Here is a 57671-nt window from a genome sequence, read left to right on the forward strand (position 1 = left end):
CTCCGCTCGCCTCGGCCAAATCGGCCGGCCGGTCGAAAGTCTGCGCTCATTCCGAAAAAACGCACGACGAGACGACAAAGACGACGGCACACGGCCGTCGACCGGTCGAATCGAGGTGGTCCTGCGGGATGGCTGTCCGGGGACCGACCGGAGTCGGCGCTCACGTCGGACAACCCGAAGAACTTTACGCACGTCCGCCGGGCGTGTCAACACCCGGCGGTCGGGGCGGTCGGGTGGGGGGTCAGTCGAGGTCCTCCAGGCGGCCTCCGGCGTCGGGCTGGCTGGTCTCGACGCGGCGGAGGAGGCGGATGAGGATGTCGCCGAGGGTGGCGCGCTCGGGCGGGGAGAGGTCCTGGAGGAGGTCGTCCTCGAAGGCGGCGGCCATGCGCATGGTCTGGAGCCACTTGTCGCGGCCGGCCTCGGTGAGCTCGACGATGACGCGGACGCGGTTGGCCTCGTCGCGTTCCCGGGTGACCAGGCCCTCGGCGACGAGGCGGTCGATGCGGTGGGTCATCGCGGCGGGGGTGAGGCCGAGGCGCTTGGCGAGGTCGCCGGGGCCGAGGCGGTACGGGCGGCCGATGACGACGAGGGCCTTGAGGACCTCCCACTCGGCGTTGCTGATGCCGAGGTCGACGAGCTGGCGGCCGTACGCGACGTTCATCCGGCGGTTGAGCCGGCCCAGTGCCGTCACGACCTTCTCGACCTGGGGGTCGACCTCGGGGAATTCGCGCTGGTAGGCGGCGATCTGGGCGTCCAGGTCCAGTTCCTGCGGCGCACCGGCGGAGCCAGGGGCTGCGGTCATGATCCGAGTATGGCACGAAAGGGCTTTGCCCTAAAGCTCTTCGGCATGTACTCTTTAGCTTCGAACTTTACTCGTCAAGTCTTCGAAGCGAAGGCGTCGGCCGGACCGCCGGGAGGGAGAGCCGTGAACACCACGATGGGCGCAGCGCTGCGCCGTATACAGCTGGGTAACGCCCTGAGTGCGTTCGGCAACGGCTTCACCGTGCCCTACACGTTTGTGTACGTGTCGCAGGTGCGGGGGCTCGGGGCCGGGGTCGCGGGTGTGGTGCTGGCGACGTTCGCCGTCGCCGCGCTTTTCGTGCTGCCCTTCACCGGGCGGGCGATCGACCGGCGCGGGCCGGTGCCGGTGGCCGTGGCCGGCACGGTGCTGGCGGCGTCCGGGTCGCTGGGGCTCGGGCTGTCCGGGAGCGAGCCGGTGGTCGTGCTGGCGGCCGGGGCGCTGGGGGCGGGCATCTCGGTGGTGCAGCCGGCGCTGGCGACGATGATCGTGTGGTGCTCGACCACGGCGACGCGCTCGCGGGCGTTCGCGACGCAGTTCTTCCTGGCGAACCTGGGGCTCGGCGTCGGGGGGCTGGTGGGCGGGCTGATCGTGGACACCGCGCACCCGTCGTCCTTCATCCGGCTCTTCGCGATCGAGGCGGCGATGTTCCTGGTGCTCGGGGCGGTGGTCGCGACGGTGCGGTTGCCGCGGGCGTCGCTGGCCGGTGAGACGGTGCCGGGGGCGTCGGCGGCCGGCTCCGCCGGCGGTGGGGGCTGGGGGCTGCTGGCGCGGAACCGGGCGATGGTGCTGTTGTGCGTGCTCGGGTTCGTGCTGTTCTTCGCGTGCTACGGGCAGTTCGAGTCGGGGCTTTCCGCTTTCGCGGTGAGCGTGACGCGGATATCGCCGGCGATGCTGGGGATCGCGCTCGCGGCGAACACGGCGGCGATCGTGCTGGCGCAGTTCGTGGTGCTGCGGCTCGTGGAGCGGCGGCGGCGCAGCCGGGTGATCGCGGTGGTCGGGCTGGTGTGGGCGGTGGCGTGGCTGGTCGCCGGGGCGTCGGGGGTGGCGCATACGCATCACGCGGTCGCGGTGGTGGCGATCATCTCGACGTATGGGCTGTTCGGGCTCGGGGAGGCGATGCTGGCGCCGACGGTGTCGCCGCTGGTCGCCGATCTTGCGCCGGAGGGGATGGTGGGGCGGTACAACGCGGCGTTCGCGCTGGTGAAGCAGTTGGCGCTGGCGCTGGGCCCGGCGGTGGGGGGCCTCATCGCGGCGGCCCACGCGTGGGGCTCCTACGTCGCCCTGCTCGTGGCCTGCTCCCTTGCCGTCTCGGCCCTCGCCTTGCGCCTGGGCCGCGCACTTTCTGCTTCGCAGGACGCGCCGGCAAGGTCCCGCATCGTGACCTCCCACCCCACCCCGGACCCGACCCCGGTCCCGTCCCCCTGACGCAACGCCCGCGGCACCCCGCCCGCACGTCGCGGCTACGCCGCGGGGTGCTTTTTCAGGGGTGCGGGGCTGTGTTTGTTGTGCGGCTGCCGCCGCGTGAGCGCGCCCGGCGGGGGCCTGCGTCTGCGTCGGGCGTTGCTTTTCAGGGGCGCGGGGAACTGCGCGACCAACCAAGAACCGGCCTGCACATCGCCACCGACCCAAAGGGGCAGTTCGGACCGATCCGGACCACCGGCCGGTGGCCGGTTGCGCGCGCAGTTCCCCGCGCCCCTGGGTGGTGGCCGTCCCGCGCCAAGTGGGGCTCACCCCAGCGGAGCCGCGGCTCGCGCCGCCGGGCGCTTTTTCAGGGGCGCGGGGAACTGCGCGACAAACCAGGAACCGGCGTGCACGTCGCCACCGACCCAAAGGGGCAGTTCGGACCGATCCGGACCACCGGCCGGTGGCCGGTTGCGCGCGCAGTTCCCCGCGCCCCTGGTGGTCGGCGTCCCGCGCCAAGTGGGGCTCACCCCAGCGGAGCTGCGGCTTGCGCCGCCGGGCGCTTTTTCAGGGGCGCGGGGAACTGCGCGACCAGCCAGTGACCGGCCTGCACGTCGCCACCGACCCAAAGGGGCAGTTCGGTCCGATCCGGACCACCGGCCGGTGGTGGGCTGAGCGCGCAGTTCCCCGCGCCCCTGGATGTCACCGTCAAGGCGCAGACGCACCCCCCGGCGCGGATCGCGCCCGCGCGGCGGCAGCCGGACGGCGGGCGCAGCTCCGCGCACGTGGGTTGTCACCCCGCGGCGTAGCCGCGAGTGCTGGGTGGGCTCGGCTCGGGCTCCTAGCTCGGGAGGGCGAATTCGCACCAGACGGATTTGCCGCCGTCCGGGGTGTGGCGGGAGCCCCAGGACGTGGCGATCGTGGCGATGATCGAGATGCCGCGGCCGGCCTCGTCGGCGGGGTCGGCGCGGCGGCGGCGCGGGAGGTGCTCGTCGGCGTCGGTGACCTCGATCACGAGCCGGCGGTCCGTGCGCCGAAGGCGCAACCGCATGGGTGGGGTGCCGTGCTTGAGGGAGTTGGCGACGAGCTCGCTCGCGGCGAGGACGCCGAGGTCGCGCAGTTCGACGGGGAAGCGCCAGGACGCCAGGACGCCGGTGGCGAACGCGCGGGCGCGGGGGGCCGCCTCGATGCCGCCGAGGAGGTCGAGGGAGGCGTTGCGGAAGACCTCGCCGTCGGGGTGGCCGGTGTGGTCGGGGTATTGCATGACGAGGACGGCGACGTCGTCGTCGTGCTGGCCGGTGACGCCGAGGGCGCGCATGAGGCGGTCGCACACGACCTGCGGGGACCCGGTGGCGCCGGCGAGGGCGCGCATGAGGGTGGTGACGCCGTCCTCGATGTCCTCGCCGCGGCGTTCGATGAGGCCGTCGGTGTAGAGGACGGCGGTGCAGCCGGGGCCGAAGGGGACGGACGCGGAGACGTGGGGCCAGCCGCCGGTGCCGAGCGGTGGGCCGGTGGGTTCCTCCGTGCGGGTGACGGTGCCGTCGGGGTCGCGGATGAGCAGGGGCAGGTGGCCGGCGCTGGCATAGGCGAGGCGGCCCTCGCCGGGGTCGTGGACGGCGTAGACGCAGGTGGCGATCTGGGTCGCGTCGATCTCCGCGGCGAGTCCGTCGAGGAGCTGGATGATCTCGTGCGGGGGCAGGTCGAGCCGGGCGTAGGCGCGTACCGCCGTGCGCAGCTGGCCCATGACGGCGGCGGCGCGCACCCCGCGGCCCATGACGTCGCCGATGACGAGGGCGGTGCGGCCGGCGCCGAGGGTGATGACGTCGTACCAGTCGCCGCCGACCGCGGCGTCGGTGCCGCCGGGCTGGTAGGTGGCGGCCAGCCGCAGGTCGTCGGGCTGTTCGAGCTGCTCGGGCAGCAGGCTGCGCTGGAGGGTGACGGCGGTCTCGTGGATGCGGCGTTCGCTTTCCCTGAGCCGTTCGGCTGACTGGACCTGGTCGGTGACGTCGGCGGCGAAGACCAGGACGCCGCGGCGTTCGGGGTCGGGGTCGTCGGCCCGGACGGGCGTACAGGTGAAGGTGAAGTAGCCCTGACGGGTGACGGCGGCGGTGTCGGCCCGGGTGACCTTGCGGGCTTTGACGGTGCGCGGCCGGCCGCTGCGGTGGACCTGGTCCATGAGCGGAAGCAAACCGAGGTCGGCGAGTTCGGGCAGGGCGTCGCGGGCGGGGGTGCCGGTGGTGCGGGGGCCGAAGACGTCGGCGTAGGCGTCGTTGACGAAGTCGACGCGGTGGGCGGGGCCGTGGGTGACGGCGATGAGCGCGGGCAGCCGGCTGAGGACCGCGGCGACGGCGGAGTGGGTGTCGCCGAGGGCGGAGAGTGCCTGGTCCTGGAGGGTGGCGGCCGTGCCGAGGCCGGGCGGTTCTGCGGGGTCGGCGCCGGGGGCGCTCGCGGTGTCCTCGCCGGTGCTCGCGCCGGTCGGGGCTTTCGCGCCGGCGGCCGGTGCGGCGGTGCCGGTGGCTGTGCCGGTGGCGGCGTCGTCGGTCTTGCCGCGGGCCGCCGGGACGGCTCCGCGTCGCTGTGTTCCGGGGAGCCGGGCGCTCCAACGCGTGAGGTTCAAACGTCCGATTCCTCGTATTTGTCACTCTTTGCAGGTGCTGCCGCACGGGTGGTCACCCGTCCAGTGTGGCCGACCGGGGGCCGAGGGGGGAATCGCGGCGGCGGCCCCGGCGGGGCGCGGCGCGGGCGTTCAGCGGCGCGGCGGGTCGGTGTCGCCGTCGGCGCCCGCGGCCTGTTCGAATTCGGCGCGCGGATGCTCCAGGGAGCCGAGCGAGACGATCTCCCGCTTGAAGAGGCCGGACAGGATCCACTCGGCGAGCACCTTGGACTTGCGGTTGACGGTGGGCATCCGGCTGAGGTGGTAGACGCGGTGGACGAGCCACGCCGGGTAGCCGGTGAGCCGGCGGCCGTAGAGCAGTGCGACGCCTTCGTGCAGGCCGAGGGAGGCGACGGAGCCGGCGTATGTGTGGCGGTATTCGGTGAGCGGTTCGCCGCGCAGCTGGTGGGCGATGTTGCCGGCGAGCACCTTGGCCTGGCGTACGGCGTGCTGGGCGTTGGGGGCGCACAGGGTGCCGGGCGTGTCGGCGGTGAGGTCGGGGACGGCCGCGGCGTCGCCGGCGGTCCAGGCGTCGGGGACGCCGGTGATGCGCAGGGTGGCGTCGGCGGCGAGCCGGCCGCGGGCGCCCAGCGGCAGTCCGGTGGCAGCCAGCAGCGGCGCGGGCTTGACGCCGGCGGTCCACACGACGGTGCGGGTGGGCAGCCGGGAGCCGTCGGACAGGGCCGCGACGCGGTGCTCGCAGGACTCCAGGCGGGTGTCGAGCCGGATGTCGATGTTGCGGCCCCGCAACTCCCGTACGGCGTACCGCCCGAGCTGTTCGCCGACCTCGGGGAGGATCCGCCCGGTCGCCTCGACGAGCACCCATTTCATGTCCTCGGGGCGGACGTTGTGGTAGTAGCGCAGGGCGTATCTGGCCATGTTCTCCAGCTCGCCGAGCGCTTCGACGCCCGCGTAGCCGCCGCCGACGAAGACGAAGGTGAGGGCGGCCTCGCGGACGTCGGCGTCGCGGGTGGAGGAGGCGATGTCGAGCTGTTCGAGGACGTGGTTGCGCAGGCCGATGGCCTCCTCGACGGTCTTGAAGCCGATGCCGTGCTCGGCCAGGCCGGGCACGGGCAGGATGCGGGAGACCGAGCCGGGGGCGAGGACGAGCTGGTCGTAGCGGATCTCGGTGGCGCCGCCGCCCTCCTCCTCGGTGGCCGGGGTGACGACCTCGGCGACGCGCTTGTCGTGGTCGATCGCGCGCACCTCGCCGACCACGATCCGGCAGCGGTCCAGGACCCGGCGCAGGGGGACGACGACATGGCGCGGGGAGATCGACCCGGCGGCGGCCTCGGGCAGGAACGGCTGGTAGGTCATGTACGGCTGGGGCTCGACGACCACGACCTCGGCCTCGCCGCGGTCGAGCCGCAGCTTTCGCTGCAGCTGCAATGCCGTGTACATGCCGACGTATCCACCGCCGACCACGAGAATGCGCGGTGTGCTTGCCTTGGCCAGGGCCGCCGACTCCGTCGTCATTGCTCCATGACGCAATGGGTGGACGCCGTTTGTCCACAGGGCGGACGGCCCGATTCGGCGGAATCCGCGTCGGCGCAGGCCGCGGGCCGGCGGGCGCATCGGGTGATCAGCGGGCAAACGCCGCAGAGGCGGGAAGCCGCCACCCGGCCCTGCGGCGCGATCTCCCGCCCCAGGGATCACACCCCCTTCATTCTTGACGCGCCCTCAACTATGTTCGTATCTCGTAGTAGTGCGCGGAGACGCGCATGCGTGATCTTTAAGGGTGGGGAGTCTCCGGGGGGAGACATTCAATTCGCCGGGGGATACACATATGCACATTCGGGACACGACATGGACGCCTGCCGCAGCTCCGGAGGGGGGCACGGGCCGGGCGGCACCCCTGCGGGTGGACGCCCAGCGCAATCTGGAGCATGTGCTCCGCGCCGCCCGTGAGGTCTTCGGGGAGCTGGGCTACGGCGCGCCCATGGAGGACGTCGCCCGCCGCGCGCGCGTCGGCGTGGGGACGGTCTACCGCCGCTTTCCCAGCAAGGACGTACTGGTCAGAAGGATCGCCGAGGAGGAGACGGCACGGCTGACCGAGCAGGCGCGCACCGCGCTCGGCCAAGAGAACGAGGCGTGGTCGGCGCTGGCCCGCTTCCTGCGCACCTCCGTCGCCTCCGGCGCCGGCCGGCTGCTGCCCCCGCAGGTGCTGCGGGTCCAGCGCACATCGGACGGCCAGGACGCCGAGCCGCAGGGCGGTGACGCGGCGCGGGTGCCGCAGCAGCGCGCCAGGTTCGGCGAGGACGCGGGGGTCGGGGCGGGGGCGGGCGCCCGTCCGGGCCCGCGCGACCACGCCGGGCGCGACGAGGTGGCGCCGGCCGCCCCGGCCGTGCCCGCCGGGCGGCCGGGCGCGGCCGAGGAGCAGGACGGGATACGCACCCTGCTCGACGTCGTGGGCCAGCTCGTGGAGCGGGCCCGGACGGCCGGTGAGCTGCGGGCGGACGTGTCGGTGGCGGATGTGCTGCTGGTCATCGCGACCGCCGCGCCCTCGCTGCCGGACGCCGCCCAGCAGGCGGCGGCGTCGGCGCGGCTGCTGGACATCCTGCTGGAGGGCCTGCGCTCCCGGCCCTCGGAGCGGCCGGCCGCGCACGAGTAGCGCGCACGCCGTAGCTGCCGCCCGGTCGCGGGCCGGTCCTCCCGGGGCCGGCCCGCGGCTTTTTCCGGCGCGCGGCCTTTCGGGCGCACGGCTTTCCCCCGCGCGTCCCCGCACGCGGCGTTCACCCGGACGGCGGAACGCGGCGGAACCGTGGACGATCCGGCCACGGACGGGTGGTTCCTTCCCGATGCCGGGCCCCTGAGGGGTCGCGCTGTGCCAGTCTTGGGCGCGTGGATGAGGCGAACGGGGAGGCCGCCGGCGGGTCCGCCGCCGCGGAGGGCGGTACGGAGCTGCCGCCGCGCCGGGTGCCGGAGCAGCGCGACCCGGTCGGGCGCGCCGAGCCGGCGTACGGCGCTGTGCCGCGCCCCGGGGCCGGGCCCGACGACGCGCTCGACGACGCGGTGGAGGACGGTGCCGTCGAGGACGGTGCCGGGAATGGTTTCGACGACGCCGGGGCGGAGGTGCCCGCCGGGCACCCCGAGCACGGGGAGCAGGAGCCCGGGCACTCCGACGCCGAGCTGGTCGACCAGGTCAGGGCCGGGCGCGACAGCGCGTACGAGGAGCTGTACCGCCGGCACGCCGAGGCCGTACGCCGCTACGCCCGCACGTGCTGCCGGGACGCGCACACCGCGGAGGACCTGACCGGCGAGGTGTTCGCCCGTACGTTGCAGGCGATCCGCGGCGGGAGCGGGCCGCAGTCCGCGGTGCGGGCGTATCTGCTCACCACGGTGCGGCGGGTCGCCGCCGCGTGGGGCAACACCGCGCGCCGCGAGCACCTCGTCGAGGACTTCGCCGTCTTCGCCGTCACGGCGGCCGGCGCCGGCACGGTGGCCGCGGCGAGCGCGCCGGCCGCGGACGTACGCGCCATGCGCGAGGCCGAGCAGTCGCTCGCCGTCAAGGCCTTCCGTACGCTGCCCGAGCGCTGGCAGACCGTGCTGTGGCACACCGCCGTCGAGGAGGAGTCGCCGAGTACGATCGCGCCGCTGCTCGGGCTGACCGCCAACGCCACGGCCGTGCTCGCGCACCGCGCGCGGGAGGGGCTGCGGCAGGCGTACTTGCAGGCGCACGTCAGCTCCGCGCTCACCGAGGCGGGTGAATGCGCGCGGTACGCCGACCGGCTCGGGGCGCACGCCCGCGGGGGCCTGCGGATGCGGGCGGACCGGGAGCTGAACCGGCACCTGAAGGAGTGCGAGCGCTGCACGGCCGCGTCACGGGAGCTGGCCGACCTCAACTCGACGCTCAAGGGGCTGCTGCCGGTCGCGTACATCGGCTGGTTCGCCGCGCTGTACGCCACGAAGGCGGGGGCTGTGGTCGTCGCCGGGGGCGCGGCTGCGGCAGCTGCCACGGGTGGGGCTGCGGCTGCCGCGGCCGGCTCCGCCGGGGCTTCGGCAGGTGCGGGTGCCGCCGGCGCGGGTGCCGCTGGAGCCGGCGCCGGTGCTGCCGGTGCCGGTGCGGGTTCGGGCGGCGCTGCCGCCGGTGGGGCTGCCGCGGGCGAAGGGCTCGGGGCGCCGGTGAAGGTGGGGATCGCGGTGGCCGTGGTCGTCGCCGCCGCCGCGACCGCGTTCGCCCTCACCGCCGGGGGTGGCGGGACGCCGAAGCCGCAGGCCAAGCCGCCGGTCGCCGCGCCGGTCGTGACACCGCCGGTGGCCGCGCCGCCGCCACCTGCGCAGCCGAGCCCGACGCCGGCCCCGAAGCGGGTGGCGCCGCCGGCCCCGCACACCACCGCGCCGACTCCCCCGCCGCCGTCCCCGCGCCCCACGCCGCGGCCCACGCCGGTCCTCGCGCCGCCGCCCAGCACTCCGGCGCCGCCGCCGGTGACGCCGACGCCCACGCCGTCCGCGACCCCCAGCCCTACGCCGAGCCCGACGCCGCCGCCGACCGCGTACCAGGTCGACTCGCTGCCCATCAGCGGGGTGGGCGACGCGAAGGGGCCCAGCATCCGATTGGGCGGCCTGGCGGCCGGCTCGTGGTGGTGGGACCGGTGGGGCCTGCGGATCGCCGGGACGGCGTATGCGCACGGGATCAGCGTGCATGCGCCGTCGTCCGTCACGATCGACCTCAACGGGCCGTGCGTCGCGTACGACGCGAAGGTGGGGGTCGATGATCTGACGCGGCTGCTGGGCTCGCCGGTGCGGTTCGCCGTCTACGCGGACGGTACGCGCGTGTGGACCTCGCCGGTCGTGCGCGGGGGCGACCCCGCGGTCCCCGTCCACGTCGACCTGACCGGCGCGTCCACCCTCCGCCTGACCGTCACCCGGGAACGCCGCGGATTCCCCGTGGGCCTGGCGGACTGGGCCTCCGCGCAAATCACCTGCCGGTGACGCCTGGGCCTGCCCCTTACCGCCGGTTGCGCGACCACCCGCCGGTGGTGGGCTTGTCGCCCCGGGCTGCCCCTTACGGTCCGTTGCGCGAACTTCCGCCGTGGCCGGCTGGTCGCGCAGTTCCCCGCGCCCCTGGTTTGTTGCCCTCCGCGCGCAAAAATCCCCGTGCGGGGCTGCCTACGCGCCAGGGGGTGCCCACCCAGGGGCAGCCCGGAGGGATGGGGTCAGGGCTTGGGCGTAGGGACGGCGCAGGTGTCGTCGGTGCAGGTGGCGGTCTCTGAGGGGGCCGGGGTGGGGGAGGTCTCGCGGGAGATCTGCTCAAGCGCTTGGAGGAAGACGGAGGTCTCCTGGCCGCCCTGGACGGCCCACTTGCCCTCGAAGACGAAGGTGGGGACCGCCGTGATGCCCAGGAGGCGGGCCTCGTCGATGTCGGCGCGGACCTCGTCCGCCAAAGCGTCGCCGGCGAGGAAAGCGGCGGCGGCCTCCGCGTCGAGGCCCGCCGACGCCGCCGCGGCGGCGAGTTGCGCGGGGTCGCCGATGTCGGCGCCCTCGGCGAAGTGCGCCGTCATGAGGCGGCCCTTGAGGCGGACCTGCGCCTCGGGGCCGTACGTGTCGAGGGCGAAGCGGAGGAGCCGGTGTGCGAGGAAGGAGTTGTTCTCCAGCACCGTGTCGAAGTCGAACGTGATGCCCTCGTCCGCGCCGAGCGCGGTGACGCGGGCGTCCATCGCGCGGGCCTGCGGCCCGTACTTCGCGGCGAGCACGTCATGGTGCGGGCGCGGCTCCTGCGGCGCGGTCGGGTCGAGCTGGAAGGGCTTGTAGACCACCTCGACGGAGGACGCCTTCGGGAAGGCGGCGAGCGCCCGCTCGAAGCGGGTCTTGCCGACGTAGCACCAAGGGCACGCGATATCGCTGTAGATCTCGACCTTCACCGGACGCTCCCGTAATCCTCGACGTGTTCCCCGACGTGTTCCTTGAAGCCTCAACCGAAGCCCTCACCGGAATAAAGCCGGCGCCGGCCGCCTCTATTCCCCGCCCGCCAGCGCGGCGACCAGCTCCGCCGCCTCCTGCGCCGTGAGCGCCGCCCCCCGCTCGTGCGCCGCGGCCAGCTCCCGCTCGGGCAGGGCCTCGGCGGCGCGGGCCGCCACCGCGGCGGCGACCTCGCGTTCGGGGAGGCTGCGTGGCAGCACACCGCGTACGGCGTCGGCCGCGGCCAGCAGCACCGCCGCGGACCGGGAATCACCGGCGGCGCACAGCGCTTCCGCCGCGGTGTCGAGCTGCGCGGCGACGACCTGCTCGGTGCCGCCCGCCGCCTGGGCGAGCCGCAGCGCCTCGGCGGCCCGGGCCAGCGCGGCGCCCGGGTCGCCCTCGGCGAGGGTGATGCGGGCCGACAGCGCCACCAGCAGGGAGATGAAGACCGGCGGCGGAGTGCCGTCGGTGGCGTGCCCGGTGGCCAGCTCGCACAGCCGGCGGGCCTGCGCGACGTCGCCGCGGCGCAGCAGCAGCATGGCCTGGAGGTAGCGCACATAGGTGCGGGCGTCCCAGACGGAGTAGCGCTCGCAGGACTCGTCGGCCTCCCGCACCAGCCGCTCGGCGGACGCGTCGTCGCCGGCGCGGTAGGCGACCTCACCCATCCGGGCGAGCAGGAACGCCGCCTCGGCCGCCGCGCCCAGCTCCGCGCCGAGCCGGTGCGCGGCCTCCAGGTGGGCGCGGGCGGCGCGGTAGTCGCCGCGGGCCATGGCGATCTCACCGGCGGCGCTGCGGACCTGCGCGCTGACCCAGCGGTCGGAGAGGCGCTCGGTGAGCTCGGCGAGCTCGGCCCGGGTGTCGTCGGCGACGGGCAGCCCGCCGGGGGTGTCCACGGCCACGTGGGTGCGGAACATCAGCGCGACGGCCAGCTCCCAGTCGCTGCCGTACTTGCGGCAGTTGGCGACGACCGTCTCGGTGTACTGCCGGATCTCGATCGTGCCGCCGAGGATGTAGGAGGTGAAGGGCCACAGCATGCCGGGGAAGCGGGCGGACTGCGGGCCGCTGCCGTTGTAGGCGCGCTCCAGGTAGCGCGCGGTGGCCACCGACTCGGGCGCGGAGAGCTGGTCGGCGGTGGCGTGGTCGCTCTTGACGAAGAAGAGCAGCATGCGCGCGTCGGTGCGCGGCCAGTACAGCGGGTGCGCCGGGTCCTCGGGCGGCGGGTCGCCGGCCATCGCGACGACCCGCTCCAGCCAGGCGTCCGCCTCGCTGCGGTAGTTGCGCAGCCACCAGAACCAGCCCATGGCGAGCGCGATCTCCAGCGCGTCGGCCTCCTCGCCGGCCTCGACGGTACGGTGCAGCGCGGCCCGTACGTTGTCCAGCTCGGCCTCCAGGACCTCCAGCCAGCGCAGTTGGTCGGCGCCGCGCAGCTCGGAGTCGGCGGTACGGGCCAGGTCGCGGTAGTGGACGGTGTGCGCGCGGGCGGCCCGGGCAAGTTCTGCGGGGTGGCCGGCAGCGCGCTCGGCGGCGTATTCGTGGATGGTCTCCAGCAGCCGGTAGCGCACATGCGGGCCGCCGGCCGTGTCGCCGCCCGAGGCGCGCAGGTCGGCGACGACCAGGGACTTGTCGACGAGCTGCGCGACGGTCTCCAGCGCGTCGGGCCCGCACACCGCCTCCGCGGCGGCCAGGGTGCAGCCGCCGGCGAAGACGCTGAGCGCGCACAGCGTCGTACGTTCCCGGTCGGTGAGCAGGTCCCAGCTCCAGTCGACGACCGCGCGGAGGGTCTGCTGGCGGGGCAGGACGGTGCGGCTGCCGCTGGTCAGCAGGCGGAAGCGGTCGTCGAGGCGGTCGGCGATCTGCCGCGGGGTGAGGGCCCGCAGCCGGGCGGCGGCCAGCTCGATCGCGAGCGGCAGCCCGTCCAGGCGGCGGCAGATCTCCCGTACGGCCGCGGCGTCCGGCTCGTCGTCGCGGTACGGGGCGGCGCCGGGGCGGACGGCGGCGGCGCGTTCGGCGAACAGCCGGTAGGCGGTGGCCGGCGGCAGCGGCTCGACGGGGCGGACGACCTCGCCGGGCACGCCCAGCGGTTCGCGGCTGGTGGCCAGCACGGTCACGCCGGGGCAGGCGGCCAGCAGCTCCGCGGTGAGGCGGGCGGCGGCGGTGATGACGTGCTCGCAGTTGTCGAGCACCAGCAGCAGGCGGCGCCGGGCGCAGTGCTCCAGCAGCCGGGCGGTGGGGTCCTCGGCGTACGTCTCGGGCCGCAGCGGGCCGGCGGCGAGGCCGACGTGCGAGTCGCGGCGGCCCAGCGCGCTGAGCACGGCCTGCGGTATGGCGGCGGGGTCGTCGACGGGGGCGAGTTCGGCGAGCCAGACGCCGTCCGGGTAGTCGCCGGCCGCGGTCTCGGCGGCTTCCTGGGCGAGCCGGGTCTTGCCGGAGCCGCCGGGCCCGGTGAGGGTCACCAGGCGGGCCCGGGCGATCTCGCGGCGCAGGTCGCGCAGGTCCGCCTCGCGGCCGACGAAGCTGGTCAGCCGGGCCCGCAGGTTGCCGGCCGCGGGCTGCGGGAGCGCGGGCGGGGGTGGGGGTGGTGGCGGGGGCGGCGGCGTGTCGCGCGGGGTGAGCAGGTCGGCGTGCAGGGCGCGCAGCTCCGGGCCGGGGTCGGCGCCGAGGGTCTCGGCGAGGGCGGTGCGGGCGTCCTCGTAGGCCATGAGGGCGTCGGCGGTGCGGCCGGCGGCGCGCAGGGCGGTGATGAGCTGGACGTGCACGGTCTCGTCGAGGGGGTGCGCGAGCACGGCCTCGCGCAGCTCGGGCAGTACGTCGGCGGCGTGCCCGAGGGCGAGTTCGGCGTCGACGCGGAGCCGCTGGGCGGTGCGGTGCAGGGCCTCGGGGCGGGCGGCCTGGACGGCGCGCTCGGGCAGGTCGGCGAGGGCGGGGCCGCGCCACAGGGCCAGGCCCCGGGTGAGCGTGTCGGCGGCGGTGCGGGGGTCGCCGGCGGCGAGGGCGGCTTCGCCGGCGCGGACGAGCCGCTCGAAGGTGTGCAGGTCGACCGCGTCGGGCCCGGCCGCCAGCCGGTAGCCGCCGGGCTCGGAGGTGACGGCGTCCCGGCCGACCGCCCGGCGCAGCCGGGCCACCAGCGCCTGGAGGGCGCCGGTGGCGTCGGCGGGGGGATCGCCGGCCCACACCTGGTCGATGAGGGTGCCCGCGCCGACCGGCCGCCCGGCCTCGGCGGCAAGAGCCGCGGCCAGCGCCCGTACGCGTACGCCGCCGAGCGGCACGACCGTCCCGTCGTCCCGTCTGACCTCGGTCACGCCGAGCACCGAATACCGCACCTGGGCATTCTCCCCCGGACGGCTACCGGGCGCGGGCCGCCCCGAACCACCGGGTCAGGGCGGCGTCCAGGCCGTCCCGGTCCGCGCCGGCCCAGACGACATGCCCGTCCGGGCGCAGCAGGACCGCGGGGACGTCCAGCTCCTCGCTGGTGTCGGCGACGTGGTCGACGCGGTCCGCCCAGCCGTCCACGGCCAGGGTGCCGCCGGTCTGGTCGAGCAGCAGGCCGCGGCCGGCGCGCGTCAGCTCGTACAGGCGGCCGTGCTTGAGGGGGATGTCGCGCAGCCGGCGGCCGAGCAGGGGGTGGCCGTCGCCGAGGTCGTAGCGGACGGCGACGGCGATGATCTTCTCCGTCAGATGGCGGTTGACGACGTCGAAGTCCATCAGCTCCGAGATCAGCCGGCGCACCGCCTGGGCGCCCGGTTCGAGGGCGGCGAGCTGCATCTGGGCGCGGGTGTTGTCCAGGACGTCGGCGGCGACCGGGCGGCGCTCGCCGCCGTACGTGTCGAGCAGGCCGTCCGGGGCCCAGCCGGCGATCTCGGCGGCGAGCTTCCAGCCGAGGTTGAACGCGTCCTGGACGCCGAGGTTGAGGCCCTGGCCGCCCATCGGCGGATGGATGTGTGCGGCGTCGCCGGCGAGCAGGACCCGGCCCTCGCGGTAGCGGTCGGCCAGCCGGGTGCCGTCGCCGAACCGGGAGAGCCAGCGCGGCGCGTGCACGCCGAAGTCGGTGCCGGCGACGGCGATGAGCTGCTGCTTGAACTCGTCGAGGCTGGGCGGGGTGGCGCGGTCCTCCGCGACGTCCGCGGCGGGCACGACGACGCGGTAGGCGCCGTCGTCGCCGATCGGCCCGAGGCCGAACCGCACCTGCGTCTTGCGGATCTCCGCGACCACGGAGGCGATCTCGTCGGCGGGCGCGGTGACCTCCATCTCGCCGAGCAGGGTGTCGACCCGGCTGGGCTCGCCGGGGAAGCCGATGCGCAGCAGCTTGCGGACGGTGCTGCGACCGCCGTCGCAGCCGACGAGGTAGCGGGCGCGCAGCGTTGTGCCGTCGGCGAGCTGGGCGGTGACGCCGTCGGCGTCCTGGGTGAGGCCGGTGAGCGTGAGCCCGCGGCGGATGTCCGCGCCGAGCTCGGCGGCGCGCTCGGCCAGGAGCCGGTCGATGAGGGGCTGGGGCAGGCCCAGCACGTACGGGTGGGCGGTGTCCAGGTGCGGCGGGGCGGGCTTCCTGATCGCGGCGAAGAATCCGCCGACCGGGTATTTCTTGCCGACCTCCAGGAAGCGCTCCAGCAGGCCGCGCTGGTCCATCACCTCGATACTGCGGGCGTGCAGGCCGAGCGCCCGGACCACTTTCGTCGGCTCGGCGTCCCTTTCGACGAGGGTCACTTCTACGCCGTGCAGGCGCAGTTCCGCGGCGAGCATGAGCCCGGTCGGGCCGGCGCCGATGATGATGACGTCACTCACGAGTCCCCCACATGTTTTTTCTGCGCAGGCCGGGTTGCCCTGGTGCGAGGCGCTGCGCGCCGGCTGAACCAGGGCACAACGCTACGAACCGGCTGATTACTTACCTTCCGGCTGAGGCCGCCGATTCTGCCCCCCAAGGGGGGCCTTGCGGCAAGGCCCCCACCCCGCTATACCTTGAAGAGGGCAAGGAGCGGACTCCTTGCCCTTTCGCTTTCCCGGGCCCGAGCGCATGCATGGAGCTATGGCGGTGCCGCTCCGGGCTGCTGCTTGCGGTGGTTTGCGCGACCATCCGCCGGTGAGTGGCTTGTCGCGCAGTTCCCCGCGCCCCTGGTATGCCGACCCGCGCCGCAGCCGTAAGCCCATCGGGGGGGACCCCCACGCCTTGCCGGGTGCGACGGCAGGGGCTCGTCTCCGCGCGTGAGGCCAACCAATCAGGGGCGCGGGGAACTGCGCGAGCAACCGGCCACCGGCGGATGGTCGCGCGGGCACCGCATGGGGCAGCCCGGGGCGGGCCGACCGCCCGGGCGCAGGGGCCTCGGGGAAACCTAGCGGGGCGGGTCTTCGTGGGGGCCGAGGAGTTCGTCCGCGAGGGTGGGGAGGTCGTCGAGGGGGGTTTCCTCGGCCCAGTGGGGGCGGGGGCGGCGGGGGGCGGGGGATGCCGTGGGGAGTTCGCGGGTGCGTTCGGGGTCGGTGGGCTCGGGGCGGAAGAGCCACGGGGGGACGCGGTCGGCCGGGTCGGCGTCGCGCGCGGTGCCGGGGACGGGCGGCGGGGCGTCGGGGCGCTCCGCGGGTTCCGCCGGCTCGGCCGGCACCGCAGGGAGCACCGCGGTCTCGTCGGACGCCGAGGCCGGCCCCTCACCGGGCTCGTCCTCATGCGGCGGCTGCACCGCAGGCAGCACCTTCGTCTCGTCGGCGTCAGGTTCCTCGTCCGGCGGCGCCACCGGCGGCAGCACCGTCGTCGTCTCGGCGTCGTCCGCCGGGACGACCGGCGTGACGATCGTCGTCGCCTCGTCGTCGGACGCGGGCGCCTCGACCTCCGCGGCGGCGGACGCCGCGGCCCTCGCGGCCTCGGCCCGCAGCAGCGCCTCCTCCGCCCGGCGCTGCTTCTCCAGCCGCCGGGCCTCCGCCTCCGCGCGCAGCCTGGCCTGCTCCTCGGCGAGCCGCCGCAGCCGGGCCTGCTCGGCCTCACGCGCGGCCTCCTCGGCCGCAACGCGCGCGGCCTCCTCCACCGCGAGCCGGTCCGCCTCCTCCTGGCGCAGCCGGGCGGCCTCCGCCTCCTGCGCGGCCTTGCGCTCGGCGATCTCCTGCCGGGCGGCCTCCTCCGCGGCGAGCCGCCGCTCCTCCTCCTCGCGGCGCAGCTTCTCCAGCTGCTCGCGCCGCTCCCGCTCCTTGCGCTCTTCCTCGGCCTTGCGCGCCGCCTCCTCCGCGGCGAGCCGCGCGGCCTCCTCGGCGGCCTTGCGCTCGGCCTCGGCCCGCGCCGCGATCTCCTGCTCCGACAGCGGCAGCACCTCGTCGAGCCGGTGCCGTATCACCGTCGTGACGGCCTCCGGCTCCTGCCCCGCGTCGATCACGAGGTAACGGGACGGGTCCGCGGCGGCCAACGTGAGGAAGCCGGACCGTACCCGCTGGTGGAACTCGGGCGGCTCGGACTCGAGCCGGTCGGGCGCCTCGGTGAAGCGTTCCCGCGCGGTCTCGGGCGAGACGTCGAGCAGGACGGTCAGGTGCGGGACGAGCCCGCCGGTGGCCCAGCGGTTGATGCGGGCGATCTCGGTGGGGGCCAGTTCGCGGCCGGCGCCCTGGTAGGCGACGGCGGAGTCGATGTAGCGGTCGGTGATGACGACCGCGCCGCGCGCGAGAGCCGGCCGTACGACCGTCTCGATGTGCTCCGCGCGGTCCGCCGCGTAGAGCAGCGCCTCCGTGCGGTGCGAGATGCCGCCGGACGAGACGTCCAGCAGGATCGATCGCAGCCGCTTGCCGACGGCGGTCGCGCCCGGCTCGCGGGTGACGACGACCTCGTGGCCCTTGGCCCTGATCCAGCTCGCCAGCGCCTCCACCTGCGTGGACTTGCCGGCGCCGTCGCCGCCCTCGACGGCGATGAAGAAGCCCGCCTCGGACGTCGCGGTGGCCGGCTCCGCGCCGCGCAGCGACTCGCGCAGGTCGCGCCGCAGCGGCACCCCGCGGCGGTCGTCGGTCTTGCCGAGCACGAGCGCGGCGACCGGCAGCAGCAGCGCGCCGACCAGCATGAGCGTGTACGCGGCGCCGGCGTGGTCGAAGGTGAAGTGGCCGTGGTGCACGCGGTGCGGCCCGATCGCGGCGGCGAGCAGCGGCGCGACGATCGCGGCGACGCCGAGCGCGGCACGCGAGACGGCCTGCAGGTGCTCGACGGTACGGGCCCTGCGGGTCTGCTCGGCCTCCTGTTCGACGAGGGCGTGCCCGGTGTTGGCGCTGACCCCGGCGGCGACGCCGGCCAGCAGCGCGAGCGCGAGCATCGTCGTCGGGTCGGGCACGAGGCCGGTGAGCAGCAGCGCGATGCCGGTCAGGCCGATCGCGAGGGCCAGCAGGCGGCGCCGGGACAGGCCCGGCAGCGTCCGCGGGCCGATCCGGATGCCGATGACGGTGCCGCCGGTGAGCAGCAGGACGAGCAGCCCGAAGCCGGTCGGCCCGAAGCCCATCGCGGCGGCGTGCAGCACCGCGACGGCGACGGCCGCGGCGATCGCGCCGGCGACCGCGGCGGTGGACAGCACGAGCAGCGGCAGCGCGCCGGTCCGGCCGTTCTCCGCGCCGGCCGGGCCCTTCGGCAGCCGCAGCCCCTCCAGCGGGGAACGCGGCCGGGCGGCGGTGCCGGCGGGCAGCTCCAGCGCGGAGAGCACGGCGATCGAGGAGGAGAACAGCCCCGCGGCGACGTACGAGGACAGCGCGACCTGGTGCAGGTCGAACCAGTCGACGCCGGTCGCGAGCAGAATGTTGACGAGCGTGATGACGACCATCGCCGCGGCGGCGAGCGGCAGCGCGACGAAGCTGGTCCGCAGGTCGAGGCGGTGCAGCGTCGCGAGCCGGTCGGGCGCCGGCCGTACGGTGGTGTCGCCGGGCGCCGGCAGCAGGCCGGGGGCGGCGCCGTCCTTGGCGATCGCCCACAGGCGCTCGGCCGCGCCGGCGGCGAAGACGCTGAGCAGCAGCCATACGTATGCCGAGTCCGGCGTCCAGGTGATCCACAGCGGGGCGACGATGAACAGGCCAAGGCGTACGCCGTCGGCCCCGATCATCGTCCAGCGGCGGTCCAGCGGGCCGTCCTGCGCGGTGAGCCCGGCGAGCGGGCCGAGCAGCACGGCGCCGAACAGTACGGTCGCGACCAGGCGCGCCGCGAACACCGCGGCGGCGGCGAAGGCGACCCCGCGGTACCCGCCCCCGAAGGCGGCGGCCCCGGAGGCCGCCTGCACCGTCAGCAGGAGCAGCACCAGCAGGCCGAGGCGGTCGGCGACCGCGCCGGTCATCTGGGCGTTCCACAGCTTCCGCAGCGAGGGGATTTTGAGCAGCGCGCGGACTGCGCGGTCGCGCGAATCGGCGGCCAAATCCTCCGCGAACGCGTCCGTGACGTCAGCGGGCTGCGGCGTAGATGGCGTCATCCCAACAGCCTATCGTTCTCACCTCGCACCCCTCCGGGGTGCCGTCCCCCCGACTGTTGCCCCACACTCCGCCGCACTAAGCCCGATCCGCCCCCGGCCGCGCCATGCTTTTTAGGGGCGCGGGGAACTGCGCGCGCAACCGGCCACCGGCCGGTGGTCCGGACACGACAGCAACAGCCCCTTTCGGACGGTGACGGCCTGCGGGCCGCATACGGCTAGTCGCGCAGTTCCCCGCGCCCCTGAAAAGCAACGCCCGACGCAGCCGCAAGCACCCGCCGGGCGCGCCCATGCGGCGGCAGCCGCAGTCCCCGGCCGGGGGGTCGGCTATTCGGCGGGGGGTGAGGCCTTGCGGGGGGTCGACTTCTTCGCGGCAGCGGCTTTCTTCGCCGGAGTCGTCTTCTTCGCGGCGGCAGCCTTCTTCGCCGGCGCAGCCTTCTTCGCCGGGGCGGCCTTCTTCTTCGCCGGGGCCTTCGAAGGCCCCTTCGCCCGCTTCTCCGCGAGGAGTTCGTACCCCCGCTCCGGGGTGATCGTCTCGACGTCGTCGTCGCGGCGCAGCGTCGCGTTCGTCTCGCCGTCCGTCACGTAAGGGCCAAAGCGGCCGTCCTTGACGACGACGGGGCGCTCGCTCACCGGGTCGGTGCCGAGTTCCTTCAGCGGCGGCTTCGCCGCGGCCCGGCCGCGCTGCTTGGGCTGGGCGTAGATCGCCAGCGCCTCGTCCAGCGTGATGGAGAAGATCTGCTCCTCGTTCTCCAGCGAGCGCGAGTCCGTACCGCGCTTGAGGTACGGCCCGTAGCGGCCGTTCTGCGCGGTGATCTCGACGCCTTCCGCATCCTTGCCGACGACGCGCGGCAGGGACATCAGGCGCAGCGCGTCCTCCAGGGTCACCGTGTCGAGGGACATCGACTTCAGCAGCGAGGCGGTGCGCGGCTTGACCGCGTTCTTGCCGGTCTTCGGGGTGTCCTCGGGCAGCACCTCGGTGACGTAGGGGCCGTAGCGGCCGTCCTTGGCGACGATGGGGCGGCCGGTCTGCGGGTCGGTGCCGAGCTCGAACTCGCCGCTGGGGCGGGCGAAGAGCTCCTGCGCGTATTCGACGCCGAGTTCGTCGGGCGCGAGGTCCGGGGGGACGTCGGCGCGCTGGTGGCCTTCGGTGTCGCGCTCGCCCTTCTCGATGTAGGGGCCGTAGCGGCCGACCCGCAGCACGATGCCGTCGCCGACGGGGAAGGAGGAGATCTCCCGGGCGTCGATCGCGCCGAGGTCCTCGACAAGTTCCTTCAGGCCGCCGAGGTGGTCGCCGTTGGCCCCGCCGTTGGCGCTGCCGGCGGCCTCGGGCTCCTCGGTGCCGAAGTAGAAGCGGCGCAGCCACGGCACGGACTCGGCCTCGCCGCGGGCGATGCGGTCGAGGTCGTCCTCCATGGAGGCGGTGAAGTCGTAGTCGACGAGCCAGCCGAAGTGCTTCTCCAGCAGGTTGACGACGGCGAAGGAGAGGAAGGTCGGGACGAGCGCCGTGCCCTTCTTGAACACATAGCCGCGGTCCAGGATCGTGCCGAGGATCGTGGCGTACGTGGAGGGGCGGCCGATCTCGCGCTCTTCCAGCTCCTTGACCAGCGACGCCTCGGTGTAGCGGGCGGGCGGCTTGGTGGAGTGGCCCTCGGCGGTGATCTCGCCTGCGGTCAGCGCGTCGCCCTCGGCGACCTGCGGCAGCCGGCGCTCGCGGTCGTCGAGTTCGGCGTTGGGGTCGTCGGCGCCCTCGACGTACGCCTTGAGGAAGCCGTGGAAGGTGATGATCTTGCCGGACGCGCTGAACTCGGCGTCGCGGCCGTCGGCGGAGGTGCCGCCGACCCGGACGGAGACGGACTGGCCGACGGCGTCCTTCATCTGGGAGGCGACCGTACGCATCCAGATCAGCTCGTAGAGCCGGAACTGGTCGCCGGTCAGGCCGGTCTCGGCGGGGGTGCGGAAGCGGTCGCCGGAGGGGCGGATCGCCTCGTGCGCCTCCTGCGCGTTCTTCACCTTTCCGGCGTACGTGCGCGGCTTGTCCGGCAGGTAGTCGGCGCCGTAGAGCTGGGTGACCTGGGCGCGGGCGGCGCCGATCGCGGTCTCCGACAGCGTGGTGGAGTCCGTACGCATGTAGGTGATGAAGCCGTTCTCGTACAGCTTCTGGGCGACCTGCATGGTGGCCTTCGCGCCGAAGCCGAGCTTGCGCGAGGCCTCCTGCTGGAGGGTGGTGGTGCGGAAGGGCGCGTACGGCGAGCGGCGGTAGGGCTTGGACTCGACGCTGCGGACGGCGAAGGCGGTGTCGGCGAGCGCGGCGGCGAGCGCGCGGGCGGCGGATTCGTCCAGCTGGAGGACGTTCGCGCCCTGCTTGAGCGCGCCGGTGGACGCGTCGAAGTCGCGGCCCTGCGCGACCCGCAGCCCGTCGACGGCGACGAGCCGGGCGTTGAGGGTGGACGGGTCGGTGGAGTCACCCGTGCGGCCGGTGTCGAAGACGCCGGTGAGGTCCCAGTAGTCGGCGGAGTGGAAGGCGATGCGCTCGCGCTCGCGCTCCACGACGAGCCGGGTCGCGACCGACTGGACGCGGCCGGCCGACAGCCGCGGCATGACCTTCTTCCACAGCACCGGCGAGACCTCGTAGCCGTAGAGGCGGTCGAGGATGCGGCGGGTCTCCTGGGCGTCGACCAGGCGCTTGTTCAGCTCGCGCGGGTTGCGCACGGCGGCCTGGATGGCGTCCTTGGTGATCTCGTGGAAGACCATCCGGTGGACCGGCACCTTGGGCTTGAGGATCTCCTGGAGGTGCCAGGCGATGGCCTCGCCCTCGCGGTCCTCGTCGGTGGCGAGGAAGAGTTCGTCGGACTCCTTGAGCAGGTCCTTGAGCTTCTTGACCTGCGCCTTCTTGTCGGCGTTGACGACGTAGATCGGCTGGAAGTCGCTGTCCACGTTGACGCCCAGGCGCGCCCAGGGCTGGCCCTTGTACTCCGCCGGCACTTCGGCGGCCCCGTTGGGGAGGTCGCGGATGTGCCCGACGCTCGCCTCGACGACGTACCCAGGACCCAGGTAGCCCTTGATCGTCTTCGCCTTGGCGGGCGACTCGACGATGACGAGTCGGCGGCCGGCTGGTGCGGTCTCGCGGGTCGGGGACAACTTCGCTCTTCTCTCCGGTTCGAAGGGGTGACGCTGCGGAGTGTGACCGTACCTCCCGGTCCCGTGTCAAACGGGAAAAGTCAACAACGCCATCCGAACGGTAACCCGACAAGCGGTCTGTCTGCCGCATGGACGGGTCATGTCAGACCCGCGGGGAGGGGGGACGCGGGGCCTGCGGGCTGACAGGATGGTCGGACACAATGGCGGTGGAGGCCGCCCGCCCGGCCGGCCGCAGCAGGACAGGGGGGACGATGTCCGACCAGTACCCGTACGGGAGCAACAACTCCTACGGCGGCAGCAGTCCGCACGACGATCCGAAGGTGCAGCACACCGCGCTGCCCTCCTACCAGCCGACGATGCCCGCGATGCCCGGTTACGGCTATCCGCAGGCCGGCGCGCCCGGCGGGGTGCCGCCGACGCCGCCCGGGCAGCTGCCGGTGCCGGTGCCCGGCGCGGGCTGGCAGCACGGCGCGGCGGGGGCACCGGGCGGCACCGGCGCGACGCTCATGACCATAGGCGACATCGCCGTGACCGAATCCGGCATCGTCACGCCGGCCGGCGTGCTGCCGCTGCGCGGCGCGGTGTGGACGGTCTCGGACATGTCCCGCACGGAGTCCAAGACGCCGACATACGCGATCGTGCTCGCCGTCATCTTCTTCTTCGCGTGCCTGCTCGGGCTGCTCTTCCTGCTGATGAAGGAGCAGGTGACCACGGGATACGCGCAGGTGACGGTCAACAGCGGCGGAAAATACCACGCCGTGATGATCCCGGTGCGCGGGCCGCAGGACATCTACGCGATCACGCAGCAGGTCAACTACGCGCGCACGCTGTGCTCGTGACGGTCCGGCGTACGCGGTGAGCGGTACGGCGGGGCGGGCTGCCCGGGCTCCTGCGGCCGGCGCGGCCCCGGCTGCGTCGGCGGTCCCGGCTGCCCCGGCTTCGGCTTCGGCACGGAGGGTTTTCGGCCATCCGGCCGCCGGGCCGCTGGGCGCGCTCGCGGTGGGGGCCGCGGCGGCGGCGTATCTCTACCGCACCGATCCGCACCAGCCGGGGCACCTGCTGCCGCGCTGCCCGTTCAACTGGGCGACGGGGCTGCTGTGCCCCGTCTGCGGGGCCACCCGGATGGCGTACGACCTGCTGCACGCCGATCCGGTGCGGGCCTTCCACGACAACGCGCTGCTGCTGCTCTGCACGCCCTTCCTGCTCGCGGTCGCCGGGCGCTGGGCGGCCCTGGGGCTGCGCGGGCGGCGGTGGCGGCCGGTGCTGGGGGCGCGGGCTTCGGTGGCGGTCGCGGTGCTGCTGGTGGCGTGGGCCGTGCTGCGCAACGTGTACTGAGCCCGGACGGCTGGTTTCAGCCCAGGACCCGTCGCGGTGACCGCGGCTCAGTCCGTGACCGGCTCCAGGAAGCCCTGGCCGACCAGCAGCCGGATCGCGGCCGGCGTGCGGTCGCGCAGCACCACCGGGTCCTCGCCGAGCAGTTGCGCGATGGCGTCGACGATGCGGCCGGCCGGGAGCGTACCGTCGCACACGCCGGCGAAGCCCGCGCCGACCGTGTCGACCTCGGTGGCCCGGCGCATGCCGCGGGCCGAGCGCAGCACGACGTGCTCCGGGTCCTCGGCGCCGGGCATCCCGACCTGCTCCTGGACGACCTCGGGGGCGAGGGTGAAGCGGGCTTCGAGCAGGTCGGCGTCGTCGTGGCGGCGCAGGAAGTCCTGCCGGGCGAACCAGCCGGCGATGTGCGGGCCGAGCGGCTGCTCCACCGGGTGCGGCCATTCCTCGGCGGTGAACACGGGCTGGTCGGAGCCGGTTCTGCGCAGCGTGATCCAGCCGAAGCCGACGCCGTTGACCTTGGCGCGCTCGAAGTCGTCGAGCCAGGCGTCGTAGCGGGCCGCGTACGCCGCCGGCTCGTCGCGGTGGTCGCCGCCGTCGCGCAGCCACAGCTCGGCGTACTGCGCGACGTCCTGCACCTCGCGCTGCACGATCCACGCGTCGCAGCCGGCCGGCACCCAGCCGCTCAGCCGCTCGCGCCAGTCCTGGCCCTCGACGTGCTGCCAGTTCGCGAGCAGCTGGCACCAGCCGCCCTCGGTGAGGTGGTCGGCGGCCTGCCGTACGAGGGTGGCGCACAGGTCGTCGCCGCCCATTGCGCCGTCCCGGTAGGTGAAGCGGCCGGCCGGGGAGATCACGAAGGGCGGGTTGGACACGACGAGGTCAAAGCGCTCGTCGGCGCCGACCGGCTCGAAGAGGCTGCCGGACCGCAGGTCGGGCTCGCGCGCGCCGGACAGCGCGAGGGTGAGGCGGGCGAAGTGCAGGGCGCGCGGGTTGACGTCGGTGGCGGTGACGCGGGTGGCGTGCCGGGAGGCGTGCAGCGCCTGGATGCCGGAGCCGGTGCCGAGGTCGAGGGCGCTGCCGGCGGGCTCGCGCACGGTCAGGCCGGCCAGCGTCGTCGAGGCGCCGCCGACGCCGAGGACGAGGTCGGCGCGGTCCACGCCGGGCGCGCTGCCGATGCCGCCGGCGCCGCCGACCGCGCAGCCGAGGTCGGAGACGATCCACCAGTCCGCGCCGCCGTCGCCGGCGTAGGGGCGTACGTCGACGGTGGCGCGTACGTCCGCGCCGTCGCGGGTCAGCCAGCCGTCCGCGAGGTAGCCGTCCAGGCCCGGCAGCGCGGCGCGGGCGCGGGCCTGCGGGACGGGCTGCTGGAGCAGGAAGAGCCGCACGAGGGCGTCGAGCGGGCTGCCGCCGCGGGTCGCGCGCAGGGCCGGCACGGTCTCGGCGCGGCTGAGGGCGGCGTAGCCGACGGCGCCGAGCAGGTCGAGGCAGCCGTCCGCGGTGAAGTCCGCGGCGAGCAGGTCGTCGCGCAGGGCGGGCGCGCTGTCGGGGGCGGGGAGGCGGGGCGGGCGCGGAGGTGTCACGAGGGCTATTGTCCCGGACGGCCGCGGCGGCGGGCGCGAGGCGTACGGGCGTGGGGCGTACGGGCGTGGGGCGCGCGGGCGGTGCGGGCGTACGGGTGCGGGGCGTACGGGCGGTACGGGCTTACCGGCGCGCGTACCCGGCGCGTACCGGGCGGCTAGGAGGCGGTCGGGGCGGCGGACTGGGCGGCGGAGGTGCAGCCGGGCTGCTTGGCCAGGGCCTTGCCCTGGTCGCCCTTGCGCAGTGCTTGGAGGGCCTGCTCGCCGTCGGTGCCGGCCTTCGTGAAGGAGTCCGACACGCCCTGGAGCCCGGCGGCGAACTTGCTCTGGTCGGTCGTGTCGAGCCCGTCGACCTGCTTCTTCAGGCCCGCGTACTGCGTGGACAGCCCCGTGAAGGACGTGACGGCCTGCTGCTGGAACTGCTCGCCGTCGCTGCCGGGCGCCGGCCCCGCAGCGGTGAAGATGCCGGCGAGCGCCTTGTACGCGTCGGAGATCTGCTGGAAGGCGGCGGAGTCCGCGGCCTGGACGTCCTGCGGCTTGCCGCCGCTGTCGACCTTGGTGAGCGCGACGTTCGCGTCGTTGATCTTCGTGACCTGCGTCGCGGTCTGGTCGCACACGCCCTTCGCCCATGTGTCGAGCTTCTTGCCGGTGTCGTCGCTGGAGCAGGCCGACGACAGCGGCGCCAGCGCCAGCAGCACCGCCGCGCCGGACAGCGCGGCGCGGCGCCTGGGGTTCAGCTTCACCGGTGGGGTCCCTTCCGTGGCCTTCTCCGTGGCCTTCACGGCCCCGGAACTTACACGGGGAAGGGGTGCCGACCACGAATCGCGCGGGGAGTTCGCCGCCATTCGTCCGATATTCAAGCCGTTCGTAGCAAGGGGCGGTACCGTGCGCGCTGACCTGCCCGTACGGCGGGCGCCCGGCCGGATCGCGGTCCGGTGCGGGGCGCCCGCCGGCGGGCTGACGGTGTGGCAGAACTCACGCCCGCTCCGGGCGTTCAGGCGGTGCGCAGCCGCTGCCCGGGGTCCTCCTGGTCCTCGGCGGAGCCGTCCGTGGAGCCGTCGGGGGACTCGTCGCCCATGGCGACACCGCGGCGCTTGGAGACGTACACCGCCGCGAGGATGACGGCGATCGCGACGGCGGCCACGACCACCCGTACGGCGGCGTTCGCGTCGACGCCGTAGCTGAACTTCACGACGGCCGGGGCGATCAGCAGCGCGACCAGGTTCATGACCTTCAGCAGCGGGTTGATGGCCGGGCCCGCGGTGTCCTTGAACGGGTCGCCGACCGTGTCGCCGATGACGGTCGCGGCATGCGCCTCGCTGCCCTTGCCGCCGTGGTGGCCGTCCTCGACGAGCTTCTTGGCGTTGTCCCAGGCGCCGCCGGAGTTGGCGAGGAAGACCGCCATGAGGGTGCCGGCGCCGATCGCGCCCGCCAGATACGCCGCGAGCGAGCCGATGCCGAGGGCGAAGCCGACCGCGACCGGGGCCAGGACGGCGAGCAGGCCGGGGGTGGCGAGCTCCCGCAGCGCGTCCTTCGTGCAGATGTCCACGACCCGGCCGTACGCGGGTTTCTCGGTGCCGTCCATGATCCCGGGGTGCTCGCGGAACTGCCGGCGCACCTCGTAGACGACCGCCCCCGCCGAGCGGGAGACCGCGCTGATGGCGAGCCCGGAGAAGAGGAAGACCGCCGCCGCGCCGAACAGCAGCCCGACCAGGTTGTTGGGCTGCGAGATGTCCAGCGACAGCCAGCGGGCGTCGGACGCGGCCGGATGCGCCTTGCCGACCGCCGTGTCGACGGCCTCCTTGAACGAGCCGAACAGCGCCGTCGCGGCGAGCACGGCGGTCGCGATGGCGATGCCCTTGGTGATGGCCTTGGTGGTGTTGCCGACCGCGTCGAGGTCGGTGAGCACCTGGGCGCCCTGGCCGTGGACGTCGCCGGACATCTCGGCGATGCCCTGGGCGTTGTCGGAGACCGGCCCGAAGGTGTCCATGGCGACGATGACGCCGACGGTGGTCAGCAGGCCGGTGCCGGCCAGCGCGACCGCGAAGAGCGCCAGCCATACGGAGGTGCCGCCGAGCAGGAAGGCCCCGTAGACGGACAGGCCGATCAGCAGCGCCGAGTAGACCGCCGACTCCAGGCCGAGGGAGATGCCGGAGAGCACGACGGTGGCCGGGCCGGTGAGCGAGGTGCGGCCGACGTCGCGGACCGGGCGCCGGGTGGTCTCGGTGAAGTAGCCGGTGAGCTGCTGGATCAGCGCGGCGAGCACGATGCCGATGGCGACCGCGACCAGGGCCAGCACGCGCGGGTCGCCGGCGTGGCCGGTGATGTCGGGGCCGACGCCGTGCAGGTCCGCGTAGGAGGAGGGCAGGGCGGTGTAGACGGCCACGGCGACGCCGGCCAGGGAGATCAGCGCGGAGACGAAGAAGCCGCGGTTGATGGCCGACATGCCGCTGCGGTCGGAGCGGCGGGGCGCGACGGCGAAGATGCCGACCATGGCGGTGAGCACGCCGATCGCCGGGATGAGGAGGGGGAAGGCGAGGCCCGCGTCGCCGAAGGCCACTTTGCCGAGGATGAGTGCCGCCACCAGGGTGACGGCGTAGGACTCGAACAGGTCGGCGGCCATGCCGGCGCAGTCCCCGACGTTGTCGCCGACGTTGTCCGCGATGGTCGCGGCGTTGCGCGGGTCGTCCTCGGGGATGCCCTGCTCGACCTTGCCGACCAGGTCGGCGCCGACGTCGGCGGCCTTGGTGAAGATGCCGCCGCCGACCCGCATGAACATCGCCAGCAGCGCCGCGCCGAACCCGAATCCCTCCAGGACCTTGGGCGCGTCGGCCTTGTAGACCAGGACGACGGCGGACGCCCCGAGCAGCCCGAGTCCGACGGTGAACATTCCGACGACGCCGCCGGTCCTGAATGCGATCTTCATGGCCCGGTGCGATACGTCCGTGAGGTCCGCGGGTGGTTCTCCGCTTTCCGGTGTCGCGGCCCGCGCCGCCGCCGCGACCCGCACATTGCTGCGTACCGCGAGCCACATTCCGACGTATCCGGTGATCGCCGAGAAAAGCGCGCCGACGAGAAAGAAGATCGACCGGCCGATACGTTGCGAGGTGTCGTCCGCGGGCAGCAGCATGAGCAGGAAGAACGCGGCGAAGGCGAAGACCGCGAGGGTGCGGAACTGCCGGGCGAGGTAGGCGTTGGCGCCTTCCTGCACGGCAGCGGCGATCTTTTTCATGGCGTCGGAGCCTTCGTCCGCCGCGAGCACTTGACGTACCAGGACCGCGGCGAGCGCCAGCGCCGCGACGGCGACGACCGCGATGATCCATACGAGCAGCCGGTTTCCGTCGGTGAGCACCGGATGCGCGGCGGCGAGCATGCTGAACTCTTCGTTGAGTGGCCCCGCCATTCGTCCTCCTTGACGTTTGGCGCATGGGCGTGCGGCTCCTACGGCTCGGCGGTCGACTAAGCCGCGACGCTCAGGCGAGCTGAGCAGGATGTCCGGAGTGTAGGGAGCCGGGAAAGATCAGAAAAGGGTGCTCGCAGAGGATTGCGCCGGAATTCCGGCCATAATCGCGGGCACGCGAAACAATGCCGGCGTAATGCGGTTGCTCAGGGCGTGGGCCAGCTCATGCGGATCACTCCGCCGTTGGCGCCCTCGATCACCTTGACGTCGTCGACCAGGCCGCTGATGACGGCCAGGCCCATCTCGCCCTCGTCGTCGGCGGCCTCGTCGGCGCCGGAGTCGGGCGCGGAGCCCGCGGCATTGCCCGGGACCTCGTCCGCGACCTCGATGGAGAACGACTTCTCGTCCTCGTTGAGCATCACCCGCACCGGCGCCTCGACGCCGTTGCTGCGGTGCAGGCCCACCGCCCGGCTGCACGCCTCGCCCACCGCGAGCCGCACCTCGTCCAGAGCCGCCTCGTCCACCCCCGCCCGGCGCGCCACGGCAGCCGCGACGAGCCGTGCGGTGCGCACATGCTCCGGCTGGGCGCTGAAGAGCAGTTCTACGGTGGGCATGGCCTCCCCCTCGAATGACACGGGCATCACAGGGGTCCGGACGGCGACACCGTCCGGTACCCCTTCGCTCGGGCGAAGATCAGTCGGTCGCCGCGACAGCCTCGTCGACCGAGGTGTGGATCGGGAACACCTTGGTCAGACCGGTGATACGGAAAATCTTCAGGATGCGCTCCTGGTTGCACACCAGACGCAGCGATCCCTCATGCGCACGCACCCGCTTGAGTCCGCCGACGAGCACGCCCAGTCCGGTGGAGTCGAGGAAGTCGACTCCCTCCATGTCCACGACCAGGTGGTAACTGCCGTCGTTCACGAGCTCCACCAGCTGCTCACGCAGCTTGGGCGCGGTGTACACATCAATCTCGCCGCCGACCTCGACGATCGTGCGATCGCCGACGGTTCGGGTCGACAGGGACAGGTCCACGGATCCTCCAGCACCTTGCATCGACGCGACTCCCCCAGGGGCCTCCCCACCGAGGAGTAAGGGTCCTTCTCCCACCGAACGGTAGGCGAAGGACCGGCAGCCGCGATGGCATTCAATCACTTCGCGGTGGGCGAGCACGACGCCTTACCGCGTTTGTCCGGCACGCCGGTGACACACTGAGTGCCGATGGCCCAGGATCGTCTTCCGCAGTCGGCGCACGCCGGCCCGTCCCCCCGCCGCGCTCTCGAGCGGCTCGCCGCGGGGGCGGACCGTGCCGCGCGCATCACCCATACGGAGCACCTGCCCCCGCGGGTCGGACGTCATGCATCCTGGCCGGCGGGCATCCGGGCGGAGGTCGTGGCGGCGATCGAGGCGGCCGGGATCGCCCGTCCGTGGGAGCACCAGGCGCGGGCGGCGGAGCTGGCGGCGGGCGGCACGTCGGTGGTCGTGGCGACGGGGACGGCGTCGGGGAAGTCGCTGGGGTATCTGGCGCCGGTGCTCAGTGCGCTGCTGGAGGGGGCGGAGGCCGCCGGCGGTGCGCCGGGGGGTTCCCGGGGGTCGGGCGGGTCGGGGGGTTTCCGGGGTACGGGGGGCTCGGGCGGGTCGGGCGGGGCCGGCGGCTCAGGCGGGTCGGGGGGCTCGGGCGGGTCGGGCGGGGCTGGGGGGTCCGGGGGGCGCGGGGCGACCGCGTTGTACCTGGCGCCGACGAAGGCGCTGGCCGCCGACCAGCGGCGGGCGGTGGCGGCGCTCGCGGCTCCGCTGGGCACGGCGGTGCGGGCCGCGGTCTACGACGGCGACACGCCCGTCGAAGAACGCGAATGGGTGAGGCAGTACGCCACCTACGTGCTCACCAACCCCGACATGCTGCACCGCGGCATATTGCCGGGCCACGCCCGCTGGTCGTCCTTCCTGCGCCATCTGCGCTACGTCGTGATCGACGAGTGCCACACCTACCGGGGTGTCTTCGGCTCCCACGTGGCGCAGGTACTGCGCCGGCTGCGGCGGGTGTGCGCCCGTTACGGTGCCGAGCCGGTCTTCCTGCTGGCCTCGGCGACCTCCGCGGACCCGGCGCGGGCGGCGACCCGGCTCACCGGCGTGCCCGTCGCGGAGATCACCGACGACGCCTCGCCGCGCGGCGAGCTGGCCTTCGCCCTGTGGGAGCCGCCGCTGACGCACCTGTCCGGCGAGCACGGCGCCCCGGTGCGCCGCACCGCCACCGCGGAGTCCGCGGACCTGCTCACCGACCTGGTGCTCCAGGGCACCCGGACGGTGGCCTTCGTACGCTCGCGGCGCGGCGCTGAGCTGGTCGCGATGATCGCGCAGGAACGCCTCGCCGAGATCGATCCCTCGCTGCCGGGGCGGGTCGCCGCCTACCGGGGCGGCTACCTGCCGGAGGAGCGCCGGGCCCTGGAGCGGGACCTGCACTCCGGCCGGCTGCTGGGCCTGGCGTCCACCTCCGCCCTGGAGCTGGGCGTGGACATCTCGGGCCTGGACGCGATCGTGCTGGCCGGCTACCCCGGCACGCGGGCCTCGCTGTGGCAGCAGGCCGGGCGGGCCGGGCGCTCGGGGCAGGGGGCGCTCGCGGTGATGGTCGGGCGGGACGACCCGCTCGACACGTATCTGGTCCACCACCCGGAGGCGATCTTCGAGCAGCCGGTGGAGTCCACGGTGCTGGACCCGGACAACCCGTACGTGCTCGCCCCGCATCTGTGCGCGGCGGCGGCGGAGCTGCCGCTCACCGAGGAGGACCTGCCCCTCTTCGGCGAGCAGGCGCCGGCGCTGCTGGGCCAGCTGGAGCGGCGCGGGCTGCTGCGGCGGCGGGCGGCCGGCTGGTACTGGACCCGCCGGGAACGCGCCGCCGACCTCGCCGACATCCGGGGGGAGGGCGGCAAGCCGGTGCAGGTGGTGGAGTCCGCGACGGGGCGGCTGCTCGGCACGGTGGACGCGGGCTCGGCGCACACCGCCGTGCACGACGGGGCGGTGCATCTGCACCAGGGGCGCACGTATCTCGTCGAGCAGCTGGACCTCGACGACGGTGTCGCCCTCGTCACCCGGGCGGACCCGCCCTACTCCACGATGGCCCGGGACACCACGGCCATCCGGGTGCTCTCCTCGGACGTCGAGGAGCCGTGGGGCGAGGCCCGCATCCACTTCGGCTCGGTCGAGGTGACCCACCAGGTGGTGTCCTATCTGCGCCGCCGCTTGGTGACCGGCGAGGTCCTCGGCGAGACGAAGCTGGACCTCCCGCCGCGCACGCTGCGCACCCGCGCGGTGTGGTGGACGGTCACCGACGCCCACCTCGACGCCGCCGCCATCCACCCCGACGAGCTCCCCGGCGCCCTGCACGCCGCCGAGCACGCCTCCATCGGCCTGCTCCCCCTCTTCGCCACGTGCGACCGCTGGGACATCGGCGGCGTCTCCGTCCCCCTCCACCCCGACACGGGCCTGCCCACCGTCTTCGTCTACGACGGCCACCCCGGCGGCGCCGGCTTCGCAGAACGCGCCTTCCACACCGCCCTGACCTGGCTCACCGCCACCCGCGAGGCCATCACCTCCTGCGAATGCGACTCCGGCTGCCCGTCCTGCGTCCAATCCCCCAAATGCGGCAACGCCAACGACCCCTTGAACAAACCCGCCGCCATCCGCCTCCTCACCACCCTCCTGACCCCCACCCCGCCTTCGGAGCCGCCTGCCGCAGCGCCGGGCGGGCCGGGCTCTGCGGCGCGGGGCGAGGGAGCCTCCACGCCGCGGGGTGAGGCGACGGCCGCCGCGTTGGGTTCAGCTCAGGGCGGGGCGGCCTCCACGCCGCAAGGTGAGGCGACGGCTGCCACGCCGGGTGAGCCGACGACGGGTGAGGCCGCTTCCACCCGGCCGGGTGAGACGGCGCGAAGTGAGGCCAGCTGCCACGCCGGGCAAGGGGACGACGGCTGAGGAGACGGCCGCCGCGCGGGGCGGGCCGCCGGCCGATGGGGCCGCGTCCGCCCACGCCGAGTCAGCCGACGACGGGTAGGGCGGCTTCTGCCCGCCCGGGCAGCTCGGCCGGGCAGAGACGGCCACCACGCCGGGCGAGACAGCGCAGGGCGGGGCCGCTTCTACCTGGCCGAACCACTCGGCCGGATGAGACGACGCCTGCCACGCCGGGTGAGGCGACACGGGGTAGGGCCGACGCTGCCACGCCGGATGAGGCAACGGCGGCTGAGGGGACGGCGGCTGAGGGGACGGCTGCGGGCGCAGGAGGGGGCCGCTTCCGCCACACCGGTGAAACCGACGACGGGTAGGGCGTCCCTCACCCGGCCGGGCGCTCGGCCGGGTGAAGGGACGGCTGCCGTGCCGGGTGGATCAGAGGGGTGAGGGGCACCCTCCGCCATGCCGGGGTGGGCGGCGGTGGGGCCGACGCTGCAGGCCGGAGGGCGCCGACGTCCCGGTTTCGGAGCCGACCTCCCGTGGCGCCGAGTGAGTAGAAGGCAGGGGAGGTTGCCTCTGCGGCGGTGGGTGCGCTGGCGGTGGAAGGGGCTGCCTGGGCGGCACGGCGACGGGTGAAGGGACGGCCGCCGCGCAGGGTGAGCCATGCAACGGGTGCGGCTGCTGCTGCCGTGCCGAGCCGCCCGGCGGGTGGGGGCAGCTGCGCCGCAGGGTGGGGCTGCCCCGCGCCTTTTGGGTGAGCTGACAGCCGGGGGGCCTCCGCCATGCGGGGCGGGTCGGGCGGGTGATCGGTGAGGTGGCGGAGGCTCGCCGCCACCGCGGGCCGGCGGGGGGTGTGCTCAGCCGTCGGGGGCGCTTGCGGTGCCTGGCGTGGGCAGCGGTGGGCCCGCGCGGGAGCGGATGCGGACTCCGTGGACTTCCGCCACCACGTCGGCGACCTCGCCGGTCACCGTGCAGTCCGCCAGGCGGGCGCCCTGGGCCGTCGCGACCTTCGCCGCCAGCGCGCAGGCACGCTCACGCCCGTCCAGGGCGTGGTCTGCCGCAGCCAGCGCCGCGAGGTCGGCCGCGGCGCCCGCGCGGTGCCGCAGCACCACCGCCTGGACCAGCAGCAACCCCGCCGCGAAGAGGGCCAGCAGGACGGCCACGACCCCCAGCGACCACACCGTCGCCGACCCACGCTCCCCGTCCCGCCCGGCCCTCCTCACGGCTCGTCACCCCCGTCCACCGTGTCCTCGGCGAGCGCGGAAGCCTGGGCCGTCAGAGTGACGGGGAAGCGGGGCCGCGGCACCGTCACCCGCACCTCGACCATGTCCCCGTGCCGCCCCACGCTGACCCGCGCCCCGGCCGGCGCCGCCTCCCGCGCCGCCCGCAGCACATCCCCGGCCGCCTCCGACCTCGCCGCCGCCCGCGCCCCGGCCCGCGCGGCGTCCACGCACTCCACCTCAGCGACGCCGGCCATCAGCCCCCAGATCAGCAACCCGGCCACAACGACCAGCGAGGGAATCACCACCGCCGTCTCCGCCGTGACATAGCCCGCCTCCCCGCGCACCAAGCGCCCGCGCCTGCCCCGACCCCGTGGCCAAAGAGCGCCAGCCCGCCGCCCCGCCCCTCGGCCCGAGGCCACCTCGGAGCGGAACGCCGAGCACATGCCATCCCCCCGGACGGCCACCGCCACGACCCGCAGCCCGAAAGCCCCCGCCCAACCTGCCCCGGAGCCGGACGCGCACCCCACCCCCGAGCCACGCGGGGACGTCAGAGTGCGGCGCCGCCCGGCGTCTCTCCTCACGCCCACCCCGAAGCGGCGCACGCGCCACGCCGCCGGGCCGCCGGCGAGCTCCGAGGTAGAGCCCGGCCCGCGACCTCCCCGCGAGCCGTCCCCGGAACGGGATCCGCACTCCGCCCGCAGGGCACGCGGGGGCGCCAGGGTGGACCGCTCTCCGGCACTGCCCCTCCGGCCCGGCCCGCAGGGGCGTACGGGCCACACGGCCGGGACTCGCGGGGGTGGTGGGGAGGGGCGCGGCCCGGGACGTTTGTCCGGGGCCGCGCTGCGTAGCGGTGTGGGGTCAGAACGGCACATGGAGCGCCTTCGTGATCACGCCGGTGAGTGCGGTCCGCACCGCGCTGCTCGTCACGATCTTGTAGAGCACCGCGGCGAAGCCGCACGCGGCGATCGTCCCGACCGCGTACTCCGCCGTGCTCATCCCCACCTCCCCCGCCTCCCGGCAGACCCGCACCCTGCGGCTCCACCACTCCGCTGTCCACCGCCGGCCACCCGTGGCCGCACCCGGCACCTTGACGTCGCTCATGGGCTTTCCCTCCGTTGTGTCGATCTCTCCGGGTCGCTCCCGGACTGTTTCGGGGCGTGCGCATCCACGCCCCGGGTCTTGTGAGCCCTTCTGTGGCTGCCGGCCACCCGCCGACCTGTTCGGCGCGAGCCGCCCGGCCGCCCAGGCAGGTACCGGAGCCTCCGTGCCGGGCTCCGGCACCGGCGTTGCGCGCGGGCTGCGGGCTCCCCCGGCAGGTGCCGCCGCGGCTCGTCTGCCGCGCCGGCAGGCGCAACGCGTCAGCCAGGGCCGGCGCCGAGGATCGTGCCGGCCAGGCCGATCACCACCGGGGCGACGCCCACCAGCAGGAACGCGGGCAGGAAGCACAGGCCGAGCGGTGCGGTGGCGAGCACCGCCGCGCGGCGGGCCGCGGCCAGGGCGGCGCGGCCGTGGGCGGCGCGCAGGTCCGCGGCCAGCCGGGTCATCTCCGCCACCGGCGCGCTGCCGATCGTCGACGCCCTGGCCAGGCACCGGCCCAGCTCGCGGGCGGCGGGCTGGGCACCGCCGAAGCGCAGCCAGCACTCCGCCGGGTCCCCGCCGAGCCGCAGCTCGGCCCGCGCTCGTATCAGCGCGTCCCCGAGCGGCCCGCCCAGACACGCGCCCACCGCGCCCGCCGCGTCTCCGGGGGTCGCCCCGGCTGCCAGGCACGCGGCCATCAGATCGGCGCACAGCGGGAGCTGGGCCGGATCGGGCTCCGGCGTCATTCCGCGGCTCTCTGTGGCCCGCTGACGGCCTTTCAGCCATCGTCCGACGCCGAGGGCCGCGACCAGCCCAGCCAGGGCGCCCAGCACCCCGCCGAGTGCCATCGCCAGCCCGAGCCCGACTGCCGGGCCCGGCCCGTAGCGCCGCACCGGCCCCTCGACCCGTCGCCACCAGCGCTCGCGCTCAGCCCCTCGGACCGGCCCGCGCCCCAGCACCTCGCCCAGCCCCCGTACCCGTCTCCGCCGGCGCCGGCTCCTCGCAGCCGCGCCCGCGACCGCCGCGACTGCCACCGCCCCGAGCGCAACTGTCCCCAGGCTGTGGACAACTCCGCCGACCGCGACGACCGCCACCGCCATCGCCTCCGACCGCTCCGATCCCCCGGTCGGCCGGGCCGGCCACGCCCGGTCCGGGGACGAGCCGGTGCTCGCCGCACCGGACGGCGGCCTCGGCACCACCGCGGGCCGTAGCGACTCGGCGGAAGGCGCGGGGTCGCCCCAGCTCCCCAGCTCCGCCGCCCGAAGCGGCGACCCGGGCGGCGACGCGTGCTCGGCCGGCCACGCCGGGCCCAGCGCCGGTGGCCTCGCGACCACGGCCGGCCGCAGTGACCCGGCGGAGGACGAAGCGGCCGGCTTCACGGAGCGCGGGCGGGTCGATGCCGCCGGGCCGGATTCCGCCGTGCGGATGATGCGGGCCGTCCAGGCGAGGCCCGCCCATTCAAGGAGGGCGCCGGTCATGAGGCACGCGAGACCGGTCGGGGTGTGGAGGAGCGTCCGGGCGGGGTGGGCGCCGAGCCCGGTGCCGAGGGTGATGCCGAAGCCGGGGAGGAGCGCGAGCAGAGCCGCGGTGGAGCGGGGGCCGGCCAACTGGGCGCGGAGGTCGTCGCGTTGGTCGGCCTCCGCGCGCAGGGCGGCTGCCACCCGGTCGAGCGCACCGGCCAGGCCCGCGCCGCCGTCGACGGCCACCTGCCAGCAGGCCGCCATCGCGGCGAGACCTCGGGTGCCCTCGGACTGCCGGGCGGCGGTGCGCAGTGCCTGCGGCACGTCACCTCCGAAGCGGGCTGCCGAGAGCAGCAGCCGCGCCGTACCGGCCAGCTCGGGCGTGGCGGCCCACCCGGCCGCCTCGACCGTCTCGCCGAGCGCGATATGCGGCGGGCGCCCGGCCCGCAGGTCGCCGGCCAGCGCCGCGCAGAGCGCCCCGACGGCCGCAGCCGCGCGCTCGGCGGCTGCCCGCTCGGCCCGCCGCCGCAGCGCCCGCCCCACGAGCGGAACGGCCACCGCCCCGGCAACCAGCGGCACCACGGACCCCGTCACCACGGCCAGCACCCCACCCCCCGGCACGCACCACCCTTCCGGCCCCCGCAAGAGCCCCCCGCCTCGGCGCCACACGCCGCCTTCGGCACCTTCCCGGCAATCCGCCCCCGCAGGGCAGGAATCCGCGCCGCCCCGGCAGCCACCCCCGGCACCCTCCCGGCAGCCCGCCCCCGCAGGGCAGGAACCGTCCCGGCGGTCCCATCCGCCGGGCCGCCCGGCACGTGGGAACCGCAGCCCGCGAGGCTTGCGCCTGCCGCAGTCGCTCCGGGCGTCGGCGCAGCCGGTACGTGGCCCACGGGCGCGGGCAGGCTCGCCCTCCGGCAGTCCCCCGCCCCAGCGCTTGGACCGGCGGCGCAACCCGGGCCAGCGGCTCATACGGCGGCTGCCGTCGAGTACACGCCGGGCCCGGCGGCGCGGGCCGGTACCGTCCAGCGCCGTGCAGACCAGGGCCACCGCGCAGAGCGTCGCCGCCCACATCACCGCCAGGGACTCAGGCGTCCTCATCGCGCACCTCCGGCATCCCGCGTCCAACCGCCCAGCACCGGGCGTCCCGTGCAGGCCACGGCAGGCGCACGGCACCCGGCCGGCCAGGCAGCACGCCCGAACCCGCCCACGCGCCAGCGGCACGTCCGGCGCCGCACCGCCGGCCCGTGCTCGCGGCAGCGTGAGCGCCCAAGGGCCCCGCCCGCCCGACGTCCCGGCGCAGAACCGTGCTCGCGGCAGCGTCAGCCCGGCCGGTGGCGTATCGCCGATCCCCGTGCGGCCCGAGCGCCCAGGAGCGCTGCCCGCGGGGCGTGTTCGTCCTCATGACGTCCCCCGCTCGCACAGCGCCGTCAGGCGTGGCCAGCCCGGGCCGCGGGTCGGGGGGCCGTTCGGGGTGGAGGTGAGGGCGGGGACCGTCGTCACCAGGCCGTCCGGGGTGAGGTGGAGGACGTGGATCTCGGAGACGTGGCGGAGGCCGGCCGGGGTGCGGGTGAGGTGGATGACGAGGGAGAGGGCGGCGGACAGTTGGCTGTGGAGGGCGGCGCGGTCGAGGCCCGCAGTGGAGGCGAGGGCTTCGAGGCGGGCGGGGACGTCGGCGGCGGCGTTGGCGTGGACGGTGCCGCAGCCGCCTTCGTGGCCGGTGTTGAGGGCGCTGAGGAGGTCGGTGACCTCGGGACCGCGGACCTCGCCGACGACGAGGCGGTCGGGGCGCATGCGCAGGGCCTGGCGGACCAGGTCCCGGAGGGTGACTTCGCCGGCGCCCTCCTGGTTGGCCGGGCGGGTTTCGAGGCGGACGACATGGGGGTGGTCGGGGCGCAGCTCCGCGGAGTCCTCGGCCAGGACGATGCGGGCGGCGGGGTCGACCAGGCCGAGCAGGCTACTGAGCAAGGTGGTCTTGCCCGAGCCGGTGCCGCCGCTGATCAGGAAGGACAGTCGGGCGTCGAGGACGGAGCGCAGCAGCGCCGCCGTCCCCGCGTCGAGTGTGCCCGCGGCGGTCAGCTCGGCGAGGGTGAAGGCGCGGGAGCGCACGACCCGCAGGGACAGGCACGGCGATCCGACGACGACGGGCGGGAGCACCGCGTGCAGGCGTGTGCCGTCGGGCAGCCGGGCGTCGACCCAGGGGTGGGCGTCGTCGAGGCGGCGGCCCGCGGTGGTGGCCAGGCGCTGGGCGAGGCGGCGGACGGCGGCGGTGTCGGGGAAGCGGACGGCGGCCCGCTCCAGGCCCCGGCCGCGGTCGATCCAGACGTCGTCCGGCGCGTTGACCAGGATGTCGGTGACCTCGCGGTCGGCGAGCAGCGCCTCCAGCGGCCCCGCGCCGACCAGTTCGGAGCGCAGGGCGCTGACGACGCCGAGCACTTCGGTGTCGCCGAGCAGCCGGCCCTCGGCGCGCAGCGCGGCGGTGACCCGGGCGGGGGTGGCCTCGCCGCCGTGCTCGGCCAGCCGCAGCCGCACCGCGTCGAGCATGTCGCGGCTCATGCGGGCACGCTCCCGTCACCTGCGAATGCCCGGTCGAGGAAGGCGGTGCAGAAGCCGGCCAGTGGTCCGCGGCCGGAGGAGCCCGGTGGGCCGCCGCTGCCGAGGGCCGGGAGGCGGCTTTCCGGGGGCAGTTCGCCGGCGAGCGGGAGTCCGAGCAGCCGGGCGGTCTCGCGGTCGTCGATGCCTTCGGTGAAGGGGCCGCGGGCGACCACCCGCAGGTCCTTGAGGACCATGCTGAAGGCGGCGGCGACCCGGGTGGCCGCGGCGACGGCCCGCAGTTCCGCGGGCACGACGAGCAGGCCGATGTCGATCTGCCGCAGCGTCTCGGCGACCGCCTCGTCCACCCTGCGGGGCAGGTCGACGACGACCAGGCCGCCGCGCCGCCGGGCGGCGCCGAGCACGGAGCGCATGGCCTGCGCGGGGATGACGACCTGGTCGCCGCGGTCCCAGCTCAGGACGCTCAGCGCGTCGAGCCGGGGCAGGGACTCCTCCAGCACCGCGCTGTTGACGCGTCCGCGCGAGTCGGCGAGGTCGGGCCAGCGCAGGCCGCCGGAGCGTTCGGCGCCGACGAGGATGTCGATGCCGCCGCCGAGCGGATCGCCGTCGATCAGCATCGTGCGCCGCCGGGCGCGGGCGGAGGTGACGGCGAGGGCGCAGGCCAGGGTGCTGGCGCCGGCGCCGCCGCGTCCGCCGACCACGCCGACGGTCAGGGCCGGGCGGCCGACGCCTTCGGCGACGTCGGCGATCCGGTCGACGAGCCAGTGCTCGGCGTCGGGGAGCAGCAGGACGTGGTCGGCGCGGATGTCGAGGGCGGTGCGCCAGATCTCGGCGTCGTCGGGATCCCGCCCGACGAGCAGGACTCCCCCTCTGCGGGCGACCGCGCGCACGTGCCTGCCGGCTTCCGCTCCCACGAGGACGAGCGGGGCGGTGTCCCAGCTCGCGGCGCGCGGGGGCGCGCCGAAGACGACTTCCGGTTCCGAACCGGCGGCTGCGCACAACCGCAGCAGATCGTCGAGGAGGCATTCGTCCTCGGTGACAATCAGCGGCCCGCCCGTGCGTTCGGCTGTCGCCTGCTGAGGTCCGGGCGTGCTGGATCCGAACATTTTTCATCCCCCGTCGCTTGTCTTGCGCGCACGGCGTGCGCGGCTGACATCAGCGTGGGGTGAGAAACCGGATTCAAGATGATCTTGGTCCGGAAACTGTGGACAACTCCGCGATTGTGGATAACTCGTCACTCACACCGGTGACTTCACGCCGTCCGCGTAACGATTACCGAGCGTGATCGCACGTACTGATCGAGACGCACACACGCGCGAAGGAGAGCAAGATGAGAGAGGACGCCGCGGGACCCGGCCGAGAGCGGCAGAACGGGTCCGGACATGCGACGACCCCCGCCGGGGGGGAGAGCGGGGGTCGTCCCCACAGTCCGACTCGGGGGGGGAGGAGCCAGACCGGGTTAGCACGGTCGCGAACGATCCGTGACTTCCATGGTGTACCCGATGGCCTTCCAGAGCAAACCCACGCGCCTGACCTTACGCCGAATGGTGGTTGCCTATGCTCGTCCCGTGGAAAACCACCTGCCACCGCGCACCGCGGCCTTCTTCGATCTCGACAAGACCGTGATCGCCAAGTCCAGCACACTCGCCTTCGGGCGGTCCTTCTACCAGGGCGGCCTCATCAACAGGCGCGCGGTTTTGCGCACCGCATATGCCCAGTTCGTGTACCTGGTCGGCGGCGCAGATCACGACCAGATGGAAGGCATGCGCAAATACCTGTCCGAGCTGTGCAAAGGATGGAATGTCCAGCAGGTCAGGGAGATCGTCGCCGAGACCCTGCACGACCTCATCGACCCGATCATCTACGACGAGGCGGCCTCGCTGATCGAGGAGCACCACGCCGCCGGGCGTGATGTCGTCATCGTCAGCGCCTCCGGCTCCGAGGTGGTCGAGCCCATCGGCGAGATGCTCGGCGCGGACCACGTGGTGGCCACCCGGATGATCGTCGAGGACGGGGCGTACAACGGCGAGATCGAGCACTACGTCTACGGTCCGGCCAAGGCCGCGGCGATCGAGGAGCTGGCCCGCTCGGAGGGCTATGACCTGGAGCGTTCCTTCGCCTACAGCGACTCGATCACCGACATCCCGATGCTGGAGTCGGTCGGCCACCCCTACGCGGTCAACCCCGACCGGGCGCTGCGCCGCGAGGCGGTCGCCCGTGAGTGGCCGGTGCTCACCTTCAACCGCCCGGTGCGGCTGAACCAGCGCATCCCGAACCTGTCGATGCCGCCGGCCCCGGTGCTCGCCTTCGCCGCGGTCGGCGCGGCGGCAGCGACCGCCGGGCTGGTGTGGCTGGCGGCCCGGCGCCGCCGCCCGGCGATTATGTCCTGATTCATCGCATCCGCCGGAAAAGTAAAGAAGCGGGACAGGGGGTTCCGCTGGGAGCGGCCCAGCGGTAGAAAAGAGTGAGCGGCCCGCGAGACCACGGACTTCCGAGAGGAAGACCGCAGCTCACAGCAGTTGGCCCCACGGACCGAGCATGGATGCCGGGCACCCACGCGTAGCCGACCCGCCAACCGGGCCAGCCGCACCAGGTGACGGGCGAAGTCCCCGACCTGATCGGCACGATTCGCGCACGCACTGGTAACGCGGCGGACATGCCAGCGGCGGCACCCTCCGGTGCCGCCGCATTGACGTGCGCCGCCGAACCGCCCGGGCCACCCGGCGCCACGGCCGCGCCGGCTGCCCGAGCCACCCGGCCGCCCGAGCCGTGCGCTCAGGCCGCCCCGCGCTGCATCGCCTCGCACACCGCGACGCTCTCGCGTACGCCCAGCTCCAGCGCCCGCCCGCAGTGGCCGATCCATACCGCCATGCCCTCGGGAGTACCCGAGGCGTAGCCCTCCAGGGCGCCGAGATACGCGGCCGTACCCAGTTCCGCGTAGCCGACCTCCGCCGGGCAGATGGACTTCGGGTCCAGCCCGCTGCCGACCAGGACGACCCGTTCGGCGGCCCGCGCGACCGGCCCGTTGAAGGAGCCGAACGGCCGCAGGCTCAGCAGCTCGCCGTGCACGACCGCCGCCACCACCAGCGCGGGCGCCGCCGTGCCGGACACCAGCAGCGCGGCCAGGCCGTCCAGCCGCGCGGTCACCTCGAAGGGCTCCGGCAGGTCCAGCTCCGCCGCGTCGACCAGCGGCTCGTCCACCGGCTCGCCCGCCAGCCGGGGCCGGCCCACCGTCGCGTCGTCGGCCACCCCGCCCGCCGCCACCAGGTGCAGCCGGGCCAGCGCCTGCATCGGCGAGCGCCGCCAGATCCCCAGCAGCTGCCCGGCCTCCGCGGTCAGCCGCAGCGCCGCGCCGACCGTACGCGCCTGCTCGTCGGCGGTGAAGTCGCTGCGCCGGCGCACCTCTTCCAGCGGCCAGTCGGCGCCGGCCAGTGCCGCGGACCCGCGCGCCCCGCGCAGCGCGGCCTCCGAGGCGACCTCGTCCGACCTGCGCCGCATCACCCGGTGGCCGTAGACCTTGTCCACCGCCTGCCGCACGGCGTCGACCGCCTCGGGCACACCGGGCAGCGCGCCGAGAGCGGACAGCGGATCGGTGGACAGCCCCTCGGCGGCGCTGGGGGTATCTCCCGGGTGCAGGCCCGCGGGAGTGTCAGCGTTCGTAGCCATGCCCAAGACCCTACGCACCCTGCGACACGGCAAACGACCACGAACGAGTGGCTTTTGACACTCCGCGCGCACACCAAAAGTAACGACCCGACTACTCTTGGCGAACATGAAGATCGCTTTCGTCGGAAAGGGCGGCAGCGGCAAGTCGACGCTGTCCTCGCTGTTCATCCGTCACCTCGCCGCGGTCCAGGTGCCAGTTGTCGCCGTCGACGCCGACATCAACCAGCATCTGGGGCCCGCGCTCGGGCTCGCCGAGCAGGAGGCCGCCGCACTGCCGGCGCTCGGCGCGCACCTGCCGGAGATCAAGGAGTATCTGCGCGGCGCCAATCCGCGGATCGCCTCCGCCGAGACGATGATCAAGACGACGCCGCCCGGCTCCGGCTCCCGCCTTCTGCGCCTCACCGGCGACGACGACAACCCCGTCTACGCCGCCTGCGCCCGGCCCGTCGCCCTGGACGGCGGCACCGTACGGCTCATGGTGACCGGCCCGTTCGAGGAGTCCGACCTCGGCGTGGCCTGCTACCACTCCAAGGTCGGCGCGGTCGAACTGTGCCTGAACCACCTGGTCGACGGGCGCGACGAATACCTGGTCGTCGACATGACGGCGGGCAGCGACTCCTTCGCCTCCGGCATGTTCACCCGCTTCGACCTGACGTTCCTGGTCGCCGAGCCGACCCGCAAGGGCGTCGCGGTCTACCGGCAGTACCGCGACTACGCCCGCGACTACGGGGTCGCGCTCGCGGTCGTCGGCAACAAGGTGCAGGGCGAGGACGACGTGGCCTTCCTGCGCGACGAGGTCGGCGACGACCTGCTGGTCACCGTGGGCCACTCCGACTGGGTCCGGGCGATGGAAAAAGGCCGCCCGCCGCGGCTGGATTCACTCGAAGAGCGCAACAAGCAGGCGCTGCGGGTGATGCACGAGCGGGCGGACGCCGCGTACGAGGAGCGCGACTGGCGGCGCTACACGCAGCAGATGGCACTTTTCCACAGGAAGAACGCGGAAAGCTGGGGAAACTCCAGGACCGGTGCCGACCTGACGGCCCAGATCGACCCCGGTTTTGTCCTCGACGAGAGCGTGCTCACTGCCCGTCCGGTGTGACGGGTGTCGCCCGCATCAGCGCCGGCCAGCCGCCCTTGGGGGCCGCACCGACGTCCAGGGCGCGCAGCCGGTCGAGGACCTGCGGGTCCTGCAGGTCGAGCCAGTCGGCGAGCTGCTTGAAGGACACGCACCGCACATCCGGCTTCCCGCACACCTCGCGGACGGTGTCCTCGACCGCCTTCAGATACGCGCTGCCGTTCCATGACTCCAGATGGCCGGCGACGACCAGCGGCGCGCGGTTGCCGTCGTACGCGCGCTGGAAGCCGGCGATCAGGCCGTCGTGCATCTGCCGACTCCAGGCGGCGTTCTGCTCGGGGTCCTGGGCGCCGGTGGCCGGGGTACCGGACTGGACGGACAGGAAGCCCTGGTCGGAGGCGGGCGTCTCGACGTCCCGGCCGGGGACGGGCACCTCCTGCTCCGGGAAGTGCCACAGGCCGTCCACCTGCGACGGCCACACCTGCGGCTGCGCGGTCGGGTCGGCGAGATAGCGGAAGCCGGCCGCCTTGGCCGCCGCCGGCAGCCCCGCCGGGTCGCTCAGGCACGGCGGGCGGCCCCCGACGACGCCTTTGGCGTAGTCGAAGGGGAGCGGATCCAGGCCGGTGAGCCCGGTGTCGGTCTTCCACTGCTGCGTGAAGTCCCGCGCCTGCCGGATCTCGCCGGCCCACTCGTCCGCCGTCCACGTCCCCGAGGCGCTGTCTGCGGAATCGGCCGTCCCGGTGGAATCGCCGGAGGCCGCCGAACCGCCGGAATCCCCCGCCGCATCCCCCGCCGCATCCGCCGCCCCGCCGTCCGCACCGCAGAAGTGCGCGTTGAAGTTCGTGCCGATCTCGCTGCCGTCCGCCCAGGCGAGCCGCATCTCCCGCACGGTGTCCGCGACGACACCCCGGTCCGCGGGCAGCCCGGTGTCGGAGGTCCCGCGCGGGTGCCGCGGCGCCGCGTAGAGGTCCTGGCGGCCGGCCGGGAGCAGGCTCGTACCGCTCACGAAGTACGTCATCGCGGCGCCGTCGCGCTCGCCGAACTCGCGGATGTACGACATGAGGTGGCGGTCGTCCTGGACGGCGCCGTCCCAGGAGAAGACGACGAACTGCGGCGGCTGCTCGCCCGGACGCAGCCGGCGGAAGTCGGGCTGGCGCGGCTGCGGGCCGGTGTCGGCGGTGGAGCCGTCGCCGATCAGCTGCCGGACCGGTGGCACCTGCGGCGGGCCCTCGGCGCCGGAACCGCCCGGGCCGCCGGGCCCGTCGAGGCCGGCCGAACCCGCGCCGCCCGAGGAGCAGGCGGTGGCGCCCAGGGCCAGGGCGAGGGCGGCGACACCCGCGGCGACCCGAGCCGTAAAGCCAAAGCGGCCAGGGCGGACCGGGCGGACCGGGCCGAAGGCGTGGGCGGGACGGACAGGGCGGCGACAGCGGCGGGCGGGCGGCTTGCGCACGGCGTGCATACGTACGTACCTCGCATCGCGACGGGTCCGCGCGGTGGGGCGCGGCGGTGACCACACGCCGAACCACGCTGGCACGCTCACCCCCGGTACCCGGCCCGACCGGCCGTTTCATCCACCAAATCACTCGATAGCCGTAAATACCCCGGCTATCCGTCCTTCAGGGTTCACTCTCCGCATTCGATGCATTACCGTCTCTTTACCGGCTCTTGAGCGTAGCGAGTGCTGACGCTCCGCCACCGAGCAGCCCCGCCGCCCACCGAAGGAGACGGGAAATGAAGCTCCGCGCCCCCCACACCGTCCGCACCCCCCACGACGTCCGCACCCCCCACGACGTGTCCGCCTCGCTCACGGTCTTCCTGATCGCCGTCCCGCTCTCCCTCGGCATCGCCCTCGCCACCGGCGCCCCGCTCCAGTCCGGCCTGGTCGCCGCGGTCGTCGGCGGCATCGTCGCCGGCTCCCTCGGCGGCGCCCCGCTCCAGGTCAGCGGCGCCGCCACCAGCCTGGTCGTGGTCACCGCCGACCTCGTGCACCGCTACGGCTGGCGCGCCACCTGCGCCGTCACCGTCCTGGCCGGGCTCGCGCAACTGCTGCTCGGCGCCCTGCGCGTGGCGAGGGCGGCGCTCGCGGTGAGCCCGGCGATCGTGCACGGCATGCTCGCCGGGATCGGCACGGTCATCGCGGTCGGCCAGCTGCATGTGGTGCTGGGCGGCAGCCCCCAGAACTCCACGCTGGCCAACCTCACCGCCCTGCCCGGCCAGCTGACGGACAGCCACCCCGTCACCCCGCTGATCGGCGCGGTCACCGTGGCGGTCCTGCTGGGCTGGCGGCGGCTGCGCGGGCGCGCCGGCGGGATGCTGCGGCGGATCCCGGCGCCGCTGGCCGCCGTTGCGCTCGCGACCGCCGCCTCCGCGGGCCTGTCGGTGCCGCGGGTCGAGCTGCCCGCGTGGCAGGCGCCCGCGCTGCCGCAGCTGCCGCAGGGCCCGGTCCTCGGCGTCGCCGCCGTCGTCCTCACAGTGACGCTGGTGGCGAGCATGGAGTCGCTGCTGTCGGCGGTGGCGGTGGACGCGCTCCAGGCCAGGCTGCCGGCCGCCGAGCAGGTCCCGCCGACCCGGCTGGACCGCGAGCTGCTGGGGCAGGGCGCGGCGAACGTGGCCTCGGGCCTGCTCGGCGGGCTGCCGATCGCCGGCGGCGCGATGCGCGGCTCGGCCAACGTCGAGGCGGGCGCCCGCAGCCGCGGCTCGACGGTGCTGCACGGGGTGTGGGTGCTGGTGTGCGCGGGGCTCGCGGCCGGCCTGCTGGAGGCGATCCCGCTGGCGGCGCTGGCCGCGCTGGTGATGCTGGTCGGCGTGCGCATGGTGAGCTTCGCGCACATCCGCCATGTGCGCCGGCACCGCGAATTCCCCGTCTACGCGGCGACCTTCGGCACGGTCGTCGTCCTCGGCGTGCTGCAAGGGGTGGCGGCCGGCGTCGCGGTGGCCCTCTTCCTGGCGCTGCGCCGCCTGACCCGCACCCGGGTCACCGTGACGCGCGGGCCGCACGGCCACCGGGTGCGGGTGAGCGGGCAGTTGACGTTCCTGGCGGTGCCGCGGCTGAGCCGGGCGCTCGCGCAGGTCCCGGACGGGGCGGACACCGTGGTCGAGCTCGACGGCTCGTTCATGGACCACGCCGCCTACGAGGCGCTCCGCGCGTGGAGCGCGCGGCACCGCTCGCGCGGCGGCCGGGCCGTCGTCGGCGACGACGCGGGCCGCGCCCTGGGCGAACCGGCCGGCGCGCACACCTGCCATCCCTGGACGCCCTGGCGCAACCACCACTGCACGCGCCCCGACGCACTGCCGGCCACCGCCGCCGGGCAGCTGCTCGGCGGGGTCAGCGCCTTCCAGCGCAACACCGCGCCGCTGGTGCGGGAGGAGCTGGCGCGGCTGGCCCGCGAGGGGCAGCGGCCGACCCAGCTCTTCCTCACCTGTGCGGACTCCCGCCTGGTCACCAGCATGATCACCTCCAGCGGGCCGGGCGACCTGTTCACCGTGCGCAATGTCGGCAACCTCATGCCGCCGCCGGGCTCGGACGCCTCCTGCGACTCGGTCGCCGCGGCGGTCGAATACGCGGTGGAGGTGCTGGAGGTCTCCAGCATCACGGTGTGCGGCCACTCCGGCTGCGGGGCGATGCAGGCGCTGCTGACCGCGGGCGAGCCGGGCACGCCGACCCCGCTGACACCATCGAACCCGCCGACCTCCCTGACCGCGCCGACCCCGCTGACCCGCTGGCTGCGGCACGGCCGGCCGAGCCTGGCCCGGATGGGCCGGGCGTACGAGGCCGGTCCCGCGGGCGGCGTCACGCTCGCCGACCGCCCGGTCACCGACGACCACGAGCGGCTCAGCCTCGTCAACGTCGTCCAGCAACTCGACCATCTCACCGCTCACCCGTGCGTGGCACGCCGGGTCCGGGAGGGCACGCTCCACCTCCACGGCATGTATTTCCACGTCGGCGAGGCGCAGGCGTACATCCTCGACCGCGCGACGGGCACCTTCCGTGCGGTACGGCCGGACGGGGCGTCCCCGCCGCCGCCCGCCGCCGCGCCCGACCCGGGACCGGACACGTACGGGCTGACCACAAAGGTCTAAACCATTTTCCGGGTGAACCCTTGTCAGGGTGCCCGAGGACTGGTGAGGTAGTGCCGGGACATCTGGGACACCGTGACAAGGAGCTGGCGTGAGCAGCAACGAGAGCCTGGCGAACCTGCTGAAGGAGGAGCGGCGGTTCGCTCCGCCGGCGGAGCTGACCGAGGCCGCCAACGTCACCGCCGCCGCGTACGAGCAGGCCGCCGCCGACCGGCTGGGGTTCTGGGCGGAGCAGGCCCGGCGGCTGACCTGGGCGACCGAGCCCACGCAGACGCTGGACTGGTCGAACCCGCCCTTTGCCAAGTGGTTCGCCGACGGCGAGCTGAACGTGGCGTACAACTGCGTCGACCGGCATGTCGAGGCCGGCCACGGCGACCGGGTCGCCCTGCACTTCGAGGGCGAGCCGGGCGACAGCCGGGCCATCACCTACGCCGAGCTGAAGGACGAGGTGAGCCGGGCGGCGAACGCGCTGACCGAACTCGGCGTCACCAAGGGCGACCGGGTCGCGGTGTATCTGCCGATGATCCCCGAGGCCGTCGTCGCGATGCTGGCGTGCGCGCGGATCGGCGCGGCCCATTCCGTCGTCTTCGGCGGCTTCTCGGCCGACGCGGTCGCCTCCCGGATCGACGACGCCGACGCCAAGCTCGTCATCACCGCCGACGGCGGCTACCGGCGCGGCAAGCCGTCCGCGCTCAAGCCCGCCATCGACGACGCGGTCGCCCGTACCCCGCAGGTCGAGCATGTGCTGGTGGTCCGCCGCACCGGGCAGGACGTGGACTGGACCGAGGGCCGGGACGTGTGGTGGCACGAGATCACCGGCCGGCAGTCCGCCGAGCACACCCCCGAGGCGTTCGAGGCCGAGCACCCGCTGTTCATCCTCTACACCTCGGGCACCACGGGTAAGCCCAAGGGCATCCTGCACACCTCCGGCGGCTACCTGACGCAGGCCAGCTACACCCACCACGCGGTCTTCGACCTCAAGCCGGAGACGGACGTCTACTGGTGCACCGCCGACATCGGCTGGGTCACCGGCCACTCGTACATCGTCTACGGGCCGCTGTCGAACGGCGCCACGCAGGTCATCTACGAGGGCACCCCGGACACCCCGCACCAGGGCCGGTTCTGGGAGATCGTGCAGAAGTACGGCGTCACGATCCTCTACACCGCGCCCACCGCGATCCGCACGTTCATGAAGTGGGGCGACGCCATCCCGGCGAAGTTCGACCTGAGCAGCCTGCGGGTCCTCGGCAGCGTCGGCGAGCCGATCAACCCCGAGGCGTGGATCTGGTACCGCGAGAACATCGGCGCCGGCAGGACGCCGGTCGTGGACACCTGGTGGCAGACCGAGACCGGCGCGATGATGATCAGCCCGCTGCCGGGCGTCACCGCCGCCAAGCCCGGCTCCGCGCAGACCCCGCTGCCCGGCGTCGCGGCCACCGTCGTCGACGACGAGGGCAACGAGGTGCCCAACGGCTCCGGCGGCTACCTGGTGCTGACCGAGCCGTGGCCGTCGATGCTGCGCACCATCTGGGGCGACGACCAGCGCTACATCGACACCTACTGGTCGCGTTTCACCGGCCGCTACTTCGCCGGCGACGGCGCGAAGAAGGACGACGACGGCGACATCTGGCTGCTCGGCCGGGTCGACGACGTGATGCTGGTGTCGGGCCACAACATCTCCACCACCGAGGTCGAGTCGGCGCTGGTGTCGCATCCGAAGGTCGCCGAGTCCGCGGTCGTCGGCGCCGCCGACGAGACGACGGGGCAGGCCATCGTCGCCTTCGTCATCCTGCGCGGCTCCGCGGAGGACAGCGCCGACCTGGTGGCGGCCCTGCGCGACCACGTCGGCAAGACGCTCGGCCCGATCGCCAAGCCCAAGCGCATCCTGGTGGTCTCCGAGCTGCCCAAGACCCGCTCCGGCAAGATCATGCGCCGCCTGCTGCGGGACGTCGCGGAGAACAGGGCGCTGGGCGACGTCACGACGCTGACCGACTCCTCCGTCATGGAGATCATCCAGAGCAAGCTGCCGAGCGCGCCCAGCGAGGACTGACGCGCCGGGCCCTGACCGCGCGTCACCCGCCCGGCCCAGCAGCCGGCACCCCTGCGCAGGGCGCCCCGTCCGGAACACCGGCGGGGCGCCCTGCGCCTGTTCTCGGCGGGTACGCCCGGGGCCCGGCCCTTTGCCCAGGTTGCCCGGGCTCGCCCAACCGGCCCGCCGCGACGGCGGACCTGACACCATCTGAGGCATGATCGGGTATGAGTGGACGCAGTGGACGACGCGATGACGGAGGACGCGATGAGCGCAGCGCAGAACGGTGACAGTCGCAGCATCGGGCAGCTGTTCGCCGCCGCCACGGCGGAGATGAGCGCCCTGGTGCACGACGAGATCGCGCTGGCCAAGGCGGAGCTCCGGCAGGACGCCAAGCGCGCGGCCTTCGGCAGCGCGGCGGTCGTCGCCGCGCTGGCCCTCGCGCTGTTCTCGGTGCCGATGCTGAGCCTGGCCGCCGCGTGGGGGCTCAAGGCGCTGGGCATCACGACGGGCTGGGCCTTCCTCATCGTCTTCGGCGCGTACGTGCTGCTCGCGCTGATCCTCGGCGCGATCGCGTACTCCCGCTTCAAGGCCGTCAAGAAGCCGGAGCGGTCCATCACTTCGGCCAAGCAGACCGCCGCGGTGCTGCAGAAGGCCAAGCCGCACCCGCGCGAGCTGAACGGCGGCGCGCCGGCGCTGGGCAGCGGCGCCACCGAGGCGTCCAGGACCTCGCGGCTGCTGCCCCCGGCGGACGCCACGGCGAGCGGCAATCTGTGACACGCTCTGGGGCATGAACCTCGCCGAGAGCTCGGGAAACCCGTGGAGCAGGGGCGGGTCGAGCGCGTCGGTGATCCGGCCGGACGGCCCCTGGACCCACCGCGACGTCGCGGCCAACGGCGCCCGCTTCCACATCGCGGAGGTCGGCGACGGCCCGCTCGTGCTGTTCCTGCACGGCTTCCCGCAGTTCTGGTGGACCTGGCGGCACCAGCTCACCGCGCTGGCCGACGCCGGCTACCGGGCCGTCGCGATGGACCTGCGGGGCGTCGGCGGCAGCGACCGCACCCCGCGCGGCTACGACCCGGGCAACCTCGCGCTGGACGTGACCGGGGTGATCCGCTCGCTCGGCGAGCCGGACGCCGCGCTCGTCGGCCACGACCTCGGCGGCTACCTGGCCTGGACGGCGGCGGCGATGCGGCCCAAGCTCGTCCGCCGGCTCGCGGTGTGCTCGATGCCGCACCCGCGCCGCTGGCGCACCGCGATGCTCACCGACCTGCGGCAGAGCCGCGCCGGGGCGTACATCTGGGGCTTCCAGCGGCCGTGGCTGCCCGAGCGGCAGCTGGTCGCGGACGACGCCGCGCTGGTCGGCGAGCTGATCCACTCCTGGTCCGGGCCCTCGCTGCCGGACGAGGAGGCGCTGGGCGTCTACCGGCGGGCGATGCAGATCCCCTCGACGGCGCACTGCACGGTGGAGCCGTACCGCTGGATGGTGCGCTCGATGCTGCGGCCGGACGGCATCCAGTTCAACCGCCGGATGAAGCGGCCGGTGCGGGTGCCGACGCTGCACCTGCACGGTTCGCTCGACCCGGTGGTGCGCACCGGCAGCGCGGCGGGCAGCGGGGAGTACGTGGAGGCGCCCTACCGCTGGCGGCTCTTCGACGGGCTCGGGCACTTCCCGCACGAGGAGGACCCGGCGGCCTTCTCCGCGGAGCTGGTCAACTGGCTCAAGGACCCGGAACCGGACCGCTGAGCCGCCGGTACGCGCCCGGGTCCGTATCTCGCTGTCCCGCCGCCCCGCCGTCTAGCCGTCTCGCCCGCGTCCGCCGCCGTGGCCCCGCCCGCGCCTGGCCCGGCGCTGCAACGTAACCGCACTGATACGACAAGCTCACGATCATTTGAAATGCCGGGCGCATAGGCCAACAGGACCAGCACACGGCGATTACGGACCATTCGGCGCGGGCACGTAGCTTCGTATGGGTTGGACGCACGACTACCGTGATGTGTCACGCACTCCTCGCCGCAGCGCCGCCGTCGCCGGCAGCACGGCTCCCATGGAGCTCTTCCCGCCGGGCGAGGCCCGGCTGGGCATCCCCCGGATCCTGCGCCGCCGCGCCCGCTGGGTCGGCGCCAGGCTCCGGCACTCCCGCGGCTGACCGGGGCCGGGGCCCCGGCCCCGGCCTCACAGCGCGCAGCCCTGGCTGTCCACCCGCTGGTCCGCGGTACGGCCCGCCGCCACGTCGGGCGCGACCTCGTCGGCGGTGAGCGCGTAGCCGGTGTTGGAGTCGTCCAGCGACTTGGCGAAGACGACGCCGGCGACCTTGCCGTCCGGGGTGAGCAGCGGACCGCCCGAGTTGCCCTGCCGTACGGTCGCGTACAGCGAGTAGACGTCGCGGTGCACGGTGCCCCGGTGGTAGATGTCGGGCCCGTTGGCGCGGATACGGTCCCGGACGCGGGCGGCGCGCACGTCGAAGCCGCCGTTCTCCGGGAAGCCGGCGACGATGGCGTCGTCGCGGGTGTGCTCGTCGGTGGTGGCGAAGTGCAGCGCCGGCGCGTCCAGGCCCGGCACGTCCAGGACGGCGATGTCGCGCTGCCAGTCGTAGAGGACCACGCGCGCGTCATGCAGCTTGCCCTTGCCGTCGACCTGCACGGTCGGCTCCGACACGCCGCCGACGACATGGGCGTTCGTCATGACCCTGTCCTTGGCGAAGACAAAGCCGGAGCCCTCCAGCACCTTGCCGCAGCCGGGCGCGGTGCCGACGACCTTGACGATGCTGCGCCGGGCCGTCGTGACGACCGGGTTGTTGACCAGCGCCGGGTCGGGGGCGGGCACCGAGGTGATCGGCTCGGCGCCGAACGTGCCGAAGACCTGCGGCAGGCCGTTCTGCGCGAGGGTGGAGCTGAAGTTGTCGAACCACGAGTCGGCCTGCGAGGGCACCACCCGCGACACCCCGAGCAGCACCTTCGACGAGCGCACCTCGCGCCCTATCGTCGGCAGCGCCGTGGTGGCCAGCGCGCTGCCGATCAGCCACGCCACCAGCAGCATCGCCAGGACGTTGACCAGCGCCCCGCCGCTGGCGTCGATCGCCCGGGCGGGCGACCAGGTGATCTTGGTGCGGACCTTGTTGCCCAGGTGGGTGGTGAACGCCTGGCCGACCGAGGCGCACACGATGACGATCGCCACCGCCGTGAGCGCCGCCGCCGAGCCCGGCGTCGCGTCGCCCGTCGCCCGGTCCCACAGCAGCGGCAGCAGGTAGATCGCCAGCAGCCCGCCGCCGATGAAGCCGACCACCGACATGACGCCCACGACGAAGCCCTGCCGGTAGCCGACCACGGCGAACCAGACAGCGGCGAGGATGAGCAGGAAGTCCAGCACGTTCACGAGGGACACGGTCTCACGCGGAGCTGAGCGCGTGGGACCGTACGGGCGTAAACGGGCCGGTGGGGCGAAACGTCAGGCCGGCTGAGGTCTGCTGAGGTCAGGTGGGCTCGGGTCTGCTGAGGTCAGGTGGGCTCAGGTCGGCTCGGCTCAGGTCAGCTCGACCGTGCGTTCCTCGTCCCACGCGCGCTCCCAGCCGGCGAAGTGCAGGATCTTGTCGATCAGGCCCGCCGTGAAGCCCCACACCAGCGCGTCCTGGACCAGGAACGCCGGGCTGCGGAAGCCGCTGGGGTGGACGCACGTGGCGCGGTTGGCCGGGTCGGCGAGGTCGGCGAGCGGCACCCGGAAGACCCGGGCGGTCTCCGCCGGGTCCACCGCGGCGACCGGGCTCGGCTCGCGCCACCAGCCCAGCACGGGCGTCACGACGAAGCCGCTGACCGGGATGTAGAGCCGCGGCAGCACACCGAAGAGCTGGACGCCCGCCGGATCCAGGCCGGTCTCCTCGCGGGCCTCGCGCAGGGCGGCGCGCAGCGGCCCCTCCCCGTCCGGGTCGCCGTCCTGCGGGTCGAGCGCGCCGCCGGGGAAGGACGGCTGGCCCGCGTGCGAGCGCAGGGCGGCGGACCGCTCGATGAGCAGCAGGTCGGGGCGGGTGCCGGCCGGCGTGGTGCCGGGCGCCCCGGGCGGGGCGGGGCGCTCGCCGAAGAGGATGAGCACGGCGGACTGCCGGCCGCCGGCCGGGGGCGGCAGGAAGCGGCTGAGCTGCTCGGGGCGTATGCGGTCGGCCGCCGCGGCGACCGGGGCGAGCCAGCCGGGCAGGCCCGCCCTGCTCACCTCGACGTCCGCCCCCGCCCCCCGGGCCTGCGTCATGAGGCCGCCAGCGGGGGCGCGGGCTGCCCGGGGTAGTCCGGCGGGGGCTTGAGCCGCTGGCCGGGCGCGCCGCCCTTCTCGTACTTGAGCAGCTTCTTCGCCTTCTCCGGGTCCATCTCGCCCTCGCCGTACGACGGGCACAGCGGTGCGATCGGGCAGGCGCCGCACGCGGGCTTGCGGGCGTGGCAGATGCGGCGGCCGTGGAAGATGACGCGGTGGGACAGCATCGTCCAGTCCGACTTCGGGAACAGGCCCGCCACGTCCCGCTCGATCTGGTCGGGGTCCTCCGACGTCGTCCAACCGAAGCGCCGGGACAGCCGGCCGAAGTGCGTGTCCACGGTGATCCCGGGGACGCCGAAGGCGTTGCCCAGCACGACGTTGGCGGTCTTGCGGCCGACGCCGGGCAGCTTGACCAGGTCCTCTATGCGGCCCGGCACCTCGCCGCCGAAGTCGTCGCGCAGCGCCGCCGACAGGCCCAGCACCGCGCGCGTCTTGGCCCGGAAGAAGCCGGTGGGCCGCAGGATCTCCTCCAGCTCCTCCGGCTTGGCCGCCGCCATCGCCTCGGGCGTCGGATACAGCGCGAAGAGCGCCGGCGTCGTCTGGTTGACCCGCAGGTCGGTGGTCTGCGCCGACAGCACGGTGGCAATCAGCAGCTGGAAGGGGTTCTCGAAATCCAGCTCGGGATGCGCATACGGATACACCTCGGCCAGCTCGCGGTTGATCCGCCGGGCCTGCCGTACGAGCCCCGCATGCGTCTGCGCGACCTTCGCCTTCTTCTTGACCGCGACCGCGCCGGCCGGGGCCGCCGTGCCGTTCGCGCCGTTCCTCGTCGCCATGCCGCCAGACTACGGGCCGCCACCGACACCGGGCGGCGATCCGGGTGAGCCGCCGCGGAAGCTGTTCGCTGACAGCGGAAAACGGCCGCGGGGCCACTCGTATGGCCGCCGCCGGGCGTGCGCGAGGGGGCCGATCGGCCCCCCGGGGCACTCGCGCGACCGCGGATAAGACATCCTTGTGATTGATCGCACTGTTTGATACGTCATGCATCATGGGGACATCCCAGCGATGTCGACAAGGAGAGAGCTCGTGGACGACGTTCTGCGCCGTGCCCCGCTTTTCGCGGCGCTCGACGACGAGCAGGCCGCTGAACTGCGTGCCTCCATGACCGAGGTCACGCTCGCACGTGGCGATTCGCTGTTCCACGAGGGCGACCCCGGGGACCGGCTGTACGTCGTCACCGAAGGCAAGGTGAAGCTGCACCGCACCTCCCCCGACGGCCGGGAGAACATGCTGGCCGTCGTCGGTCCGGGAGAGCTGATCGGTGAGCTGTCGCTCTTCGACCCCGGCCCGCGGACGGCCACCGCCACCGCGCTGACCGAGGTCAAGCTGCTCGGCCTCGGCCACGGCGACCTCCAGCCCTGGCTCAACGTCCGGCCCGAGGTCTCCACCGCGCTGCTGCGCGCGGTCGCCCGCCGGCTGCGCCGCACCAACGACGTCATGTCCGACCTGGTCTTCTCCGACGTGCCCGGGCGTGTCGCCAAGGCGCTGCTCGACCTCTCCCGCCGCTTCGGCGTGCAGTCGGAGGAGGGCATCCACGTCGTGCACGACCTGACGCAGGAGGAGCTGGCGCAGCTCGTCGGCGCGTCGCGCGAGACGGTGAACAAGGCGCTCGCCGACTTCGCCGGGCGCGGCTGGCTGCGGCTCGAAGCGCGTGCGGTGATCCTGCTCGACGTGGAGCGGCTGGCCAAGCGCAGCCGCTGATACCTGGCCGGGGCTTTCGCTCCCTCTTACGGCCGGCCGCCGCGCTTTACGCCTGGCCCCGCGCCTTGCGCCTGGCCCCCGCGCCGGTCCCGGAAGTCCTTCGGGGCGGCGCGGGGGCTTCGTGCTGCCCGGGGGCTTCGCGCCGCCGGGCGCTGCTACGGCCGGGCGCTCACCAGGCGAGCTGGTCCAGCTCGTCCGTCACCGCCGCGGCTGCCGGGCTCGCGGGGTCGATGAGGGCGTAGTGGCCGGTGCCGGGCAGCCACGCCATGACGACCTCCTCCCCCGCTGCCGCCGCCGCGCCCGCGAAAGCCCGGCTGACCTGCGGTGGGACCTCACTGTCAGTGGTGCCGTGCACGATGGTGACGGCGATACCGGTGGGCAGCAGCGCGGCGGGGTCGGCGTACGAGAGCCGGGCGGTGCGGTGGCCGGGGCCGCCGAGCAGGTCGGTGACGGCGTCGGAGCACACCCGCAGCCGGATCGCCGAGGTGAGGTCGGCGATCGGGGCGAGCGCCACGACGCCGCGGAGCGGGGGAGGTGACGGGCGGTGCCAGGGGGAATCGGCGGGCAGTACGTGCCGGGCGGCGGCCCACAGCGCGAGGTGGCCGCCCGCGCTGTGCCCGGCCAGGACGACGCGGCGCGGGTCGGCGTGCTCCGGGCCCAGCGTCCGTACGGCCAGGTCGGGCAGGGCGTCGACGGCGGCGGCGACGTCGTCGAAGGTGTCGGGCCAGCGCCCCGCGGCGGGCGGCGGCTGGGAGCCGGAGCCGTCGGCGCTGTCCTGGGCGGCGTCCTCAGAGCGCCTGGGCGGGCCGTCCGCGCCCTCGGGCGCCGGGCCGCGCCGGTATTCCACCGAGGCCACCGCGAAGCCGTGTGCGGCCAGCCGGGCGGCCAGCGGCGAGAGGTGGGCGCGGCCGTAGCGCTGCCGCCAGGCGCCGCCGTGGAAGAGGGCGACGAGCGGCGCGGGCCGGCCGCCGGGGCGCCGTACCCGGGGGCGGTAGAAGTCGACGACCTGGTCCGGGTGGTCGCCGTAGGCGGCGGTGGCGTCGGGCGGCACCGCCGGGTGCGCGAAGGCCGACGCCTCCTCCGCCTCGGCCGCCTCGGCCTGGGAAGCGGGCGGCGGCGGGGCGGGGTCGGCGGTCATCGGTCAGGGCGTTCCTTCTCGTACGGGGGCCGGCGCGGGGTCCGCGCCCGGGTCGGTGCTCGGCTCCGCGCTCATGTCCGGGGCCGGGGCGTCGGGGGCTGCGGTGTCGCGGGTAGCGGTGGTGGCGGCTGGGGCGTCGCGGCTGTCGGAGGTCGCGGTCGGTGTGCCCGGCTGCGCCGTCAGCTCGGCCAGGGTGCGGGCGGCGCGCAGGGCGTCCGCGTAGCGCGTGTAGAGCGGGGTGAAGCCGAAGCGCAGTACGTCGGGCCGCCGGAAGTCGCCGACGACGCCGCGCGCGGTCAGCTCCCGCATGACGTCCCTGGCGGCGGCGCAGCGCAGCGACACCTGGCTGCCGCGCTGCTCGTGCGGCGCGGGCGTGACGGACTCCACGCGCCCGGGCGGCACGAGCGCGGCCACGCACTCCAGGAAGAAGTCGGTGAGGGCCAGGCTCTTGGCCCGCACGGCGTCGATGCCCACCCCGTCCCACACGTCGAGGGCGGCGTCCAGGGCCAGCAGCGACAGGATTTCCGGGGTGCCGACCCGGCCGCGCGGCGCGCCCGCGGCGGGCTCGTAGCCGGAGCTCATGGCGAAGGGGTCGGCGTGCGAGTTCCAGCCGGGCAGCGGCGAGTCGAAGAGCGGCTGGAGCGCGCGGCGGACGTAGAGGTAGGCGGGCGCGCCGGGCCCGCCGTTGAGGTATTTGTACGTGCATCCGACGGCGAGGTCGGCCTCGGCGGCGTCCAGCCCGACCGGCAGCGCGCCGGCGCTGTGGCACAGGTCCCACACGGCGAGCGCGCCGGCGGCGTGCAGGGCCGCGGTGGTGCCCGGCAGGTCGTGCAGCC

General features: G+C 74.5%; 40 protein-coding genes (1 of these 40 running past the window's edge). 14 read left to right on the forward strand and 26 right to left on the reverse strand.

The features are described 5' to 3' along the window. Positions 1-241 precede the first annotated feature (241 nt). A complete protein-coding gene (locus HCN08_RS27455; RefSeq protein WP_167985961.1) occupies positions 242-802 on the reverse strand; it encodes a MarR family winged helix-turn-helix transcriptional regulator in 561 nt (186 codons plus the stop codon). 123 nt (positions 803-925) lie between these two features. Between HCN08_RS27455 and HCN08_RS27460 the strand changes: the two genes are divergently transcribed. Next, entirely contained in the window at positions 926-2227 is a 1302-nt protein-coding gene (locus HCN08_RS27460; RefSeq protein WP_167985962.1) for an MFS transporter, read from the forward strand. An 817-nt stretch (positions 2228-3044) separates the two neighbouring features. Here the strand turns inward: HCN08_RS27460 and HCN08_RS27465 are convergent. Next, a complete protein-coding gene (locus HCN08_RS27465; protein WP_167985963.1) occupies positions 3045-4820 on the reverse strand; it encodes an ATP-binding SpoIIE family protein phosphatase in 1776 nt (591 codons plus the stop codon). A gap of 129 nt (positions 4821-4949) precedes the next feature. Next, positions 4950-6332, reverse strand: a complete 1383-nt coding sequence (locus HCN08_RS27470; protein WP_167985964.1) for an NAD(P)/FAD-dependent oxidoreductase — start codon at positions 6330-6332, stop codon at positions 4950-4952. Positions 6333-6642: 310 nt separating this feature from the next. Between HCN08_RS27470 and HCN08_RS27475 the strand changes: the two genes are divergently transcribed. Further along, positions 6643-7467: a TetR/AcrR family transcriptional regulator gene (locus HCN08_RS27475; RefSeq protein WP_167985965.1), complete on the forward strand. Its 825-nt coding sequence runs from the start codon at positions 6643-6645 to the stop codon at positions 7465-7467. A 230-nt stretch (positions 7468-7697) separates the two neighbouring features. Further along, positions 7698-9788 carry a sigma-70 family RNA polymerase sigma factor gene (locus tag HCN08_RS27480; RefSeq protein WP_407648898.1) on the forward strand — a complete coding sequence of 697 codons (2091 nt, stop codon included), beginning with the start codon at positions 7698-7700 and terminating at the stop codon, positions 9786-9788. Between the two features lie 224 nt (positions 9789-10012). On the opposite strand, the gene HCN08_RS27485 is transcribed toward HCN08_RS27480, so the two are convergent. From HCN08_RS27485 to topA, 5 genes are all read right to left on the reverse strand, one after another. Then, positions 10013-10717, reverse strand: a complete 705-nt coding sequence (locus tag HCN08_RS27485; RefSeq protein WP_167985966.1) for a DsbA family oxidoreductase — start codon at positions 10715-10717, stop codon at positions 10013-10015. A 93-nt stretch (positions 10718-10810) separates the two neighbouring features. Continuing rightward, positions 10811-14074, reverse strand: a complete 3264-nt coding sequence (locus HCN08_RS27490) for a BTAD domain-containing putative transcriptional regulator (protein WP_167985967.1) — start codon at positions 14072-14074, stop codon at positions 10811-10813. 22 nt (positions 14075-14096) lie between these two features. Beyond that, positions 14097-15533: a rifampin monooxygenase gene (gene rox / locus HCN08_RS27495; protein WP_167985968.1), complete on the reverse strand. Its 1437-nt coding sequence runs from the start codon at positions 15531-15533 to the stop codon at positions 14097-14099. 545 nt (positions 15534-16078) lie between these two features. Continuing rightward, complete coding sequence (gene tmk, locus HCN08_RS27500) at positions 16079-19156, reverse strand: dTMP kinase (protein WP_167985969.1); 3078 nt, start codon at positions 19154-19156, stop codon at positions 16079-16081. A gap of 324 nt (positions 19157-19480) precedes the next feature. After that, entirely contained in the window at positions 19481-22294 is a 2814-nt protein-coding gene (topA, locus tag HCN08_RS27505; RefSeq protein ID WP_167985970.1) for a type I DNA topoisomerase, read from the reverse strand. A 251-nt stretch (positions 22295-22545) separates the two neighbouring features. On the opposite strand from topA, the gene HCN08_RS27510 reads away from it, so the two are divergent. Next, positions 22546-23133 (forward strand): hypothetical protein, encoded by a 588-nt coding sequence (locus HCN08_RS27510; RefSeq protein ID WP_167985971.1) that lies wholly within the window; start codon positions 22546-22548, stop codon positions 23131-23133. Positions 23134-23293: 160 nt separating this feature from the next. Continuing rightward, a complete protein-coding gene (locus HCN08_RS27515; protein WP_322974712.1) occupies positions 23294-23629 on the forward strand; it encodes a DUF2752 domain-containing protein in 336 nt (111 codons plus the stop codon). A gap of 47 nt (positions 23630-23676) precedes the next feature. Here the strand turns inward: HCN08_RS27515 and HCN08_RS27520 are convergent, their stop codons facing one another. From HCN08_RS27520 to bldG, 5 genes are all read right to left on the reverse strand, one after another. After that, positions 23677-25203 carry a DUF7059 domain-containing protein gene (locus tag HCN08_RS27520; protein WP_167985973.1) on the reverse strand — a complete coding sequence of 509 codons (1527 nt, stop codon included), beginning with the start codon at positions 25201-25203 and terminating at the stop codon, positions 23677-23679. A gap of 155 nt (positions 25204-25358) precedes the next feature. Next, positions 25359-25943: a small secreted protein gene (locus HCN08_RS27525; RefSeq protein ID WP_322974713.1), complete on the reverse strand. Its 585-nt coding sequence runs from the start codon at positions 25941-25943 to the stop codon at positions 25359-25361. 251 nt (positions 25944-26194) lie between these two features. Then, entirely contained in the window at positions 26195-28603 is a 2409-nt protein-coding gene (locus HCN08_RS27530) for a sodium-translocating pyrophosphatase (RefSeq protein ID WP_167985975.1), read from the reverse strand. A gap of 203 nt (positions 28604-28806) precedes the next feature. Beyond that, positions 28807-29214, reverse strand: a complete 408-nt coding sequence (locus HCN08_RS27535) for an ATP-binding protein (RefSeq protein WP_206319315.1) — start codon at positions 29212-29214, stop codon at positions 28807-28809. Between the two features lie 79 nt (positions 29215-29293). Beyond that, on the reverse strand, positions 29294-29635 hold the full coding sequence (gene bldG, locus HCN08_RS27540) for an anti-sigma factor antagonist BldG (RefSeq protein WP_031520166.1): 342 nt from the start codon (positions 29633-29635) through the stop codon (positions 29294-29296). A gap of 186 nt (positions 29636-29821) precedes the next feature. Between bldG and HCN08_RS27545 the strand changes: the two genes are divergently transcribed. Beyond that, entirely contained in the window at positions 29822-32566 is a 2745-nt protein-coding gene (locus tag HCN08_RS27545) for a DEAD/DEAH box helicase (RefSeq protein ID WP_167985977.1), read from the forward strand. 830 nt (positions 32567-33396) lie between these two features. On the opposite strand, the gene HCN08_RS27550 is transcribed toward HCN08_RS27545, so the two are convergent. From HCN08_RS27550 to ssd, 6 genes are all read right to left on the reverse strand, one after another. After that, positions 33397-33762, reverse strand: a complete 366-nt coding sequence (locus HCN08_RS27550; RefSeq protein ID WP_167985978.1) for an Rv3654c family TadE-like protein — start codon at positions 33760-33762, stop codon at positions 33397-33399. Continuing rightward, positions 33759-34067, reverse strand: coding sequence for a TadE family type IV pilus minor pilin (locus HCN08_RS27555; RefSeq protein WP_322974714.1), 309 nt, complete (start codon positions 34065-34067; stop codon positions 33759-33761). Before HCN08_RS27555 ends, HCN08_RS27550 begins: the two co-directional genes overlap by 4 nt. Before the next feature lie 553 nt (positions 34068-34620). Continuing rightward, positions 34621-34863 (reverse strand): DUF4244 domain-containing protein, encoded by a 243-nt coding sequence (locus HCN08_RS27560; RefSeq protein ID WP_167985980.1) that lies wholly within the window; start codon positions 34861-34863, stop codon positions 34621-34623. A gap of 257 nt (positions 34864-35120) precedes the next feature. Continuing rightward, complete coding sequence (locus tag HCN08_RS36755; protein ID WP_322974716.1) at positions 35121-36896, reverse strand: type II secretion system F family protein; 1776 nt, start codon at positions 36894-36896, stop codon at positions 35121-35123. An 801-nt stretch (positions 36897-37697) separates the two neighbouring features. Next, positions 37698-38852, reverse strand: a complete 1155-nt coding sequence (locus HCN08_RS27575) for a TadA family conjugal transfer-associated ATPase (RefSeq protein ID WP_167985981.1) — start codon at positions 38850-38852, stop codon at positions 37698-37700. Further along, positions 38849-39955, reverse strand: coding sequence for a septum site-determining protein Ssd (gene ssd / locus HCN08_RS27580; protein WP_167985982.1), 1107 nt, complete (start codon positions 39953-39955; stop codon positions 38849-38851). The genes HCN08_RS27575 and ssd overlap by 4 nt, the downstream gene beginning before the upstream one ends. 438 nt (positions 39956-40393) lie before the next feature. Here ssd and HCN08_RS27585 point away from each other — a divergent pair, with 438 nt between their 5' ends. Next, complete coding sequence (locus HCN08_RS27585; protein ID WP_167985983.1) at positions 40394-41239, forward strand: HAD family hydrolase; 846 nt, start codon at positions 40394-40396, stop codon at positions 41237-41239. 385 nt (positions 41240-41624) lie between these two features. Here the strand turns inward: HCN08_RS27585 and HCN08_RS27590 are convergent, their stop codons facing one another. After that, positions 41625-42515 carry a Fic family protein gene (locus tag HCN08_RS27590; protein WP_407648899.1) on the reverse strand — a complete coding sequence of 297 codons (891 nt, stop codon included), beginning with the start codon at positions 42513-42515 and terminating at the stop codon, positions 41625-41627. 106 nt (positions 42516-42621) lie between these two features. On the opposite strand from HCN08_RS27590, the gene HCN08_RS27595 reads away from it, so the two are divergent. Further along, entirely contained in the window at positions 42622-43614 is a 993-nt protein-coding gene (locus HCN08_RS27595) for an ATP-binding protein (protein ID WP_167985984.1), read from the forward strand. Here HCN08_RS27595 and HCN08_RS27600 read toward each other — a convergent pair. Then, a complete protein-coding gene (locus HCN08_RS27600) occupies positions 43595-45049 on the reverse strand; it encodes a polysaccharide deacetylase family protein (protein ID WP_240970497.1) in 1455 nt (484 codons plus the stop codon). The genes HCN08_RS27595 and HCN08_RS27600 overlap by 20 nt on opposite strands. 272 nt (positions 45050-45321) lie before the next feature. Between HCN08_RS27600 and HCN08_RS27605 the strand changes: the two genes are divergently transcribed. The 5 genes from HCN08_RS27605 (at position 45322) to HCN08_RS27625 (ending at position 51846) form a co-directional block, all read left to right on the forward strand. Beyond that, complete coding sequence (locus HCN08_RS27605) at positions 45322-47670, forward strand: SulP family inorganic anion transporter (protein WP_167985985.1); 2349 nt, start codon at positions 45322-45324, stop codon at positions 47668-47670. A gap of 88 nt (positions 47671-47758) precedes the next feature. Beyond that, a complete protein-coding gene (gene acs, locus HCN08_RS27610; protein WP_167985986.1) occupies positions 47759-49717 on the forward strand; it encodes an acetate--CoA ligase in 1959 nt (652 codons plus the stop codon). A gap of 246 nt (positions 49718-49963) precedes the next feature. Beyond that, positions 49964-50473 carry a phage holin family protein gene (locus HCN08_RS27615; RefSeq protein ID WP_167985987.1) on the forward strand — a complete coding sequence of 170 codons (510 nt, stop codon included), beginning with the start codon at positions 49964-49966 and terminating at the stop codon, positions 50471-50473. A gap of 13 nt (positions 50474-50486) precedes the next feature. Continuing rightward, positions 50487-51443 (forward strand): alpha/beta fold hydrolase, encoded by a 957-nt coding sequence (locus HCN08_RS27620; protein ID WP_167985988.1) that lies wholly within the window; start codon positions 50487-50489, stop codon positions 51441-51443. A gap of 223 nt (positions 51444-51666) precedes the next feature. Next, positions 51667-51846 carry a hypothetical protein gene (locus HCN08_RS27625; RefSeq protein ID WP_167985989.1) on the forward strand — a complete coding sequence of 60 codons (180 nt, stop codon included), beginning with the start codon at positions 51667-51669 and terminating at the stop codon, positions 51844-51846. Positions 51847-51872: 26 nt separating this feature from the next. On the opposite strand, the gene HCN08_RS27630 is transcribed toward HCN08_RS27625, so the two are convergent. The 3 genes from HCN08_RS27630 to nth all read right to left on the reverse strand — a co-directional run bounded on the left by HCN08_RS27630 (position 51873) and on the right by nth (position 54772). Then, positions 51873-53072 (reverse strand): MarP family serine protease, encoded by a 1200-nt coding sequence (locus HCN08_RS27630; RefSeq protein WP_167985990.1) that lies wholly within the window; start codon positions 53070-53072, stop codon positions 51873-51875. Positions 53073-53219: 147 nt separating this feature from the next. Beyond that, on the reverse strand, positions 53220-53936 hold the full coding sequence (locus tag HCN08_RS27635; protein WP_167985991.1) for an NUDIX hydrolase: 717 nt from the start codon (positions 53934-53936) through the stop codon (positions 53220-53222). Then, complete coding sequence (gene nth / locus HCN08_RS27640; protein ID WP_167985992.1) at positions 53933-54772, reverse strand: endonuclease III; 840 nt, start codon at positions 54770-54772, stop codon at positions 53933-53935. The genes HCN08_RS27635 and nth overlap by 4 nt, the downstream gene beginning before the upstream one ends. A 250-nt stretch (positions 54773-55022) precedes the next feature. On the opposite strand from nth, the gene HCN08_RS27645 reads away from it, so the two are divergent. Beyond that, the gene (locus HCN08_RS27645) at positions 55023-55697 is read left to right on the forward strand and encodes a Crp/Fnr family transcriptional regulator (protein ID WP_031520125.1); all 675 of its coding nucleotides are present in this window, start codon (positions 55023-55025) and stop codon (positions 55695-55697) included. Between the two features lie 169 nt (positions 55698-55866). On the opposite strand, the gene HCN08_RS27650 is transcribed toward HCN08_RS27645, so the two are convergent. Further along, entirely contained in the window at positions 55867-56835 is a 969-nt protein-coding gene (locus HCN08_RS27650) for an alpha/beta hydrolase family protein (RefSeq protein ID WP_167985993.1), read from the reverse strand. Positions 56836-56838: 3 nt separating this feature from the next. Then, positions 56839-57671 carry the 3' portion of a kynureninase gene (gene kynU, locus HCN08_RS27655; protein ID WP_167985994.1) on the reverse strand. The gene runs 649 nt beyond the window's last position, so 833 of the gene's 1482 nt are visible here — the last part of the coding sequence; the start codon falls outside the window, past its right edge; its stop codon occupies positions 56839-56841.

Origin of the sequence: Actinacidiphila epipremni (assembly GCF_012034175.1) — a bacterium.
Lineage (GTDB): Bacteria > Actinomycetota > Actinomycetes > Streptomycetales > Streptomycetaceae > Actinacidiphila > Actinacidiphila epipremni.

What these genes read in the sequence shown, in the direction of transcription:
- nth (WP_167985992.1), bottom strand. Translation starts at nt 54,772, where the DNA reads ATGGCGACGAGGAACGGCGCGAACGGCACGGCGGCCCCGGCCGGCGCG.
- HCN08_RS27625 (WP_167985989.1), top strand. Translation starts at nt 51,667, where the DNA reads ATGGGTTGGACGCACGACTACCGTGATGTGTCACGCACTCCTCGCCGC.
- HCN08_RS27475 (WP_167985965.1), top strand. Translation starts at nt 6,643, where the DNA reads ATGCACATTCGGGACACGACATGGACGCCTGCCGCAGCTCCGGAGGGG.
- HCN08_RS27620 (WP_167985988.1), top strand. Translation starts at nt 50,487, where the DNA reads ATGAACCTCGCCGAGAGCTCGGGAAACCCGTGGAGCAGGGGCGGGTCG.
- HCN08_RS27650 (WP_167985993.1), bottom strand. Translation starts at nt 56,835, where the DNA reads ATGACCGCCGACCCCGCCCCGCCGCCGCCCGCTTCCCAGGCCGAGGCG.
- HCN08_RS27600 (WP_240970497.1), bottom strand. Translation starts at nt 45,049, where the DNA reads ATGCACGCCGTGCGCAAGCCGCCCGCCCGCCGCTGTCGCCGCCCTGTC.
- HCN08_RS27615 (WP_167985987.1), top strand. Translation starts at nt 49,964, where the DNA reads ATGAGCGCAGCGCAGAACGGTGACAGTCGCAGCATCGGGCAGCTGTTC.
- HCN08_RS27455 (WP_167985961.1), bottom strand. Translation starts at nt 802, where the DNA reads ATGACCGCAGCCCCTGGCTCCGCCGGTGCGCCGCAGGAACTGGACCTG.
- HCN08_RS27530 (WP_167985975.1), bottom strand. Translation starts at nt 28,603, where the DNA reads ATGGCGGGGCCACTCAACGAAGAGTTCAGCATGCTCGCCGCCGCGCAT.
- ssd (WP_167985982.1), bottom strand. Translation starts at nt 39,955, where the DNA reads ATGTTCGGATCCAGCACGCCCGGACCTCAGCAGGCGACAGCCGAACGC.
- HCN08_RS27605 (WP_167985985.1), top strand. Translation starts at nt 45,322, where the DNA reads ATGAAGCTCCGCGCCCCCCACACCGTCCGCACCCCCCACGACGTCCGC.
- HCN08_RS27545 (WP_167985977.1), top strand. Translation starts at nt 29,822, where the DNA reads ATGGCCCAGGATCGTCTTCCGCAGTCGGCGCACGCCGGCCCGTCCCCC.
- HCN08_RS27535 (WP_206319315.1), bottom strand. Translation starts at nt 29,214, where the DNA reads ATGCCCACCGTAGAACTGCTCTTCAGCGCCCAGCCGGAGCATGTGCGC.
- HCN08_RS27635 (WP_167985991.1), bottom strand. Translation starts at nt 53,936, where the DNA reads ATGACGCAGGCCCGGGGGGCGGGGGCGGACGTCGAGGTGAGCAGGGCG.
- HCN08_RS27575 (WP_167985981.1), bottom strand. Translation starts at nt 38,852, where the DNA reads ATGAGCCGCGACATGCTCGACGCGGTGCGGCTGCGGCTGGCCGAGCAC.
- HCN08_RS27560 (WP_167985980.1), bottom strand. Translation starts at nt 34,863, where the DNA reads ATGAGCGACGTCAAGGTGCCGGGTGCGGCCACGGGTGGCCGGCGGTGG.
- HCN08_RS27510 (WP_167985971.1), top strand. Translation starts at nt 22,546, where the DNA reads ATGTCCGACCAGTACCCGTACGGGAGCAACAACTCCTACGGCGGCAGC.
- HCN08_RS27590 (WP_407648899.1), bottom strand. Translation starts at nt 42,515, where the DNA reads ATGGCTACGAACGCTGACACTCCCGCGGGCCTGCACCCGGGAGATACC.
- HCN08_RS27595 (WP_167985984.1), top strand. Translation starts at nt 42,622, where the DNA reads ATGAAGATCGCTTTCGTCGGAAAGGGCGGCAGCGGCAAGTCGACGCTG.
- tmk (WP_167985969.1), bottom strand. Translation starts at nt 19,156, where the DNA reads ATGACGCCATCTACGCCGCAGCCCGCTGACGTCACGGACGCGTTCGCG.
- HCN08_RS27585 (WP_167985983.1), top strand. Translation starts at nt 40,394, where the DNA reads ATGGTGGTTGCCTATGCTCGTCCCGTGGAAAACCACCTGCCACCGCGC.
- HCN08_RS27470 (WP_167985964.1), bottom strand. Translation starts at nt 6,332, where the DNA reads ATGACGACGGAGTCGGCGGCCCTGGCCAAGGCAAGCACACCGCGCATT.